This window comes from Sorangium sp. So ce363, from assembly GCF_051520435.1.
GTDB lineage: Bacteria > Myxococcota_A > Polyangia > Polyangiales > Polyangiaceae > Sorangium > Sorangium cellulosum_B.
In genome coordinates this window covers 2,304,153-2,361,446 of the sequence record NZ_CP150333.1, presented here as the reverse complement: position 1 = coordinate 2,361,446, position 57,294 = coordinate 2,304,153, and the positions used below count along the sequence as shown (strand labels likewise).

General features: G+C 72.1%; 45 protein-coding genes and 1 tRNA gene (2 of these 46 running past the window's edge). 18 read left to right on the top strand and 28 right to left on the bottom strand.

Translation table 11 applies throughout. The features are described from left to right. A protein-coding gene (locus WMF12_RS09215; protein ID WP_437870060.1) for a hypothetical protein crosses the window boundary here: on the bottom strand, positions 1–675 show its 5' portion. 69 nt of this gene lie to the left of the window's left edge; 675 of the gene's 744 nt are visible here — the first part of the coding sequence; it begins with the start codon at positions 673–675; the stop codon falls past the left edge of the window. Positions 676–838: 163 nt separating this feature from the next. Here WMF12_RS09215 and WMF12_RS09210 point away from each other — a divergent pair, with 163 nt between their 5' ends. Then, the gene (locus WMF12_RS09210; protein WP_437870059.1) at positions 839–1,075 is read left to right on the top strand and encodes a hypothetical protein; all 237 of its coding nucleotides are present in this window, start codon (positions 839–841) and stop codon (positions 1,073–1,075) included. 747 nt (positions 1,076–1,822) lie between these two features. On the opposite strand, the gene WMF12_RS09205 is transcribed toward WMF12_RS09210, so the two are convergent. The 3 genes from WMF12_RS09205 to glnE all read right to left on the bottom strand — a co-directional run bounded on the left by WMF12_RS09205 (position 1,823) and on the right by glnE (position 7,453). After that, on the bottom strand, positions 1,823–3,226 hold the full coding sequence (locus tag WMF12_RS09205) for a carboxypeptidase-like regulatory domain-containing protein (protein WP_437870058.1): 1,404 nt from the start codon (positions 3,224–3,226) through the stop codon (positions 1,823–1,825). A 474-nt stretch (positions 3,227–3,700) separates the two neighbouring features. Then, entirely contained in the window at positions 3,701–4,243 is a 543-nt protein-coding gene (locus WMF12_RS09200; RefSeq protein ID WP_437745217.1) for a hypothetical protein, read from the bottom strand. A 48-nt stretch (positions 4,244–4,291) separates the two neighbouring features. Further along, complete coding sequence (glnE, locus tag WMF12_RS09195; RefSeq protein WP_437870057.1) at positions 4,292–7,453, bottom strand: bifunctional [glutamate--ammonia ligase]-adenylyl-L-tyrosine phosphorylase/[glutamate--ammonia-ligase] adenylyltransferase; 3,162 nt, start codon at positions 7,451–7,453, stop codon at positions 4,292–4,294. A gap of 125 nt (positions 7,454–7,578) precedes the next feature. Here glnE and WMF12_RS09190 point away from each other — a divergent pair, with 125 nt between their 5' ends. Both WMF12_RS09190 and WMF12_RS09185 read left to right on the top strand, forming a co-directional pair. Then, positions 7,579–8,331, top strand: coding sequence for a metallophosphoesterase family protein (locus tag WMF12_RS09190; protein WP_437745215.1), 753 nt, complete (start codon positions 7,579–7,581; stop codon positions 8,329–8,331). A 174-nt stretch (positions 8,332–8,505) separates the two neighbouring features. Next, on the top strand, positions 8,506–9,438 hold the full coding sequence (locus tag WMF12_RS09185; protein ID WP_437745214.1) for a diguanylate cyclase: 933 nt from the start codon (positions 8,506–8,508) through the stop codon (positions 9,436–9,438). A 131-nt stretch (positions 9,439–9,569) separates the two neighbouring features. Here WMF12_RS09185 and WMF12_RS09180 read toward each other — a convergent pair whose 3' ends face one another. The 3 genes from WMF12_RS09180 to fni form a co-directional block, all read right to left on the bottom strand. After that, positions 9,570–9,947: a response regulator gene (locus WMF12_RS09180; RefSeq protein ID WP_012234398.1), complete on the bottom strand. Its 378-nt coding sequence runs from the start codon at positions 9,945–9,947 to the stop codon at positions 9,570–9,572. A 2-nt stretch (positions 9,948–9,949) separates the two neighbouring features. After that, positions 9,950–10,795, bottom strand: a complete 846-nt coding sequence (locus WMF12_RS09175) for a GAF domain-containing protein (RefSeq protein WP_272101442.1) — start codon at positions 10,793–10,795, stop codon at positions 9,950–9,952. Positions 10,796–11,020: 225 nt separating this feature from the next. Further along, a complete protein-coding gene (gene fni, locus WMF12_RS09170) occupies positions 11,021–12,109 on the bottom strand; it encodes a type 2 isopentenyl-diphosphate Delta-isomerase (protein WP_437745213.1) in 1,089 nt (362 codons plus the stop codon). A 172-nt stretch (positions 12,110–12,281) separates the two neighbouring features. On the opposite strand from fni, the gene WMF12_RS09165 reads away from it, so the two are divergent. Then, entirely contained in the window at positions 12,282–13,247 is a 966-nt protein-coding gene (locus tag WMF12_RS09165) for a hypothetical protein (RefSeq protein WP_437745212.1), read from the top strand. Next, a complete protein-coding gene (argH, locus tag WMF12_RS09160; protein ID WP_437870056.1) occupies positions 13,248–14,540 on the top strand; it encodes an argininosuccinate lyase in 1,293 nt (430 codons plus the stop codon). Positions 14,541–14,661: 121 nt separating this feature from the next. Here argH and rpiA read toward each other — a convergent pair whose 3' ends face one another. From rpiA to WMF12_RS09125, 7 genes are all read right to left on the bottom strand, one after another. Further along, positions 14,662–15,360, bottom strand: coding sequence for a ribose-5-phosphate isomerase RpiA (gene rpiA, locus WMF12_RS09155; protein WP_437870055.1), 699 nt, complete (start codon positions 15,358–15,360; stop codon positions 14,662–14,664). Positions 15,361–15,386: 26 nt separating this feature from the next. Beyond that, on the bottom strand, positions 15,387–16,034 hold the full coding sequence (locus tag WMF12_RS09150) for a phospholipase D family protein (protein WP_437870054.1): 648 nt from the start codon (positions 16,032–16,034) through the stop codon (positions 15,387–15,389). Beyond that, a complete protein-coding gene (locus WMF12_RS09145) occupies positions 16,031–16,474 on the bottom strand; it encodes an acyl-CoA thioesterase (RefSeq protein WP_437745208.1) in 444 nt (147 codons plus the stop codon). Before WMF12_RS09145 ends, WMF12_RS09150 begins: the two co-directional genes overlap by 4 nt. Positions 16,475–16,479: 5 nt before the next feature. After that, entirely contained in the window at positions 16,480–17,055 is a 576-nt protein-coding gene (locus WMF12_RS09140) for a DUF3501 family protein (protein WP_437870053.1), read from the bottom strand. Between the two features lie 34 nt (positions 17,056–17,089). Continuing rightward, positions 17,090–18,448: a hypothetical protein gene (locus tag WMF12_RS09135; RefSeq protein WP_437870052.1), complete on the bottom strand. Its 1,359-nt coding sequence runs from the start codon at positions 18,446–18,448 to the stop codon at positions 17,090–17,092. 169 nt (positions 18,449–18,617) lie between these two features. Continuing rightward, positions 18,618–19,046, bottom strand: coding sequence for a rubrerythrin family protein (locus WMF12_RS09130; protein WP_437591927.1), 429 nt, complete (start codon positions 19,044–19,046; stop codon positions 18,618–18,620). A gap of 87 nt (positions 19,047–19,133) precedes the next feature. Continuing rightward, entirely contained in the window at positions 19,134–19,784 is a 651-nt protein-coding gene (locus WMF12_RS09125) for a Fur family transcriptional regulator (protein WP_437870051.1), read from the bottom strand. Between the two features lie 325 nt (positions 19,785–20,109). On the opposite strand from WMF12_RS09125, the gene rpsU reads away from it, so the two are divergent. The 3 genes from rpsU (at position 20,110) to WMF12_RS09110 (ending at position 21,924) form a co-directional block, all read left to right on the top strand. After that, positions 20,110–20,334 (top strand): 30S ribosomal protein S21, encoded by a 225-nt coding sequence (rpsU, locus tag WMF12_RS09120; protein WP_012234386.1) that lies wholly within the window; start codon positions 20,110–20,112, stop codon positions 20,332–20,334. A gap of 202 nt (positions 20,335–20,536) precedes the next feature. Further along, positions 20,537–21,640 (top strand): glycosyltransferase, encoded by a 1,104-nt coding sequence (locus WMF12_RS09115; protein ID WP_437870050.1) that lies wholly within the window; start codon positions 20,537–20,539, stop codon positions 21,638–21,640. A gap of 209 nt (positions 21,641–21,849) precedes the next feature. Then, positions 21,850–21,924 (top strand) — tRNA-Pro (locus tag WMF12_RS09110). 149 nt (positions 21,925–22,073) lie between these two features. On the opposite strand, the gene WMF12_RS09105 is transcribed toward WMF12_RS09110, so the two are convergent. Beyond that, positions 22,074–23,678, bottom strand: coding sequence for an amidase family protein (locus WMF12_RS09105; RefSeq protein WP_437870049.1), 1,605 nt, complete (start codon positions 23,676–23,678; stop codon positions 22,074–22,076). Between the two features lie 89 nt (positions 23,679–23,767). On the opposite strand from WMF12_RS09105, the gene WMF12_RS09100 reads away from it, so the two are divergent. Continuing rightward, positions 23,768–26,491 carry an ATP-dependent RNA helicase gene (locus WMF12_RS09100; protein WP_437870048.1) on the top strand — a complete coding sequence of 908 codons (2,724 nt, stop codon included), beginning with the start codon at positions 23,768–23,770 and terminating at the stop codon, positions 26,489–26,491. A 1-nt stretch (position 26,492) separates the two neighbouring features. Here the strand turns inward: WMF12_RS09100 and WMF12_RS09095 are convergent, their stop codons facing one another. The 3 genes from WMF12_RS09095 to WMF12_RS09085 form a co-directional block, all read right to left on the bottom strand. After that, positions 26,493–27,530, bottom strand: coding sequence for a hypothetical protein (locus WMF12_RS09095; RefSeq protein WP_437870047.1), 1,038 nt, complete (start codon positions 27,528–27,530; stop codon positions 26,493–26,495). Continuing rightward, the gene (locus WMF12_RS09090) at positions 27,530–28,624 is read right to left on the bottom strand and encodes a bifunctional chorismate mutase/prephenate dehydratase (RefSeq protein ID WP_437870046.1); all 1,095 of its coding nucleotides are present in this window, start codon (positions 28,622–28,624) and stop codon (positions 27,530–27,532) included. The genes WMF12_RS09095 and WMF12_RS09090 overlap by 1 nt, the downstream gene beginning before the upstream one ends. 123 nt (positions 28,625–28,747) lie before the next feature. Then, positions 28,748–29,086, bottom strand: coding sequence for an FmdB family zinc ribbon protein (locus WMF12_RS09085; RefSeq protein ID WP_437870045.1), 339 nt, complete (start codon positions 29,084–29,086; stop codon positions 28,748–28,750). A 263-nt stretch (positions 29,087–29,349) separates the two neighbouring features. Between WMF12_RS09085 and smc the strand changes: the two genes are divergently transcribed. The 3 genes from smc (at position 29,350) to WMF12_RS09070 (ending at position 35,336) form a co-directional block, all read left to right on the top strand. Continuing rightward, on the top strand, positions 29,350–32,955 hold the full coding sequence (gene smc / locus WMF12_RS09080) for a chromosome segregation protein SMC (RefSeq protein ID WP_437870044.1): 3,606 nt from the start codon (positions 29,350–29,352) through the stop codon (positions 32,953–32,955). Further along, the gene (locus WMF12_RS09075) at positions 32,952–33,512 is read left to right on the top strand and encodes a hypothetical protein (protein ID WP_437870043.1); all 561 of its coding nucleotides are present in this window, start codon (positions 32,952–32,954) and stop codon (positions 33,510–33,512) included. The genes smc and WMF12_RS09075 overlap by 4 nt, the downstream gene beginning before the upstream one ends. 174 nt (positions 33,513–33,686) lie before the next feature. Beyond that, on the top strand, positions 33,687–35,336 hold the full coding sequence (locus tag WMF12_RS09070) for an ATP-binding protein (RefSeq protein WP_437870042.1): 1,650 nt from the start codon (positions 33,687–33,689) through the stop codon (positions 35,334–35,336). Between the two features lie 110 nt (positions 35,337–35,446). On the opposite strand, the gene WMF12_RS09065 is transcribed toward WMF12_RS09070, so the two are convergent. From WMF12_RS09065 to WMF12_RS09050, 4 genes are all read right to left on the bottom strand, one after another. Next, the gene (locus WMF12_RS09065; protein ID WP_437870041.1) at positions 35,447–38,740 is read right to left on the bottom strand and encodes an error-prone DNA polymerase; all 3,294 of its coding nucleotides are present in this window, start codon (positions 38,738–38,740) and stop codon (positions 35,447–35,449) included. Continuing rightward, a complete protein-coding gene (locus WMF12_RS09060; protein ID WP_437870040.1) occupies positions 38,731–40,599 on the bottom strand; it encodes a DinB/UmuC family translesion DNA polymerase in 1,869 nt (622 codons plus the stop codon). The genes WMF12_RS09065 and WMF12_RS09060 overlap by 10 nt, the downstream gene beginning before the upstream one ends. Before the next feature lie 13 nt (positions 40,600–40,612). After that, on the bottom strand, positions 40,613–41,413 hold the full coding sequence (locus WMF12_RS09055; protein WP_437745192.1) for a recombinase A: 801 nt from the start codon (positions 41,411–41,413) through the stop codon (positions 40,613–40,615). A 274-nt stretch (positions 41,414–41,687) separates the two neighbouring features. Then, on the bottom strand, positions 41,688–42,836 hold the full coding sequence (locus WMF12_RS09050) for a citrate synthase (RefSeq protein ID WP_437870039.1): 1,149 nt from the start codon (positions 42,834–42,836) through the stop codon (positions 41,688–41,690). Between the two features lie 214 nt (positions 42,837–43,050). Between WMF12_RS09050 and WMF12_RS09045 the strand changes: the two genes are divergently transcribed. Next, complete coding sequence (locus tag WMF12_RS09045) at positions 43,051–44,340, top strand: citrate synthase family protein (RefSeq protein ID WP_437745190.1); 1,290 nt, start codon at positions 43,051–43,053, stop codon at positions 44,338–44,340. Between the two features lie 15 nt (positions 44,341–44,355). Here the strand turns inward: WMF12_RS09045 and WMF12_RS09040 are convergent, their stop codons facing one another. Beyond that, on the bottom strand, positions 44,356–46,302 hold the full coding sequence (locus WMF12_RS09040; RefSeq protein ID WP_437870038.1) for a potassium transporter Kup: 1,947 nt from the start codon (positions 46,300–46,302) through the stop codon (positions 44,356–44,358). Positions 46,303–46,360: 58 nt separating this feature from the next. Then, a complete protein-coding gene (locus tag WMF12_RS09035; RefSeq protein WP_437745188.1) occupies positions 46,361–47,023 on the bottom strand; it encodes a UdgX family uracil-DNA binding protein in 663 nt (220 codons plus the stop codon). Between the two features lie 149 nt (positions 47,024–47,172). On the opposite strand from WMF12_RS09035, the gene WMF12_RS09030 reads away from it, so the two are divergent. The 4 genes from WMF12_RS09030 (at position 47,173) to WMF12_RS09015 (ending at position 52,747) form a co-directional block, all read left to right on the top strand. Next, positions 47,173–47,904: a TetR/AcrR family transcriptional regulator gene (locus WMF12_RS09030; protein WP_437745187.1), complete on the top strand. Its 732-nt coding sequence runs from the start codon at positions 47,173–47,175 to the stop codon at positions 47,902–47,904. A gap of 343 nt (positions 47,905–48,247) precedes the next feature. Then, on the top strand, positions 48,248–48,631 hold the full coding sequence (locus WMF12_RS09025; protein WP_437745186.1) for a hypothetical protein: 384 nt from the start codon (positions 48,248–48,250) through the stop codon (positions 48,629–48,631). Between the two features lie 184 nt (positions 48,632–48,815). Further along, positions 48,816–49,496 (top strand): hypothetical protein, encoded by a 681-nt coding sequence (locus tag WMF12_RS09020; protein WP_437870032.1) that lies wholly within the window; start codon positions 48,816–48,818, stop codon positions 49,494–49,496. 155 nt (positions 49,497–49,651) lie between these two features. Then, positions 49,652–52,747 carry a CheR family methyltransferase gene (locus tag WMF12_RS09015; protein WP_437870030.1) on the top strand — a complete coding sequence of 1,032 codons (3,096 nt, stop codon included), beginning with the start codon at positions 49,652–49,654 and terminating at the stop codon, positions 52,745–52,747. A gap of 5 nt (positions 52,748–52,752) precedes the next feature. On the opposite strand, the gene WMF12_RS09010 is transcribed toward WMF12_RS09015, so the two are convergent. From WMF12_RS09010 to WMF12_RS09000, 3 genes are all read right to left on the bottom strand, one after another. After that, positions 52,753–53,112, bottom strand: a complete 360-nt coding sequence (locus tag WMF12_RS09010; RefSeq protein WP_437870026.1) for a gamma-glutamylcyclotransferase family protein — start codon at positions 53,110–53,112, stop codon at positions 52,753–52,755. Then, positions 53,109–53,465 (bottom strand): response regulator, encoded by a 357-nt coding sequence (locus WMF12_RS09005; RefSeq protein WP_044964390.1) that lies wholly within the window; start codon positions 53,463–53,465, stop codon positions 53,109–53,111. Before WMF12_RS09005 ends, WMF12_RS09010 begins: the two co-directional genes overlap by 4 nt. A gap of 504 nt (positions 53,466–53,969) precedes the next feature. Further along, a complete protein-coding gene (locus WMF12_RS09000; RefSeq protein WP_437328491.1) occupies positions 53,970–54,365 on the bottom strand; it encodes a response regulator in 396 nt (131 codons plus the stop codon). A gap of 492 nt (positions 54,366–54,857) precedes the next feature. On the opposite strand from WMF12_RS09000, the gene WMF12_RS08995 reads away from it, so the two are divergent. Further along, on the top strand, positions 54,858–56,564 hold the full coding sequence (locus WMF12_RS08995) for an oxidoreductase (RefSeq protein ID WP_437745182.1): 1,707 nt from the start codon (positions 54,858–54,860) through the stop codon (positions 56,562–56,564). 40 nt (positions 56,565–56,604) lie between these two features. On the opposite strand, the gene WMF12_RS08990 is transcribed toward WMF12_RS08995, so the two are convergent. After that, positions 56,605–57,294, bottom strand: the 3' end of a protein-coding gene (locus WMF12_RS08990) for an adenylate/guanylate cyclase domain-containing protein (protein WP_437870021.1). Its footprint extends 720 nt past the window's final position; the window shows 690 of its 1,410 coding nt (coding positions 721–1,410); the start codon falls outside the window, past its right edge; the stop codon is at positions 56,605–56,607.

The window sequence follows — 57,294 nt, the reverse complement described above, 5'->3', positions numbered from 1 at the left end:
GAGGAAGCGGGTCCAGAGCGGCGAGCGCGAGCAAGCTGCGCCCGCGATATCCCAGGGCGAGGCGGGTCGGAAGGCTCCGCGCAGGCGGACGAAGTCCGCTGCCGGCGCCCGGATGGCCGCTGCGCCGACCCGGCGGGTGACCCGGGCGAAGAAGGGAGCGAGCAAGGCAGGAGCGAGCGCCGCGGCGCGGCCGGGCACGGCGCGGAGCACCGCGGCGGCGGAGAAGAAGAAGACCAGCAGCGCGCCGAGGAAGGCGACCGCCGGACAGACGAGCCGGCAGCAGAGCGGCGCGGCCAAGAGGGCGGCCACGACGAGGAAGCGGACCGCCACCGGTAGCGCGGCGGGGCGCGGCCGGAGCGCGGCCGGCGCGACGCCGGCCGGCGGGCGCAAGACGACGCGCGCCTCGGGCGCGACGCCGGCCGGCGGGCGCAAGACGACGCGCGCCTCGGGCGCGAAGCGCGCGGCGCCGCAGCGCGCAGCAGCGATGAGGAAGCCGTCGGCCAGCGCCCGCGTCGGGCGCGGAGCCGCGCGGCGAACGAAGGCGGCGCAGCCGGGCGCGCAGAGGGCGGGGCAGAAGCGCGTGACCGCCGGCAAGCGGTCGGCGGCCAGCTGAGCTGCAGCGTCGGGCGCGCCGCTCGCCGCGGAGCGCCCAGCCGCACCTTTCCCATCACACATCCCATCCCAAGAGGGCGCCGGCAGATGCTCGGCCGTCGAGCCTCCGCGCGAGGCCCCCACCTCCGGGCGCAGCGGCACGCCAGCCACCCTCGCGGCCAACGGGAGAGGTGGGCGCGCGCCCGCTCCACCGCGCTGGCGACGAACGCTCCCGGAGCGCAGCGTCGTGCGCGGCGGAGCGGCTGACGCGCACGACGCCGCGCCCGCGCGCGATCAGGGCGGTGACGGCAAGGGCTCGCCGACCATGAGGACCACCCAGGTGGCGGCCAGGAAGGGATACGGCGCCCCGCCGAGGCCTGGCATCGTCGACCGCGCGCGCCGCGCGCAGAGCGGGCAGCCCGCGTCGCCGCGCCGGCTGAACAGGTACCGGCGCGAGGACGGCGGCGGCGCAGGACAGACCTGAACTTCATCGCCCTCCATCACCCCGCGCATCCCCCCCATCTCGCCCTGCAGCGGAAGGGCCTCCGTGCGCCCCGTCTCCTGCGACGCCCCGCGCAACCGCGGAGCACGACCGCCCTCGCGAAGCCAACGCTCGATGGTCCGACATGCAGCCGCTGGCTTAGGGCGATGCTGGACCATCGTAGGAATGTTCCTTCTGCCGAGCCGAAGACCAGCGACCCACGCTCCGGATGTAACCCCGCACTGCGGGCGAGATTCATCCTAGCAGGATCCCCGGACCATGCATGGATGACATTCCGTATCTGCGTGGTGCTTCCCACCGCGACAGCGTCTTGTCTCGGCTGTCGTCATGATTGTCGTCTTCGTACGCCTCCGTCTGCTCAATCGATATCTCCGAGGCGTACGCGGAGCGCAGCGCGGCGAGATGGCTGCGCAGCGCGGCAGCGTGTCCCGTCGTCGGCGCGGGCGATGGAGCCCAGAGGCTCCCCGGCTCGTGGTCTCCCGCGATCAGGCGAGGCGGATAGCAACAGGACATCCCGGAGAGGAACGAAGGCGAACCCCGATGGCCCGCGGCGCTCGCCGGATCGAGCGGAGAGGACGCTCTCCGCCCATCATCAAGGATCGTTTGCGGGGCAGCTCGGGATGGAGACGACGTAGTTCAGGAGAATACCGACATGCGTCCTTCAGCGCCGGCGGGGCTCCGGAGCCGGCGCGCGGGCGCCGGCGGCGCGGTGGACGCGAGCGAGGCGGGTCACTGCGGGATGGGGATCGGCGGCGGCTCGTCGTCGGGCACGATGCAGGACGACAGGTCGAACAGCATGAAGAGCAGCGCCTTCTCCTGAGCGCTCAGCTCCTCCGTGGAGCACCCCTCCGGGAAGGGCGGGCCCGTGAGGTCCGCCGCAGAGACATGGATGTCCGTGAATACGAGACGCCCGCACTGCTGATCTTCTGGGACGTCGACGGGCGTGTTGAATGTGAAGTACTGGACCCCGGCCGGCTCGGGCTCGTTGTAATAGATCCACCGGGTCGAGATGTCCTCGGTCACCTCGCTCACCGTATGCTGCGCGCCGTTGATCACGATCTCGCCGGGCACGTCCGACGCGCCGACATTGACGAGCCACTCCGCGAGGGCTTGCCCCTTCGGGAGCGTGGTGTCCACGAGCGCCGTGAGAGGGCTCTCCGGGTCCGTGACGTCGTTGTCCCAGACCGCCGTGTCCGGGAACGGCGCCGGCCCCCGCTTCAGCCAGACGTTGTGCCAGTGGGACGCGAACACGCGCCCGCCGAGCGAGGTATAATCGAACATGGCCTGGCGCGCGGGCCCGGGTTTGTCTTCCACGTACGGGTCGCCCTCGCAGGCGAGGATCACCATGTCGTACTGGCTCAGGGCGTCGACGGTCCCCCAGAGGCTCGTGGCCGGCGTGAACTCCACGCCTTGATTCAGGCGATCCGCATAGCGCGTCGTCACCTCGTGATCGACGTCCCCGCGGCCGGCGAACAGGTTGATCCGCCCGGTCCCGGTCTCCGGCGTGAACTCGCTCTCATCGATCCCGAGTTTGTGCAGCAAGCACTCGAGCGGATCGGCGCCGCCCGTCGTGAGCGCGATCTTCGGGATGTGCCCCTCCGATTGGTTGCGCGGCAACCGGATGATCCCGGCGTCCGTCTCGGTGTCCTCGCATCGTTCGACCACGGGGAGCGTCATCTCGCGGCGCCATTTGCCCACCTGCACGACGAGCGGGATGTTCTCGCCGACCGGCACGTCCTCCAGGACGAACTTTCCTTCCGTATCGGTCAGCGCCGTCACGAGGGGTGAGCCGGAGAGCGTCGCGCTGCACTGATCGCAGGTCGCACCGTCGGGGATGGGCTCAAGCGGCGCATTGGGGACGTAGACGATCACGTTGTAGAGCGGCAGTTTGCCCGAGGGGTCGTACACGGTGCCGCTCACCGTGGTCTTCGCCCCGTTCTCGCATTCGACCTGCTGGCATTCGAGGCCCTCGCAGTCGCCTTCGCCTCCGACACCGCCCCCGCTGGCGATCGCCGGGAAGCCGCCGAAGCCACCGCCAATTCCACCGCCAATTCCACCGCCACCGCCAGGCCCCGCGCCGCCGGATGCTACAGGCGCCGTGCCCCCGGTATCTCCGCAGGAGCAGCCAGCCATGACGCCCGGTGCTACAGCGATCGCAGCCATCAAGACTCCCGCCTTGCCCGACCAAGTCACCATTTCGAGCCTCCCGGCGACGCGAGCAAAGGTGCTCTGCTGCCGCCCAGTCTCTATCGTATGCCAGACTGTAGAAATCGGGAAGTATGTCCAGCAAAGAGCAGGAATGGAGCGATGGGTTATTAGGGCGAGCCCTGATACCTCTGACTACCGCGTCCGCGAAGGACATGCGTGTCGCGCGGTCGGACGGCCTGGACAGTGAATCTCCGTGCGTCCGACATGGTGCGTGACGCAATGACAAGAAGGATTGACGGATCGATGATTCGTGACGAGCGCGTTTCTCTCTGGCGACGCGCGACGCGCGTCGCGCGACGCGCGTCGCGCTCCGCGCAATTGCGCCGCGAGCGAGGTCCCGCGACGAGCGCCGCTCGCGCCTCCGGCTCGCCTGAGCCGACTTCGGGCCGGTCCGGCCGATTACTGCGGATCGACGCGGGTCAGCCCGAACCAGAGCACGGCGTGCCACCGCTCGTGCCACTTCAGCAGCATCGGCCCGATCGCGAGCCCGGCCTCCACGGTCCGCAGCTCGTCCTTGACCGCGCTCACCGGCCAGGGATTGCCGAACGCCTTCTCGCCATACGTCAGCGCGAGCGTCGGCTCGCCGTCGAGCTCCGAAGGGATCAGCTGCGCCTTGAAGCGGCAGATCCGGCTCCCGAAGACCACGTTCGTGCCGGAGTTGCCGCCATGGTCGAACTCGTTCCCTTTCCAGGGCATCCAGCGCGACGCGAGCGCCGTGATCAGCGGGCGCGTCGCCAGGTGGATCCCGGCCGTCGGCTGCAGGGCGAGCAGGCGCCCTCGCGGCAGATCGCCGAGCTCCGCCGGATCCGCCGGCTTCCCTGCCTCGTAGAACTGCCTCAGCGCACCCGGGTGCGCGCCGACGAGGCTATCGAGGGAGGTCGTCCCGGTGACATGACGGTGCCCGACGGACGGGCGTGCGCTCTGCTCGCTCTGGGTGGTCATCGGAACGCCTGGCATTCCACCGCGTCCGACAAGGGTCAACGGCAACCGTCAGCGCTCGTCTTCGCCCGGTTCCCCCGATTCCCCCGCGCTCGCCGTGTTCGCCTCTCGCGCCTCGCTCGCCTCACCGAGAGGCGCCGCGCCGCCCGCGACGATGGCCGCGTACGCCCGGCGTACGCGCTCGGTGATCGCGCCGTAGCGCGCGAGCAGCTCGCGCGCGGCCTCGGCCGCGGTGCGGCCCCGGATGCCCGTCCGACGCGCGAGGGTCGGCACCCCGGGCGCGTCCTCCTCGAGGAGCTGCGACGCGTCCGCGTGCACGATGCGGATCCGCTGCTCCAGCTTGCGCAGGAACGCGTGGCCGTCCCGGAACGTCTCGGCGTGCTCGGCCGAGAGGTGTCCGGCCGCGGCGAGCGCGTCGATCGCCGCGAGCGTCTCGGTGGTCCTGACGCGCGGATCGGCGCCGTGCCGGATCTGCAGGAGCTGCACCGCGAACTCGATGTCCGCGAGGCCGCCCCGCCCGAGCTTGAAGTCGCGGCGGCCGCGGCGCTCGTGCGAGAGCTCGCGCTCCATGCGCAGCCGGAGCCGGTGGATCTCCTCGGCGATCCGATCGAAGTCGTCCGCCTGGAGGTACGCGGCCTCGTGCGCGATGGCGATCGCCTCCGCCCCGAGCTCGGGATCGCCGGCCGACGCGCGCGCCCGGATCAGCGCGAGCCGCTCCCAGATCGCCGCGCGCATGTGCCGCGCGCCGGGCGACGACTCCGGCTCCGCGGGCGCCGGGGAAGCCGCGTCGGCGCGGCGGATGCCGTGGTAGCGAGCGAACGAGTCGGCGGACGTGACGAGCAGCCCCTGGCTGCCCGACGGGCGCAGGCGCGTGTCGAGCTCGTAGCCTGGGCCCGCCGCGTGCGACATGGAGATGAGCCGGATGATCTGCCGCGCGCGCCGCCCGTAGTACGTGCCGGGGTCGGACGCGGCCCCCTGCTCGCCGGGCGGCGCGCACGCCGGGTCGAACAGGAAGAAGACGTCCAGATCCGAGCCGTAGCCGATCTCGCGTCCGCCGAGCTTGCCCATCGCGATCACGGCGAGCCCTCGCACGGGCTCGCCCGGCGGCGTCCCCAGCGCGAAGCGCGTCGCGGCCTCGAGCGACGCGTCGGCCAGATCCGAGAGCGCGAGCGTCGCCTCGCGCGTGCCGACCTCGCCGCTCAGATCGGCGAGGCCGACCTCGATGGTGACGCGCGCCTTGGCGCGCCGGAGCGCCCCGATGAGCGCCTCCTCCGGATCCTCGTCCGGCGACGCCTCGCTGAGGCTGGCCTCGATCGTGTGTCGGATCAGCTCGGCGCTCGGCGCGCCGCGCGCGAACAGGACGGCGTCGACGAGCTCGGGGTACCTCACCATGGCGTCGCCGATGAACGCGCTCGACCCGAGCGCCTCGACGAGCCTGCGGAGCGCGCGCGGCTCGTCGCCGAGCATGCGCGCGTAGACGGAGGAGTGCCTGATGCGGGAGAAGCACAGCCGGAGGAAGCGCGCGGCCTGCTCCGGATCGGCGGCGTCGACCACCGCGGCGAGCAGCGTCTCCGCGAGGGACGAGGACGCCTCGCGGCTGCGCGCCCCGAGCAGGCCGTCCGGGTGGCGGGACAGCTCGAAGAGATCGTCGGCGACGTCGCGGAAGCGCGCCGTCAGCGAGGCGTGCGGCTCCGGCGGCGCGGCGAGCCCGGGCGCGGCGCCGTCGGCGGCGGCCGCCGGCTCGCCGCCGAGGACGAGCACGGCGTGCTTCGCCAGCGCCTCGGCGAACGCGTCGCGATCGCCGTGGTCGAGCGCGGCCATCGCGTCGATCCACCGCGACGGCCGGGCGCTCCCCTTCGGCAGGAGCGACAGGAGCCGGGCCTTGATGCGCCCCCGGCGCTGCGCGGTGTCGGCCAGGAACGCCGCGGCGTCCTCGAAGCGCAGCGTCCGCGCGAGGCGCGTGATCTCCGCCTCGCTGTCGGGGAGGAGGTGCGTCTGCACGCCGGTCGCGGACTGCACCGCGTGCTCCGCGCGCCGGAGCGCGAGGTAGCCCTCCACGAGCTCCCGCCCCTCCCTGTCGGTCACGTACCCCAGGGTGCGCAGGCGCCGCAGGCCGTCGAGCATGCCCTGCGCGCGCGCGCGGGGCTCGCGCCCGCCCCAGATGAGCTGCAGGGCTTGCACGAAGAACTCCGCCTCACGGATCCCTCCCGGGCCGAGCTTCAGGTCGCGCGACGCGTCGTGCGGGAGCTCCGCGCGAGCGCGATCGACGAGCTCGATCATGTCGACGGCGAGCTGCGGATCGACCTGGCGCCGCCACACGAACGGGCCGAGCACCCCGAGCGCCTCGGCGCCAAAGTCGAGATCGCCGGCGATCTCGCGGGCGCGGAGCAGCGCGGCGCGCTCCCAGAGGCGGCCGAACGACTCGTAGTAGCGCTCGGCCGCGGCCAGGGAGTTGACGAGCGGACCGCTCCGGCCCTCGGGGCGGAGCCGGAGATCCACGCGCCAGACGAAGCCGTCCTCCGTGACCTCCTCGAGCGTCGACGTGAGGCGGCGCGCGACGCGGGCCCAGAAGTCGTGCAAGGTGACCGAGACGGCGCGGTCGCCGGGCAGGCCCACGTGGCCGTCGTCCGTGTCGTAGAGGTAGATCAGATCCACGTCGGAGCCCGCGTTGAGCTCGTCGCCGCCGAGCTTCCCCATCCCGAGCACGACGAACTTCGAGCGCGCGCCCGTCGCGGTGCGCGGCTCTCCGAACCGCGCGGTCACGGCGGAGACGGCCTCGGCGAGCGCGACCTCGATCGTGGCCTCGGCGAGCGCGGTGAGCTCGCGCGCGGTGACGTCGATGTCCGCGCCGCCCGCCGACGGCGGGAGCAGCTCGCGCAGCGCGACGCGGATCCGCTCCTCGCGCGCCACGCGCCGGAGCTCCCGCCGGACGCGGTCCGTGTCCGAGACGTCGCCGACGCGGCTCCGGATCCGCGCCAGGTACGTGGCGCGATCGCGCGCCGTCTGGTGGCCTTCCGCCGCGAGCCGCTCCACGATGTCCGGATTCGCCTCGATGATCGCGCCGATCGCGGGGTAGGCGGCCGTCAGGAGCGCCGCGATGGCGAAGGCCATCGTCCCGGGGCGAAGCCGAGGCGACAGCCGCTCCGCGCGGTCCTTCACGCGTTGCTCATCGATCGCGCTCGCGATCTCCAGGAGCCTCGAGACCTGTTGCATGGCGGGAGGCTAGCAAGACCGTGGGGGCGTGAACGGCGGTTCCGCAGGGCCCGACCGCCGGTTTATCGCGACCTGGCCCCACCTCGCGCCTTGGCGGCGTCGCTCTCAGATCCTATGCTCGCCGGGTGCGATTGCTCTGCGTCTCGGATATTCACGGCCACGCCGACGCGCTCGCGGCGGTCCTGGCCACGGCCGAGCGCCGAGGGTACACCCAGCTCCTGGTCGCCGGAGATCTCTGCTTTCCCGGCCCGAAGCCGCTCGAGACATGGCGCCGGCTCACCCAGGCCAAGGCGGTTTGCGTACAGGGCGTATCGGATCGCGCCCTGGCGACGCTGGACCTCGACAAGGTCAGGGCGCGGAGCGAGCACGAGCGAGCGCGGCTCGATCGCCTGTCCCAGACGCGCACCGAGCTCGGCGAGCTGATCCTTGCGCGGCTGGCGCGGCTCGCCCCGACGTACCGCCTGCCGCTCGAGGACGGCGGCGAGCTCGTCCTGGTCCACGGCTCCCCGGCGGATCCGCTCGAGCCGATCTCTCACGACATGACCGATGAGGAGGTGCTCTCCCTGCTCGGCGACGATCCGGCGGATGTCGTGATCTGTGGTGGCTCCCACGTCCCGTTCGATCGGATGGTGGGCGGCGTGCGCATCATCAACGTCGGCTCGGTGGGTGAAGCGCCGTGCTCGCTGCGGGGCGACGTGCGGGGCACCGTCGATCACGTGCGTGTCGGTGCGCGCGCTCCTGGCGAGCTTGGCGAGTTTGTGCGGAGCGGTGCCGTCTCCGCGTATGGCACGGGGCACGCCGACGCGACGTTCGTCGAGCTCCGAGCGGGCGAGCTCTGGGTCGAGCAGCTCGTGGTGCCGCTCGGCAGGGCTGCGTGAGCGCGCAGGTGCGCGGGAGCGCTCCGTCGGGAGCGCGCGCAAGGGGTGGGAAACGCTCGAGCCGCGCGAAACGCGCGACGCTCCGTCACGCACCCTACCCGACAGGGAACATCGCCTGTGCCATGCCCTCCCGCTTGAACCTATTTCAAGGATTTAGGATCATCCTCAGGGAGCATGGGCAGCTACCTCCCCGACGATGACTTCGAGGCCACGCGGGTGGCCAACGTTGGGGAGCTCCACAAGGAGATCCCGGCGCGCTCGCCGAAGGACCGCGCCTACCTCATCGTGCTCGCTGGCTCGAACGTCGGCGAGATGTACCGGGTCGAGGGCGCCGAGATCGTCATCGGCCGGGCATCCGGGGCGACCATCCGGCTGAACGACGACGGCATCTCGCGGCGCCACGCGCGCCTCCTCCAGATGGACAGCCAGGTGCTGATCGAGGATCTCAACAGCTCGAACGGGACGATGGTGAACGGCGAGCACATCACGCGCGTCGCCCTGCACGACGGCGACAAGATCCGCCTGGGCTCGACGACCATCCTCAAGTTCACCTACCACGACCACCTGGATGAGTCGTTTCAGCAGCAGATGTACGACGCCGCGCTGCGCGACGCCCTCACCAAGGCCTTCAACAAGAAGTACTTCCTGGATCGACTCGAGACCGAGGTCTCCTATGCGCGGCGGCACGGCGCGCACCTGTCGCTGCTCATGTTCGACGTCGATCATTTCAAGAGGATCAACGACACCTTCGGGCACCTCGCCGGCGACTACGTGCTTGCGAGGATCGCCAAGATCGCGAGCCACACGGTGCGGACCGAGGACGTGTTCGCGCGCTACGGCGGTGAAGAGTTCGGCATCCTGTGCCGCGGCGTGGGGCTCGAGAACGCGGGCATCCTCGGCGAGCGGCTGCGCATCCTCATCGAGGGGTCGGTCTTCGAGCACGAGGGCGTTCGCATGCCGACGACGATCAGCGTCGGCGTCGCGGCGCACCCCGAGCTCGCGGTGCAGACCGGCATGGAGCTCATCGCCGCGGCCGATGAGGCGCTCTACGAGGCGAAGCGCACCGGCCGCAACCGCGTGCTCCTGAAGTTCGGCCCGAAGCCGTAGAGCGGGGCGCGGGTTCATCCCAGCGCCGACCCGCACAGCCGCGGTAGGGCGCCGCGCCGCCCGAGTGGCCGGTGAATGGAATCGTGCGCCCGCAGAACGCGGGCGACGGGGCGCGGCCGCCGGCGCGCGCCTCAGTCGATCTTGAGGAGCTCCTTGACCTTGGCGATGACCTGCGGGGCCTGGATCGGCTTCGTGATGTACGCGTTCGCGCCGAGCTGCAACGCGCGCTGACGATCCTCCTGAGACCCCTCGGTGGTGATGATGATGATCGGGGTGTCCTTGTGGACCGGATCCGTGCGCACGCGCTTGACGAGCTTGAGCCCGTCCATGATCGGCATGTTGATGTCGGTGATGATCACGTCGTACTTGGTCGAGGCGAGCTTGCGGAGACCGTCGACGCCATCGTCTGCCTCGGTGACGCGGAGGTTCTTCACGCGCGCCAGCGCGAAGACCAAGAGCTGCCGCATCATGGGCGAGTCTTCAACGATCAGACACGAGTACTCGGCCATGATCAGTCCTCCAGGTCCAGGAATGCCTGGACGCCAGGCACCTTCCGGCCGGCGTCGGTGAAGAGCCGCGCGTTGATGAGGGCGGGGGCGGCCTGGGCCCCGAGGAGCTTGAAGAGCTCGGTGTCCACGTTCACGAACTCCGTCTTTTGCGGGAGCGTGCTGAAGATCGCGATGACACCCACGGTGCGCCCGTTGAAATCGAGCGGGATCACTGCAGCGGGATCCTCGATGCTCCCCTTGGAGACGTCCTTGGTCTCGTCGAAGAAGATTTCCCCCTTCGAGAATGCCTGGCCGACGACGCCTTCGGTCACCGGCATGCGCACGATCTCCTCGACCGCAACGCCTTCGCTCGCGATCGAGACGAGCTCTTTACCATCGGGAGACGCCAGGTACACGGAGAAGGCGCCCGCCCCGAGGAACTGCGCCAGGAGCTCCTTGAGGTTGCGGAGGACATGGCGCACGTTGCGCGCCGCATGCAGCTGCGACAGCGCGACGTACAGGTTCGCGAGGTTCGCGAGCTCTCCCTCCGCCTCCGAGTAGCGGCTGTTGAAGCGGTCCGAGGCCGCCACCATCCGCACCGACTGCGTCACCAGGTCGCGTTTCTCCTGCTCGAGCTCCTCGATCTTGCGGAGCAGATCGCGGATGGCCGAGTCACTCGCGAGGTGCGCGCGGAGCTTGCCGTTCTCCGACTCGAGCTCGGAGATCTTGTCACGAAGGCGCTCGTTCTCGCGGAGGAGCTCCTCGGTCAGCTGCGCCCCCTTGCGGAAGAACTGCTGAATGAAGGCATCGCGCTCCTTCTTCAGGTCCTCGGGGGGACGATCGCTCGGACGCCCTTTTTTCTCCGTCATTTTATCCCGGGGTTCTCCAGAGCTTCGGACCGTATCATGCGGGGCTGACCGGACGGAAGCGTCGAGCGCGCGCCAGAGGCGTGCCCGGCGCCCCCGCCAAGGACAGCGACCGCTGGGCGCCTTGTCGTCCCCGCCGACAACGTCGGTTCGGCCCCGCCGGCCTTACCCCGGGGACCGGACCCCGCCGTCTCGGCCCCCCTACCCCCGTTGCCCCCACCGCCACGACTACGCCCTCTCCATCTGCTTCATCTGCTTCAGCAACCGGGTCCACCTGCGCAGCTCCCGTCCGAGCAGCACGGGTGCCTTCTGGAGCGACGCGACGTCGCGCGCGCCGACGAGCAGCATGACCGCCCGGAGCTCGGCCTCGACGCTCTCGAGGTACCGCACCGCTGCGTCCCGTCCCCCCGAGACGAACGCCTGGAGGACCGGGCGTGCGATCCCGGCCGCATGCGCGCCGAGCGCGAGCGCTCGAGCGACGTCAAGGCCGCTCGTGATGCCTCCGGTCGCGATGATCGTCTTGAAGCGAGGACGGATAGTACGGGCGATGAGCACCGAGGCGGCCGTGGGTACCCCCCACTCGCGCAGCGCCTCACCGAGGGAGCGGGCCGCACCTTCGGCGCGGGCCGCCTCGACGGCGACCCAGGAGGTGCCTCCAGCGCCGGAGACGTCCAGGTCGCGGACGCCCGCCCGGACCAGGCGGTACGCCGTCCCTGGGCCGATCCCGCAGCCGGTCTCCTTCGCGACGACCGGCACGCTGAGGCCGCTCGCGAGCCGGCCCATCGCATCCAGCGCACCGGCGAAGTCCCGGTCGCCGCCCGGCTGGACCAGCTCCATCGCGGGGTTCATGTGGACGCAGAGCGCGTCGGCGCCGACCTGGGCCACGAGCTCGGCGACCGCTTCCGTCGACAGCGATCGCGCCTGCACGGCGCCGATGTTCCCGAGGACGAGGGTGGTCGGAGCGTGCGCGCGGACCTCGTAGGTGGCGGAGACGTCGCCGTTCAGCATCGCCCGCTGGCTCCCTAGCCCGAAGCCGTACCCGCGCTCCTCGGCGATCTGCGAGAGCTCCCGGTTGATCGCACGCGCGCGCTCCGTCCCGCCGGTCATGGCTGCGATCAGGAGCGGGACGCGGAGCCGCTTCCCGAGCAGCAGCACCGAGGTGTCGATCGCGTCGAGGGAGAGCTCCGGCAACGCGTCGTGGATCAGCTCGACCTGCTCCAGCAGCGTGGTCTTGGCGCGGAACCCGACATCGCCGGTCGCGCAGAGCTCGATGTGATCCGCTTTCCTCTCGGAGATGCCCTTCGCCTCTTCCGTCATGGGGGCACAACTTTACGCGGTCGCCGACCGCCGTCGAAAAGGAAGTGGCATGGACAAAAAAACGCCAAAATTCGCGTCCCCGAGCCAGGCCTTGCCGCCCGGCCCGCCTTCCGCTGCCGCTACCTGGGAACTACCGCGCGACCGCCGCGCAGCGGTGGCATACAGTAGCTGGATGGACCTCCCGGACGAACCGCAGATCCGCTGGATCCTTCGTACGACCGCAACGCTCCTCCAGCACGGCGCGGAGCCGGTGCGCGGGCTGGTGCAGCCGACGGCCGAGTTCTTCCCGGACGCGTTCGACGGCTCGCCAAAGACGGTGGCCGCGCTGATGCTGCGGGTCCAGGAGCACGCCGGGCTCCAGGATGTCCCGGTGGAGCTCGCGGTGGTCACCCCCGAGGGGCAGGCCAGCACGGTGAGCTGCTCGAGCGGCGCATGCGGCGGGATGGCGCTGGAGTCGAAGCTGGAGCGCGTCGCCCCGCGCGGCGACGGCGGGTACCGGGTCGCGCTCTCCGCGGGCGAGCTCCGCAACCCCACGGTGCTCACGACGGCGTTCGTGCGCGCCGTGGCGTACATGTTCCTGAGCGAGGCCGGCGCCTTCGACGCGCTCGCGCCGTCGGACCGCGAGCCCGCGGTGGATCTCGCCGCCGTGCTGCTCGGCTTCGGCGTCCTCGCGACGAACGGCTCCTACCTGTACGCGAAGGGCTGCGGCGGCGTGCAGGTGCACTCGGCGACCAAGATGCCGGTCGACGAGCTCGCGCTCGCGCTCGCCGTCTACTGCCGGCTGCACGACGTGCCCGATCGGACCGCCGCGCGGCACCTCGACGTGACGCCGCGCGCCCACTTCGACGAGTCCGCCGTCTGGGTCAGCTCCAACGCCGCGCTCGTCCGGATGCTGCGCGCCGCGCCGGACCGGATCGCCGCGGACGACTACGCGATCGGCGAGTCGAGGAGCTGGTTGGCCCGCGCGCTCGGCCTCGGCAAGCGCCGGCCGGCGCGGACGGCGGAGGACGAGCTGCGCGAGCTCGAGCGAGAGCTCGCGCCCGCGGCCGGCGCGGCGAAGCCGCGACCGCTGGACGAGGGCAAGGCCAAGAAGCTTGCCGAGATCCGTGCTCTCGTGGACGAGAGCCTGGGGAGCTGAATGAGCGTACGACTGTGGGACAAAGGGGGCGCGACCGACGCCCAGATGCTGCGTTACACCTCGCGCGACGACTGGCAGCTCGATCAGCGCCTGCTCGCGTACGACCTGCGGGCCACGATCGCGCACGTCCGCGGGCTCGCGCGGATCGGCGTGCTCAGCGAGGCGGAGCGGGACGCGCTCGTCCGCGAGCTCGAGGTGCTCGCGGCCCAGAACGAGGCCGGCGAGCTGCGGCTCACCGAGGACGACGAGGACGGCCACAGCGCGATCGAGGCCGCGCTGGTCGCCCGCATCGGCGACGCGGGCAAGAAGGTGCACACCGGCCGGAGCCGCAACGATCAGGTGCTCGTCGCCACGCGCCTGTACGAGCGCGACGCGCTGGACGAGCTCGCCGAGAACGCGACGGCCGGCGCCCGCGCGCTGCTCGATCTCGCCAGGCGCGAGGCGGAGACGCCGATGCCCGGCTACACGCACCTGCAGCGGGCGGTGCCGTCGTCCGTCGGCTACTGGGCCGCCTCGTTCGTCGAGGGGCTCACCGACGCGATCGACGTGGTGCGCGCGACGCGGGCGCTCGTCGATCGCTGCCCGCTCGGGGGCGCCGCGGGCTTCGGCGTGAACCTCCCGCTCGATCGCGTCGGCGTCGCGCGCGAGCTCGGGTTCGCCGGCGTGGCGCTGAACCCGCTCGCGTCCCAGACGTCGCGCGGCATCATCGAGGCGCAGATCCTCGCCGCCGCGTGGCAGGTGATGGCCGTGAGCCGCCGGCTCGCGTGGGATCTCAGCCTGTTCGCGATGAGCGAGCTCGCGTTCATCCGCCTCCCGGAGGCGTTCACGACCGGCTCGTCGATCATGCCCCAGAAGCGCAACCCCGACGTCGTCGAGCTCATGCGCGCGGCGTGCTCCGTCGTCCAGGGGGCGCTCGCCGAGGTGCAGTCCATCGTGGCGCTGCCGTCGGGCTACCACCGCGATCTCCAGCTCACGAAGGGCCCCACGATGCGCGGGCTCGACGAGGCGCTCGCGACGTCGCGCCTCTTGCCGCGGCTCGTCGAGGGGCTCGCGTTCGACCGGGAGCGCATGACCCGCGCGATCACGCCGGAGTGCTTCGCCACGGATCGCGCCGTCGAGCTCGCCGTGGAGGGCGTCCCCTTCCGCGAGGCCTACCGCAAGGTCGCGGCCGAGATCGCGGCGCTCCCGGCCGGCGACGCCGCGGCGAGCCTCCGCGCGCGCGTGTCGCTCGGGGCTCCGGGCAACCTCGCGCTGGACGACCTGGCCCGCAGGCTCGATCGCCACGCGCGCTAGCTCCGCCTGTCAGAGGTCCCGCCATGGGCGGGCGCGCGCCGCGCTGGCGCCGCCCGCCCGAAGGCCGTGTTCCCTGCCCTCGCGTGCCAGCGATCCCCGACGGGATTCGTGACGCGCGGAGCTAGCGCTGACGCGTCAGCTCGCGGACGGCGCCCGGGTCCGCCACCAGCACGAGGGTCGCCATGTCGAGGAACAGCCCCGTGTCGACGACGCCGGGGATCTTGCGGATGCGCGCGTCGACCGCTGCGGGCGCGTCCATCGGGCCGAACGCGGTGTCGAGGATCCAGTTGTGGTTGTCGGTCTGGAAGGGATACCCGTCCGCGTTCCTGCGGATCGCCGGCTTGCCCCCGAGCGCGGTCAGGTGCCGCGTGGCCGTCGTGCTCGCGAAGGGCACCACCTCGACGGGGATGGGCACACGCGAGCCGAGCTTCTCGACGAGCTTCTCGGGCGTGACGAGGATGATGAACTGCGCGGCTTCGTAGGCGACCACGCGCTCGCGGAGGAGCGCGCCGCCGAGGCCCTTGATGAGGCCAAGGTCGGGCGCCACCTCATCCGCGCCGTCGACGGCGACGTGGAGGCGCTCGACCTCCTCGAGCGACACCATCGGGATGTTCTCGCGGCGGGCAAGCGCCTCCGAGCGCTCCGACGTGGCGACGCCCTTGATCTGGAGCCCTCGGCGGACGCGCTCCCCGAGGCGGCGGATGAAGGCCTCGGACGCCCGCCCGGTGCCGAGCCCGAGCAGCATCCCGCTGTCCACGCGCGCGAGCGCGGCGTTGGCGATTCGATCGAGGTCGGAGGGGTCCGGTCCCGCGGTGCTCATGCGCTGCTCATCGGCCATCGGGACCGTCAGCGCAACGGGATTTTGTCGAGCTGGTCGAGCGGCCCCGGGCAGAGCGGCCGGAGCCTGCAGCCCTTGCACTCGGCGCCCGTCCAGATCGCCTCGAACGTCGCCTGCATCTCGTCGAGCAGGAGGTCGTCGTCGGTGAGCACGCCCGCCTCGAAGTTTCGTCGCCCCTCGCCCTTCGCCCCGAGCCCGGCGCCGGTGAGGTTCGCGGAGCCCAGGTAGAGGAGCGCGCCGTCGACGGCGATCATCTTCAGGTGGACCCGCGGGCAGCGCCGCATCTCGATCGGCGGCCGGGGCCGCCGGCGGAGCTCGGCGCGGAAGGCGCGCGACGGGACACCGGCGTGCAGCAGGCGCAGCTCGACCCCCCGGGCGGCGAGCGCGTCGAGCAGGTCGAGGAACGACATGTACCGGCCGCGCGCCCGCGCCCTCGATCCGATGGGCGCCTCCACGCGCAGCTCCTTCACGTTGGCCGTCGCGATCCACACGGAGACGCGCGCGTTCGCGACGGCGCCCATCACGAGCGCGTCGTAATGCGCCCTGTCGCGGAGGAGCGTCAGCTCGACGCGCCGCTTCAGCAGCGATCGCGCCTTCGCCTCAGGTTCGGTCCTCGCGCGTGCCCGCGCCCGCGGGCGCGCCGGCCGCGCGCTCACGCCCGTTGACCAGCGCTGGCGGGCGCCTGCTCGAGCTCGAGGTGAGCGCTGAGCAGCGCCCGGACGTCCTCCGGCATCGGGACCGACACCAGCTGCACGAGGTCGGTGGTCACCACCGTGTGCCGTAGCTCCGCCGACAGCACGCCGTCATGGGCGCGGTGCATGCGGTACCGGAGCGTGGCGCTCCGCCGGCCGATACGGGCGATCGACGTCTCGATCCGGAGCGCCTGGCCGTAACGCACCGGCGCCGCGTAGTCGGCCTCGACCCGCACCGCCGGCAGCCCGATCCGCCGCTCGAGGATGAGCCCGGCGTAGCCTCCGTCGAGCGGCGCGAAGAACCGCTCCATCGCCTCGTGCGCGTAGTTGAGGAAGCGCGCGAAGAAGACGATGTTCGCGGCGTCGACGTCTTCGAACTTGATCGGGCGCTCGAGGGAGACCATCGCGGCTAGGACAGGTCCTCGGCGAGCTTCTCCAGGGTCGCTCTCCCGAGCGGCGCCTTCACCGCGTAGCGCGGGTGCCCGACGACGAGCGATACCGTCGCCTTCTTCGCCTTGATCGCGGCCTGCGCCTCGGCCGGGAGATCCGCCTTGAGGTAATGCACGGCCGTCGTGCGGTCTTCCATCGATCCGTCGCGCTTGCCGAGCGCCCGCGCGGCGAAGCCGTCGACCTCGATCGACACGGTGTCCTCGAGGCCCACCAGATCGATGAGCATCCGGTCACGCAGCGCTCGATCGGGGATCTCGACGAAGAGCGTCAGGCTGAGCTGCCCCGCGCCCGGGATGAGATCGTTGTACGTCTCGATCTCGTGGAGGATGCCGCTCTCGCTCGTGATGCGCTCGGTGCGCAGCATCTCCTGGATCTGGAAGAGCACAGAGTCGCGGTTCTCGAACACCGCGGTCAGGTGGTCTCCGATCCGCACGCGGCGGGGCCGCTTCTCCTCGATGATGCGGCTGCGGAATCGCTCGCGGATCGCCTCGTATTCGCCGATCCCGAGCACCTCGTTGCGATCGATGGGACGCATGACGCTCCTCTCCTTGACGACTTCGGACCGAGGTTCACGGCGTCGGGCCGAGCCCGTACGCGTGGGCGAGCGCCTCGACCGGGTGCAGCACCTTCGCGCCGTTCTCCTTGACCATCCTGAGACCCGCGAGGGTGCAGTCGCTGACGATGACGTCCGCGCCGGCGACGCCGCGCACGAGCTTCGATGCGTACTTGCGCCCGGTCTCGTAGTGGGCCGCCTTCATCCCCCACGTGCCGTCGACCGCCGAGCACTGCTCGATGACGCGCACGTCCGTGTCGGGGACGACGCCGAGCACCCTGGCGCCCGGGAAGCCGATCTTCTGCGCGCGCAGGTGGCACGCGGCGTGGTACGCGATCGTGCCGAGCCCCTTCTTGAACTCGCGGTTGAGCTTCTTCTCGCGGCCGAGCTGGACGAGGAACTCCATCATGTCGACCGTCGCGGCCGCGACCTCGCGCGCCTCCGCCGTCTGCAGGTACTCCGGCCACTCCTTCTTCATCGTGTAGCCGCACGTCGGGCCGATCACGACGATCTTCCTCCCCCTGCGCACGTGCGGCAGCAGGAGCGCGACGTTGTGCTTCACCTTCGCGGTGAAGGCCGCGAGATCGCCGCCGTCGAGGTTCGGCATCCCGCAGCACGTCAGCGCCCCCGCAGGGGTGTCTCGCGGATCGTCCGCCGAGGAGCAGCCAGGGACGTGCACCGCGTAGCCGTTGTGCTCGAGGACGCGGACCGCCGCCTCGGGGACCGCGGGCGTGTTGTACTCGCCGTAGCAGGTCGCGAAGAGCACCACGTCGCCTTGCTTGCCGGCGCCGGCCGCGGCGCCGTGCTCCGCGAACCAGGACGAGAACGGCCTGCGCGCCATCTCCGGGAGCGGGAACTCCGACGAGATCCCGGTCACCTTCTCCTGCACCTTGCGCAGCAGGCGGCTCGCCTGCACGAGGTTCGCGAGCGGCGCGGCGGCGCCGGAGCCCAGCTCGCCGATCAGCTGCGGCTCGCCGAGGATCCTGTCCACCAGCGGGATGCCCTCCCGCTGGGCGCGCACCGCGCGCTCTCGCGCGAGCACGCGCGGGAAATCCAGGAGCTCGTACGCGTGCTCGTCGGCCGTGTACGGGCACTTGATGTAGCAGAGCTTGCATTGCCAGCACTCGTCGCCGACAGCCTTGAAGTCATCGTAGGTGAGGGCCTCGGCACCTTCGGCGACGCCGGCCTCGATGTCCCTGTCGACGCGCGCGAAGAGCTCGGGGAACGAGCCGCAATACCCGACGCACATGCGGCACTCGTGACAGATCTGGAACGTCCGCCGCAGCTCGGCCTCGAGATCGCGGGGTTCGAGATATCGCTCGTCGTTCGGCGAGGTCGCCGGTGGACGGTCTGGTGCACGCCGGATGACGCTCACTGGTCGGTTCCTCTCAACATCGTCAACATGGGGTACGGCGCGAAGGGACGGCTCGCCGCGCGGCCCGGCGCCGGACGGCCTTCGGGGCCGCGATGGCGCGCGCGCCCCGGGTCGAGTCGCCGTCGGTTCGGCGCGCCCCGGAGCGCTCGCGCTCTCGCGTCGGTCGATCTCAGAAGTCGAGCGACTGCAGCGCCTTCGTGAAGCGCCCGGCGTGAGACTTCTCGGCCTTCGCGAGCGTCTCGAACCACTCCGCGATGTCGTCGAAGCCCTCGTCGCGGGCCTCCTTCGCGAAGCCCGGGTACATCGTCTCGTACTCGTGGGTCTCGCCGGCGACGGCGGCCTTCAGGTTCTTCTCCGTGCTGCCGATCGGCAAGCCGGTCGCCGGGTCGCCCGCCTGCTTGAGGTAATCGAGGTGGCCGTGCGCGTGGCCGGTCTCGCCGTCCGCCGTGTCCTTGAAGAGACCGGCGACGTCGGGGCGACCTTCGACGTCGGCGACCTTTGCGAAGTACAGGTAGCGGCGGTTGGCCTGCGACTCCCCGGCGAACGCGTCCTTCAGGTTCTGGTGCGTCTTCGTGCCCGTAAGCTGCTTGGTTGTCATGGGTTCGCTCTCCTTCCTTCGGTTGAACGGCTGGGATGATGAGTCCCTGGTGCCCGCGCAGGTCGGCTCGGCGGCGCGGTGGATCCGCTAGACACGCCCAGGGCGCCGCGCCCCTCGATCCCCTGCAGGGCGGAGTCGACTGCTCGCCGCGCTTCGCCGGGCGTCTTGCGCCTTGCCCCGCGCGCCTTCGCCACCCCGGGTGCCCTTCGCGCAGGCAGCGCAGACCCCCCGGTAGATCCGCTCGACCGCGCGGACCTCGAAGCCGGGCGCGGCCGTGAGGGGCGCGGGGGCGATCTCGTCCGAACGCTCGGCGGATGGGCCTACCGGCTCGCACGGCACATCGCGGACGAGCCCGCAGCGATCGCAGACCGCGTGATGATGCGCCGCCATGTTCGGGTCGAAGCGCGAGGCGCCCGGCGACAGCGACAGCGCGACGCACAGCCCCGCGGACGCCAGCGCGTCGAGCGTGTTGTAGACGGTGGCGAAGCTCATGGTCGGCAGCGCCGGCCGGAGCCGCTCGAACAGCTCCTGCGCCGTCGGATGCGTCGGATCCGCCGCGAGCTCGCGCACGATCGCCAGGCGCTGCGGCGTCAGCTTGAGCCCCGACGCTCGCACGCACGCCAGCATCGAGGCGATCCGGGTATCCTCCTCGACCACGCTGCGCTCGAAGCCGACCGCGCGCCCCCGGACATCGCGGGGCGCGGCCCCCTTTCCAGCAGCTGTCCGCGAGGTGGCCACAGCGAAATGTGTACTTAGAAAGTTTCTCAGGTGCAAGTCCCAATAATTACCGACGGACAGCTGAAAATCCGGGCCTGATGCAGATTTCGGCGGAACCTGGCGAGCCAGACGAGCTTGGCGAGCCAGGCGAAACCAGCAAGACAGGCGAAACCACCAAACAGCCCGGACGTCGCGCCCTGACGTCACGCTCCATGGCCGCCGGGAGGTCTTGCGAGGCTAGAAGGCCTCTGCCATAGTGCGCGCCCCGCGATGCCGGCCCCCCGCCGGCTTGCATTCTGCCCGCCAACTGGGCCAGTTTTTTTCCCAGCAGAGGACGCTTCGAGACATGCCGACCGACGCCATTCAGTGCAAACCGCTCGAGGTCGCCGTGGGCGACAAGGGTATCGAGCGCGCCATCAAGCATCTCAAGAGGAAGATGGCCGCCGAGGGGATCCTCCGCGAGCTGAAGCGCCGCCGGCACTACATGAAGCCGTCCGTGAAGCGACGGAAGAAGGCCTCGGAGGCCGCTCGCCGCCGCCGGAAGCGGTCGAAGATGGACATGGTCGCATAGAGCGACCGCCCCTCGCGCGAGAGCAGCTGGCCAAGACGCAGAAGACGCACACGGACGCTTGATTCGAGCGTCCGCGGCGTGCTCTGCGTCTTGTCATTTTGTTCGTCCAGCAGTTGCCCCGGCAGCGTGGATGCAACCGCGGCTGCGCGCCGGAGCGACGCGGAGGCGGTGCCCGCGCCGCGTCCAGCCTGGTGAGGTCCCCATGCGCGCCGTGGTGGTCACGACGTCCTATCCGGTCAGCGAAGAGGATCCCTCCGGCCATTTCGTGCGGTCGTCGGCGGAGGCGCTCGCGCGCAGCGGCGCCGAGGTCCACGTGATCGCCGCCGGGGGCTCGATCCTCGATCCACCCTCTCGGGACGGCCGGCTCGTCGTCCATCGGGCAGGCGGGGGCGCGCTGTTCGCGTGGCCCGGCGCCGTGGCGCGCGCGCGCGAGTCGCCGCTCCGGCTGCTCTCCGTGGCGCCGTTCGCGGCCGGCGTGCTCGAGCGGCTCCGTGAGATCGGGCCTGTCGATCGCGCGGTGGCGCACTGGATCATCCCGTGCGCGTGGCCGCTCCTGCTCGCGCTTCCGCGCACGCCGCTCGAGGTGCACGCGCACGGCGCCGACGTCCGGCTCCTGCTCCGTGCGCCGCGCGCGGCTCGCGCCGCGGTGGTGAGCGCGCTCCTCCGGCGCGACGCGCGCTTCGTCTTCGCGGCGCGCGCGCTGCGCGACGCGCTCGCAGGCTCGCTCGCTCCGGAGCAGGCTCGCGCGCTGGACCTCGCCTCGCGCGTCGAGCCCCCCGTGTTCGATCTGCCGCCGGTGGCGGGGCGCGCTGCCGCGCTCCGTCGCGAGATCGTGAAGGGCCCCGGCGAGCGCCTCGCCGTCGTCGCGTGCCGGCTGATCCCGACGAAGCGGGTCGAGCTCGCGATCGAGGCGGTGCGCGCTGCAGGACCCGGGTTGCGCCTCGTCGTCGTCGGAGACGGTCCAGAGCGCGGCGCGCTCGAGCGCCTCGCGAGCCACGGCGACCTCGACGCAGGGAGCTCGCGCGGCGCGGGCATCACGGCGACGAGCGACGGCAACGCGGCGGTGCGCTTCACGGGCACGCTCCCGCGGAGGGAAGCGCTCGCATGGATCGGCGCAGCAGACGTGCTGCTGCACCCTTCATCGCACGAGGCCGCCCCCACGGTGATCCGCGAGGCGCGCGCGCTCGGCGTGCCGGTCATCGCCTGCGACGCGGGCGACGTGGTCGCATGGGCCAGGAGCGACGACGGGATCCTCGTCGCGGACAGCACGGCGCAGGGCCTCGCTGCCGCGCTCCGCGGCATCTGATTGCGCCGCTCGGATCGCGCGCCCGCGACGTCGCGCGGAGAGCCCCGGCGTTTTCGTCGGACGATCCGCGCCCCGCGCCCGGCTGCATCCAGCGCCAAACGCCCCGTCTGGAGCGCGTCTGCGATCCTCGATGCGATGCCCTTGCAATTCCCAAGGCTTCGACTACGGTGCGCCCTCGCTCCGCACCGAAACGTGGCGGCGGAGTGGCTCGGGGCGTAGCGCAGCCTGGTTAGCGCACTTGACTGGGGGTCAAGGGGTCGGTGGTTCGAATCCACTCGCCCCGACTGGTCCGGCGGAGAGGTTCTCCGGCGGACCTTTCGGCTTTGTAGGGCTTCAGCTTTTGTCGACTGTGGACGCGCCGGACAGCGACCGCGCGGCGGCATCATCGAGCTCCGGTGTCGTCCTGGTCAGCCGGCTCCCGGCGTTCGCCGCGTCATCCGGCGAGCGAGGGCGGTGAGACAGGCGTGACGGGCCGATCGGCCTCGCCGGCGAGCTCGTCCTCGATGGCGATCATGGCGGCCATCACCAGGTGTTCGGTGAAGGGGAAGCCGACCACCTGCACCCCGACGGGCAGGCCCACGCTCTTCGCATCGACCTCGGCGGCCCGCTTCTCCAGCCGGTCGCGCGGCCGCTCGCGGCGCGCCTCCTCGGGCCGCACGCGGGTCACGGGGACGACGCCGGCCGGGAACTGCGTGAGGTTCCACAGCATCGCGGCGCTGCCCGCGAGGACGAAGTCGCGCGACGCGGCGTGCGGCAGGGCCGGCGTGGCGTACGGCGGGCAGAGCAGCAGGTCGAGCGCTTCGGCGCGCATCGCCGACGCGATCGCGGCGCGCGCCTCGCGCAGAGCGTGCGTGGTGCGCCAGAACTCCGAGACCGACTTCGGCCCGGTGACCTCGAGGAGACGCTGGAGCCGCCGCTCGCCCGCGAGACCAGCGACGCGCGCGGCGGCGCGGCGCGCGAACGGCGGGAGCGAGGCCATCGTGCGGAGCGAGCGGAGCGAGACGTCGATGTCCGTCCCCTCGCTGCCGTCCTCGCCGGCGTCGAGGAGCGACAGCGCCGTCGCGCCGCCGTCCGCCGAGAGCGCCGCGAAATACGCGTAGACCGCGTCGGGGATCCCGGGCGGCGTGAACGGCACGACCGTCGCGCCCCGCGCGCGCAGGGCCGACGCCGCCTTCGCGACCGCGCGGGCGACGGCGGTCGAGGGAGGCACCAGCCCGTCGTCGCAGTAGAACCCGACGCGCAGGCGCGCCACCTCGACGCTCGCTGGCTCGACCATCGGGAGCGGCGGCACGCGCACGTCGAGCTCCGCCATCGACGCGGGATCGAGCTCGGACATGACGAGCGCGAGGTCGCGGGCGCTCCTGGCCATCGGTCCGATTTGCGCGCGGATCGCCTCCTGTCCGAGGAGCGCCGTGTTGCTCCCCTTGTTGGTCCAGCGATCGAGCGTGGGCTTGAGGCCGACGATGCCGCAGCAGTGCGCGGGGACGCGGATGCTGCCGCCGATGTCCGTTCCGATGCCGAGCGGCGACATCCCCGCCGCGATGGCGGCCGCCTCGCCGCCGGACGAGCCGCCCGGGCTGTGATCGAGGCTCCACGGGTTCGCCGTCTGCCCGAAGAGCGGGTTGCGCGCCTCGTTGTACAGGAGCAGCTGCGAGACGTTCGTGCGCCCGAGGATCACGGCCCCCGCGCGCCGGAGCAGCGCGGTCACCGTCGCGTCGCTGGTCGCCCGATGCCCCCTGCGGGAGGCGACGCCGAGCGTGGAGGCCATGCCGGCCATGTCGAGCGACTCCTTCACGGTGATCGGGAGCCCGTGGAGCGGGCCGCGGATGTCCCCGCGACGGCGCTCCTCGTCGAGGCCGCGGGCGGCCGCGAGCGCCTCGTCGCGGAGCACCTGGGTGAAGGCGCGGAGCCGCGGATCGAGCGCCTCGATGCGCGCCAGGTGCGCCCGCGTGAGCTCCTCGGAGCTGATCTCGCGCGCCGCCAGGAGCGTGGCGAGCGCGGTCGCTGAAAGATGGGTCGGATCGGTCGATGCGCTCACGGCAATTCGACGAGTATCACAGGTCCGCGCGCGCCAAGGATTGCTAGGCTCCGCTGCCGCGCGCCCATCGCGCGGAGAGCGCCGAAGCCATGCAGCCGCTGCCGATCGATCCGATCCTCCCCGATCTCTGCGCCGCCCTGCGCGCGCGCCCGAGCGTGGTGCTCGAGGCCCCGCCCGGGGCGGGCAAGACGACGCGCGTGCCGCGCGCGCTGCTCGACGCGGGCTTCGCGGAGCGCGGCGAGATCCTGGTGCTCGAGCCGCGGCGGCTCGCGGCGCGCCTGTCCGCGCGGCGCGTGGCCGAAGAGCTCGGCGAGCGCGTGGGCGAGACCGTGGGCTACACGATGCGCTTCGAGGAGGCGTCCAGCCCGGCCACGCGCGTTCGCTTCGTGACCGAGGGCGTGCTGACGCGGCGGCTCCTCGTCGATCGCGAGCTCCGGGGCGTGAGCGCCGTGGTGCTCGACGAGTTCCACGAGCGGCACCTCGCCGGCGACGTCGCGCTCGCGCTGCTCCGGCGCCTGCAGCGCGGCGCGCGGCCCGATCTCCGCCTCGTGGTGATGTCCGCGACGCTCGACGCCGGGCCGATCGCGGCGTTCCTCGGCGGGCCGGAGGCGCAGCCCGCCCCGGCGGCCGAGGCCGAGCGCGGCCACGAAACCACAGCGGCGGGAGCCTCGGTGGCGCCGACCCTGCGCGCCGAGGGGCGGATGTTCGACGTCGCGATCGAGTACCTGCCGAGCGCCCGGGTGAGCCCGTCGACCCACGCCGCGGGCGACCGCCGCGCCCCGGCGCACTGGGGCGACAGGACGCTCGAGAGCCTTGTCGCGTCGTCGGTGCGGCAGCTCATCGAGGAGGGGCTCGACGGTGACGTGCTGGTGTTCCTGCCCGGCTCCGCGGAGATCAGGCGGGCGATGGAAGCGTGCGCAGCCATCGCGAAGAGCGAGGACCTGCTGCTCCTGCCGCTCCACGGCTCGCTGTCCGCGGCCGAGCAGGACCGCGCGGTGCGCCCCGCGGATCGGCGAAAGATCATCCTCTCGACCAACGTGGCCGAGACCTCCGTGACCATCGATGGTGTCGTCGCGGTCGTCGACAGCGGCCTCGCGCGCGTGGCCGCGCACGCGCCGTGGTCGGGGTTGCCGACGCTCCGCGTCGCGCCCATCGCCCGCGCCTCCGCGGCGCAGCGCGCGGGGCGCGCCGGGCGGACGCGGCCCGGCCGCTGCCTCCGGCTCTACACGCGCGGGGATCTCGCCTCGCGGCCGGAGCACGAGGCGCCCGAGATCCGCCGGCTCGACCTCGCGGAGACGGTGCTCGAGCTCTGCGCCGCCGGGGTCACGGATCTCGAGGCGTTCGGGTGGCTGGAGGCGCCGCCCGCCGCCGGGCTCGCCGCGGCCGAGGCGCTGCTCGTGCGGCTCGGCGCGCTCGACGAGGGGCGGCGCGTGACGCCGACCGGACGGCGTATGCTTCGCTTCCCGGCGCACCCGCGCCAGGCGCGGATGATCGTCGAGGCCGAGCGGCGAGGCGTCGCCGGCGACGGGTGCACGCTCGCGGCGCTCGTCGCGGAGCGCGACCTCGGCGCGCCGTCGGGCGCGCGGGAGCCCCATGGTCGGAGGAGCGACGCGCGGCACAGCTCCGACCTGCTCGCCGCGCTCCAGGCCTTCGAGGAGGCGGATCGCGCGCGGTTCGCGGCGGACCGCCTGCGGTGGCTGGGCGTGGACCCGGCGCGCGCGCTCACCGTGGAGCGGACGCGCAAGCAGCTCTCGCGGCTCGCCGATCACCGGAGCGCCGCGCCGCCGGAGACCGTCGAGGCGCGCGAGATCGCCCAGCGCATCGCGATCCTCTCCGGATACCCCGACCGGGTCGGGCGCCTCCGCCGGCCGACCAGCGCGACGGGTCGGACCGGACGGGAGGTCGTGCTCGCCGCCGGCGGGACGGCCGCGCTCTCCGAGGCGAGCGTCATCGACGAGGTCGATCTCGTGGTCGCGGTCGACATCGAGGAGCGCAGCGAGGGCCGCTCGGCGCGCACGGTCGTCCGGGCGGCGAGCGCGATCGAGGCCGACTGGCTGCTCGACCTCTTCACGGACGCGATCCGGGACACGACGGAGGCGACGTGGAACGCCGCCGCGGAGCGCGTCGAGGTCGTTCGCCGGCTGTCGTACGACGCCCTCGTGCTCGACGAGGCGCGGCCGGCCGCCGGCGCCAGCGGTCCGCTGGCGGAAGCGGCGGCGCGGGAGCTCGCGGCGCAGGCGAGAGCGAAGGGGTGGCGAGCGTTCGTGAAGGGCGACGCCCTCGATAGCTGGCTCTTGCGGGTCGCGTTCGTGCGCGCGCACTGCCCCGACGCAGCGCTACCCGACGTGGGCGAGGACGCGGTGCTCGCCGCGCTCGAGGCGCTCTGCGACGGGCGCAGGAGCTTCGCCGAGCTCCGCGACGCCGACCTCTCGAGCGCCGTGCAGGCCTCGCTGGGCCCCGCGAAGGCGCGAGCGCTCGCCGAGCTCGCCCCCGAGTCGATCGTCCTGCCCGGCGGCCGGCGGGCGCGCCTCGAGTACACGGCGGGCGCGCCGCCGTCGCTCGCGTCCCGGCTGCAGGACTTCTTTGGCATGGCGGAGGGGCCGCGCGTCGCCGGTGGCCGGGTGCCTGTCGTGCTGCACCTGTGCGCGCCGAACCAGCGCCCCGTGCAGGTCACGACCGATCTGTCGGGGTTCTGGGCGCGCCACTATCCCGCCATCGCGAAGGAGCTCCGCCGCCGCTACCCGAAGCACGCGTGGCCGGACGACCCCGCCCACGCCGCGCCGCCCTCGCGCGCGCCGCTCCGCAAGGCTTGAGTCAGCGCACGAGCGCCACGCTCCGCACCGTGTCGGCGACCGTGCGGAGGAGCATGCGCACGATCCCCTCGCCGAGGGGCAGCGTGAACGCGACGTCGCTCTCGCGCTGCGCGACCTGCATCGGAGGGACCGAGCCGTAGCCGAAGCCCCACGAGGAGAGCAGGGTCGCGATCCTGGCGATCTGCTCGAGGTTGCGAAGCGCGACCGCGCCGTTCGCCGCGCTCTGCGGGTCCGTGTACGTGAGGGCGCCGGCGAAGTTGACCCCGGGCGGCTGGAAGTTGCCGATGACGCGCACGTACTGGAGCCCCGCGAGGAAGGGGAACTGCCCCGCCGCAGACGCGACCGCCGCCTGGCTCGAGAGGTCGCCGGCCACGGCGAACGACGCTCCCTTGGTCCCGAGCAGTTCGACCATCCACGAAGGCACGGAGCGCGTCAGCTTGCCGGAGCGGAGCCGATCGAGGGCCCGCCGCATCCCGGTCTCGTTGCCGGTGAGGATCGTGTGCGGCGTGAGCACGACGAAGCCGACGTTGCCGGCCGTGAAGAGATCGTTGTCCGCGTAGCGCGTCTTCACGAGCGGCGCGCCGATCACGGTGACCGACCTGGCGTCGGCGGAGCGGCGGATCGCGTCGACGTCGAAGTTGCCCTGCATCACGGCGCAGAAGTCCGCGCCCTGCATGGCATAGAGACCGCCGTAGACCTTCACGATGTCGCGCGACGGGACGAAGTTCGACTCGGGGCCCAGCGGGAGCAGGCTCGTGACGATCTGGTTGACCTCGCCTCCCAGGCCGGACGTGAACATGGCCGCCGCGTCGAGGTATCCGAGCATCACCGCGCCGCTCGGAAGGACGGCCAGGGGGTCGCGATCGATCGCCGTCGCGTCGATCTTCTCTCCGCCGACCAGCGCGAGGCTGTCGTCGGCGCCGCCGCAGCCGCCGAGCGCCTGGAGGGCGAGCGCCGCGATCGCGATCGCGCCCGCCGCGCGGCGCAGGGCGGCAGCGCCTCGGGAATGGAACAGCGTCTGCACCATCGCGCTCGCCATCAAGCTCGCTCGTGCGGCGGGTCGGGGCGCTCCAGCGGGAAGGAGCCGATGATCTTCAGCATCTTCGTCTCGCGCTTCACGCCCTCGAGCGCCGCGACGAGCGCCCGATCGGTCGTGTGTCCGCTGACCTCCACGTAGAACACGTAGTCCCAGCCCTCGCCGGGCACGGGGCGGGAGTGGACCCGCCGGAGGTTGCAGCTGCGCTCCTTGAAGTGCTGGAGGATGTCGTGGAGCGCGCCGGGCCGATCGTGGACGCTGAAGAGGACCGCCGTGGCGTCGTGGCCCGAGCGCGGCGACGGGAGCCGGGACAGCACCGCGTAGCGGATCCGGAGCTCCCCCTCGTCGCCGACGTTCTCGCGGGCGACCCTGAGCTCCTGCCCGCCCGCGAAGCCGCGGGGGACGATGGCGGCGCTGCCCTCGTTCTCCGCCGCGAGATCCCAGGCGGCCTGCGGGCCCCGCACGTCGAGCACCAGCGCGCGCGGGTGCTGGAGCTCGAGGTAGTTCACGCAGGCCACGTGGTCCTGAGGAGAGGAGTACACCCGCTCGACGTCGGCGAGGTTGCCCGTCCGGTTCACGAGGTCGAGCGCCTGCACCAGCTGGCGCTCGCCGACCACCTTGAGATCGGCGCCGCCGATCGCCTGGATCGTCGGGAAGATCGGCCCTTCCTTGAACGACTCGTACGGGACCACCGCGAAGTCTGCGCGCGAGCGCGCGACCTCCTCGATGGCGGCGAGGGGGCTGTCGGCGCGGACGAACTCGCCTCCGATCCCGAAGTGATCGTGCGCCGCAGTCCAGCCATAGTCGCCCTCGGCCCCCAGGTACGCCACCCGGGGCGCGACCTCGAACGCGCGCGAGGCCGCGTCGATGGCGACGAAGATCGGCCGCACCGCGCGCTGCGGGAACGGCGGCGTCGCGGCGCGCTCGAGCGCCTGCATGTGGGCTGCGTCGGCCGTGGGGGCGAACCGGGCCGTGCCTGTCCTCAACTTGGCAAGCTCGTGCGCGATGCGAGCCCGCCGCTCGATGCTGCGAAGGATTTCTTGATCCAGCTCCGTGAGCTGCCGGCGGAGCTCCTCAAGTCGCTTTCTCTCATCCATCCAGGGCACCCTAGCACCGCGCCCGGCGCCGGTGGGCACGCAGCACTGCCGGCGCACCACGACGGCGCCACCGCGCGCTGCGCCGCGCTGGCCACACCCCCGTCGCTGCTCGCCGAGTTGGCGTCAGGCCGCCGCGGAGGGGGACGACGCGCTGGAGTCGCTCTTGGTGTTGCCGCTCGCCGGCGAGGCGCTGCTCGACCCGGAGTCCGAGCTCGCCCCCTCCGACCCTGAGGAGCTGCCCGACCCCCCGTCCGACTTCGCGGGCGGCTTGTTCGACCCCGAGGCGTAGAGGTCGGAGTACCAGCCACTGCCCTTGAGGATGAAGCCCGTGCCGCGCGAGATCTGTCGCCGGGCTGTCGCGTTGAGGCACGACGGGCACTCCGAGAGCGCGGCCTCCTTGATGGACTGCTCGGCTTCCCATTCATGCGCGCAAGATGTGCAGGCGTACTCGTAAGTGGGCATGACGTTTCTACTCCTCGGAACAACCCGAGGAGTATGGCCACGTTAGCCACCTGTCAAGGCGGCTGCCAGAAGCACACCTTGCGCTTCGGACATCGCTGCACCAGCGGGATGCGCAAGACCTGGTCCTCGGTGCGCGTGAGGAGCCAGGATTCCGCTCTTGCCGCGCGGCGCCAGCCCACGTAGACCCCGAGACGCCAGTTGTGACGGTACGTGGCGTGCTGTGACGATACGTTTAAGCCCGCCCGGCCGGTCCCGGGGACGTCATGCGCATTCGTAAGCTCGAGATCAGCGGGTTCAAATCGTTCGTCGACCGGACGGTGGTCCATTTCGATACGGACGTGGTGGGCATCGTCGGTCCCAACGGCTGCGGCAAGTCGAACATCGTCGACGCCATCCGGTGGGCGATCGGGGAGCAGAGCGCGAAGCACCTGCGCGGCAAGTCGATGTCGGACGTCATCTTCAACGGCTCCGAGACCCGCGCCCAGCACGGGATGGCCGAGGTGACGCTCACCTTCGACAACAGCGAGCCGACGGCGGCGTCACAGCTGCCGCTGGAGTACCGGGACTACGCGGAGATCGCGGTGACGCGCCGGCTCTTCCGCGACGGGACGAGCGAGTACCTCATCAACAAGACCCAGGTCCGGCTCAAGGACGTGACCGACCTCTTCCTCGGCACCGGCGTCGGCACGAAGGCCTACTCCATCATCGAGCAGGGAAAGATCGGGCTCATCGTCTCGGCGCGCCCCGAGGACCGGCGAATGCTCATCGAGGAGGCCGCCGGCATCACGAAATACAAGGCCAGGAAGAAGCAGGCCGAGCAGAAGATGGACCAGACGCGGCAGAACCTGCTCCGCGTGGGGGACATCGTCTCCGAGATCCAGCGGAACCTCGCGTCCTTGAAGCGCCAGGCGGCCAAGGCCGAGCGGTACGTCAACTACCGCAAGGAGCTGGAGGACCTCGTGCTCCACGAGGCGTCGCACAAGCTCCTCGAGATCACGGTGCTCACGCAGCACGAGTCGCTCGGCAGGGCCGCGCACGCGGAGCGCGAGCAGGCGTCGCGCACGGCGCTCTCGGCGCGCGAGGCCGAGATCGAGGTCACCCGGCTCGAGGCCCTCGCCTGTGAGGAGCGGGCCGAGCGCGCGCAGAACGAGGCGTTCGCGGCCGACAACCAGGTGCGCACCCACGAGGCGGAGATCGCGCGGGCGCGCGACCGCCTGCGGCACCTCGAGGAGCGGCTCGTCACCGCGGCCAAGGAGCAGGGGGAGCTCGAGAAGACGGTCGAGGAGCTCAGCGCAGAGAAGGCGCAGCTCGAGGCGCAGCTCGCCGGCGTCGACGAGGAAGAGGCGCGGGAGAGCGAGCTCGCGCTCGAGCAGCACGAGCGGCTCGAGGAGCTGCGCCACGGAGAGCGGACCGCCGAGCACGAGGTCGCCGCCCTGCGCCGACGGGCCGCCGAGGCCACCGCGGCGGTCGCGGCCGCCGAGGCGTCGCTCGCCGGCTTCGATCGGCGCATGACGGAGATGAGCCAGCGGCGGGCGAAGCTCGAGGACGAGCTCGGGCGGCTGATGTACGAGTCGGAGGAGCTCGAGCGGCGGCGCTCGTCGCTGACGCGCAACGTGGCGGAGCTCGCCGACGGGAAGCGGATCTCGGCGGAGGAGCGGACGCGGCTCGACGCAGAGATGAAGGCGCTGCGCGAGCAGGCGGTCTCGAGCGACCGCGCCGTGGAGCACGCCAAGAACGAGCTCGGGCAGCGGCGCAACCGGCTCCGTGCGCTCGAGGAGCTGCACGCGCGGCTGGAGGGCGTCGGCGCCGGGGTGAAGAACCTCCTCAAGACCAAGGACCCGGCGCTGCTCGGGCTCGTGGCCGACCGGATCGAGGCGCCGGCCGAGCTGACCGCGGCCTTCGCGGGGCTGCTCGGGGACCGGCTGCAGTGCGCGGTCGTGAGCGACGTCGAGCGCGGGATCGCGCTGCTCGCGGATCTGTCGAAGAACAACCGCGGGCGGGCGAGCGTGATCGCGGCGCGGCCATCGTTCGTGGCCGGCGCGGCGCGGCGGCCGCCGCGCGGGGAGGGCGTGCTCGGGCCGCTCGTGGACCGGCTCGTCTTCGCCCCCGAGGACGAGGCGCTGGCGCGCGCGCTCGTGGGAGACGCGGTGGTCGTCGCCTCCGCCGAGGTCGCGGCGCGGCTCGCGGCGGAGGGCGCGGGGTGCACGCTCGTGACGCTCGACGGCACCGTCCTCCGCGAGGACGGCGTGGTGAGCGGCGGCTCGGGCGACGCGGTCGCGGCCGGCATGATCGAGCAGAAGCGGGAGATGCGCGCGCTGCACGAGTTCGTCGCGACCAAGTCGGAGGAGGTGACGGCGCTGCTCGACGCGCAGCAGAAGCTCCGCCTGCGCATCACCGAGGTGGGGACGGCGCTGGAGCGGGCGCGGAGCGAGGCGCACGAGGGAGAGCTCGCCCTCGTGACGGCCGAGAAGGATCTCCGCCGGGCGGAGGAGCAGCTCGCCGCGGCGCAGAAGCGCGAGGGCGTGGTGCGCTCCGAGCTCGAGGACCTCGCCGACAACCTCGACGCCGGCGGGAGCGAGCAGCAAGCGGCTCGCGACAAGCTCGAGGCGGGGCGAGCGGCGCGCGAGGCGGCGGCGGCCGGCCTCGAGCACGCCGAGCAGGTCGCGGCCGAGTGGCGCGAGCGGGTGCTCGGGCAGCAGTCGGTCGTGACCGAGCGCAAGGTGAAGCTCGCGCGCGTGCGCGAGCGCGCCGCGGCGGCGCGGGGCACGGTCGAGCGGCTCACGCGGTCGTGCAACGAGCTCCGGGGCCGGATCGCCCGGCTCGACCAGGAGCGGACGGAGAGCGCCGTGGGCGCGGGGAAGGCCGCGGCGACGATCATGATCGCGCGCGAGGCGCTGGTCTGCGCCGTCGCCGAGGCGCACGCGGCGCAGGCCGCGCTGACCGAGGCGCGGCGCTCGCTGGACGAGGCGCGGCAGGCGCACGGGGTGCGCGAGGCCGACCTGCGCGGGCTGCGGCAGGAGCTGGCCGAGGTGTCGGAGCGGCTCCGCAAGCACGAGCTCGCGCTGGAGCGGCTGCGGGTCGAGCACGACCACCTCATCGAGGGGGTGCGCGAGCGCTTCCGCGGGCTGGAGCTCGCCCGCGTGGTCGGCGACTACCACAAGCGGCCGCCCGCCGACGCCTCGCACCGCGCGCGCATCCAGGAGCTGACGGAGCTGCTCGACCGCATGGGCCCCGTCAACCTCGACGCCGTGCGCGAGCACGCCGAGGCCGAGGAGCGATACACGTACTACTCGAGCCAGAAGGCCGATCTCGAGAAGGCGCTCGACGACCTCGAGAAGGCGATCGCCCAGATGAACCGCGAGTCGAAGCGGCTCTTCAAGACGACGTACGACGGCATCAACGCGCGCTTCAAGGCGCTGTTCCCCAAGATGTTCCGCGGAGGGCAGGCGGAGCTCAGGCTGACGAACCCCGACGACATGCTGGAGACGGGGATCGAGATCCTCGCGCAGCCGCCGGGCAAGAAGCTCGGGAACATCGAGCTCATGAGCGGCGGCGAGAAGGCGCTCACCGCGGTGTCGCTCATCTTCGCGATCTTCCAGTTCAAGCCGTCGCCGTTCTGCATCCTCGACGAGGTCGACGCGCCGCTCGATGAGGCGAACGTGGCCCGCTACAACGAGGGGATCCGGAGCATGACGAGCCACTCGCAGTTCATCCTCATCACGCACATCAAGCGCACGATGCAGTCGGTCGACGTGCTCTACGGCGTGACGATGCAGGAGCCCGGCGTCTCGAAGCTCGTCAGCGTGAAGATCAACGAGACGGCGAAGCGCCCGGAGCGCGAGGCGGCGCCGGCGGCGGCGGTGGCGTGAGCGCGGACGGGGGGGCCGGGCGGCGCCTGTCGCGCGGCGCCTCGGGGCTCCGGCACCTCCGCTGGGCCCGGGAGGTGCTGGCGACGCTCGAGGCCCACGTCGAGCACAACCCGGCGCTCTCCGGCGCCGATCGCGAGGCGCTCCAGAGCGAGGCGAGCGCGCTCGCGGCGGCGGTGCAGGCGCTCAGCGGGGCGGTGAAGCCGTACCGGGATTTCCTCGAGCGGACGCGGGTCCGCTACCGCGGGCGCGTGCGCGTCGCGGAGTATCTGGTCCGAGAACCCGACGCGGGCGAGGCGGGCGGTGCGGCGCGCGCGCACCTTGAGGAAGCGCTTGTGGAGCTCGCCTGGATGGAACAGGCGCAGCGCCAGCCGCTCAAGGCAGCGCTCTCGGCCGAGATCGATCGGCTGCGCGAGGCGCTGGCGCGGATGGATGCACACCTCGCGGGGCGGCTCTCCGGGAAGTTCGTCGAGAGCCTGTACCCGCCGCTCACGGACGGCGCGACGAGGGTCGCCGATGACGGCGATCCGGACGACGACGCGACGGCCAGCCCTCGATAGCCACGCGAAGCGGGCGAGCCGACTGGCTGGCGCGCGGCTCGAAGGAGACCGGCGAGGCGCCTGGCAGGCGCAGCGGAACGGATCACCATGCCTGCACGCCGGGATGGAGATGCGGTAAAGGATCTTCGAAGGACTCCTGAAACGGGTCTTCGAAGGACAGCTGAGAGGACGTCGATGGGCTGCGCGGAGCCGGCCGCCATCCTGCTCCTCCGCGGGCGCGCCGCGGCGAGCGAGCGATTCGAAGCGCTGATCCGACGTCACGTGCCGGACGTCGGCGTCACCTCCGATCCCGCGCGCGCCCTGGAGCGGTGCCTGAGCGAGGCGCCGCCGGTGCTCGCCGTCGACTGGAGCGAGCCCGCCAGCGCCGCCGCGTTCTGCGGCCGCGTGCGGGCGCAGCCCGGCGGCGATGCGGTGTTCATCCTCGCGATCACCGAGCGCGACGGGGACATCGACGGCATCCTCGCGGCCGGCGCGAGCGATTTCCTGCTCGCGGGCGGCGACGGCGCGGGCCCCCGGGCGCGGCTCTCCGTCGTCCGCGAGCGCGCCGCGCGCGACGCCGCCTCGCGCCAGGCGCTCGCGCAGACGCAGGCCCGCCTCGTCGGCGCCGGCCGCATGGCGAGCGTCGGCACGCTGGCCGCCGGCGTCGCCCACGAGATCAACAACCCCCTCGCGTTCGTCATCACGAACGTCGACGCAGCCATCCGGCGCATCGGCTCGCTCGATCGCCGGAATAGCGCTGCGCGCGGCGGCCCCTGGGCGCGCTCTCACGGCGACGGTCGCGCTCCATCGAGCGAGCTCTCCGACGTGCTGAGCCTGCTGGAGGACGCGCGCGAGGGCGCCGAGCGGGTGCGGCTCATCGTGCGCGATCTCCACAGCTTCTCGCGCGCCGAGGAGGACCGACGCGGGCCGGTCGACCCCCGGCGGGTGCTCGACTCCTGCGTCCACATGGCGATGAACGAGATCCGGCACCGCGCCCGCGTCGTCCGGAGCTTCCAGGAGGTGCCGCCCGTCCAGGCGAACGAGCCGCGGCTCGCGCAGGCCTTCCTGAACCTCATCGTGAACGCCGCGCAGGCCATCCCCGAGGGGCTCGCCGAGCAGAACGAGATCGAGCTCTCGACCCGCTGCGACGCCGAGGGGTCGGTCGTCGTCGAGGTGCGCGACACGGGCGCCGGGATCGTGCCCGAGTCGCTCGAGCGGATCTTCGAGCCGTTCTACACGAGCAAGGAAGCTGGCGAAGGGCTCGGGTTGGGGCTCGCGATCTGCCACTCCATCGTCACGGCGCTGGGGGGTCGGATCGAGGTGGACAGCCGCCCCGGCAAGGGGAGCACGTTCCGCCTCGTCCTCCCCGCCGCCACGGCCGGCGAGGCGCCCGCCTCCGCTGCGCCCGGCGCGTGCGCGTCGAGGTGGCCGTGCGAGAACGGCAGCCTCGACACGCTCACGCCGGAGGCGGCGCAGCGGCAGCGGGTCCTCATCATCGACGATGAGCCGCTGCTCACGCGGGCGATCGCGGGGACGCTCGAGCCACGGCACGAGACGATCGCGACCGCGAGCGCGCGCGACGCGCTCAGCCGGATCCGCGCCGGAGAGCGCTACGACGCCATCCTGTGCGACCTCATGATGCCCGATATGACGGGAATGGATTTCTACACCTCGCTTGCCGAGCACGCGCCCGAGCAGCAGCGCCGTGTCGTGTTCCTGACCGGAGGCGCCTTCACGGAGCGCAGCAAGGCGTTCCTGCAGCAGGTCAACGCCCGGCTGCTCCTGAAGCCGTTCGACGCGGCGACGCTGCTCTCGCTGGTCGACGAGGTCGTCGCCGCCCGCTGACGAGCGCGCTCGCGTCGACGAGGTCGTCGCCGCCCCTCTGACGAGCGTGCGAGCTCTCCTCACGCGCCGCCGATCGCCCTGCGGTCCGAGAGCGCGACGTCGGCGCGCCCTCAGCGGTAGTCGCGCGATTTGAGCGCGATCTCCTCGCCGCTGGGCAGCTCCAGCCGATCGAGCTCGCGCGCGAGCACGTGGATCACCTCGCCCTGCCGCTCGATCCGCCCGGCGACGAGCAAGAGCGCCGCGTTCCTCGCCACGTGCTCGTACTCCGCGAAGACCTGCCGCTGGACGATGACGTTGACCACGCCGGTCTCGTCCTCGAGCGTCATGAACGTCACGCCGCTCGCGGTCGCCGGCCGCTGGCGTCCCACCACCATCCCGGCGACCCGCACGCTCTCCCCGTCGCGCGCGGCCTTGATCTCCTCGGCGGTCCGCACGCGCCCGGCACCGCGCCGCCGCTTGAGCGCCCGCCGCACGTGCCGCATCGGGTGGTCGTGCAGCGACAGACCCACGCGCCCGTAGTCCAGCGCGAGCTGCTCCAGCGGCCTGAGCGGAGGGAGCCCGACGTCCCGGTCCTGCTCGATCGGAACGCCCTCGAACAACCCCTCCACGCGGGGGGCGCGCGCGCGCCAGAGCGCCTCTCTCCGGGCAGGCACCAGCGCGGCGAGCGCGCCCGCTTCTGCGAGCGCCTCCACCTCGTTCTTCTTCAGCTCCGTGCGCCTCACGAGATCCGGGAGGCTCGTGAACGGCGCCTCCTCGCGCGCCGCCACGATCGCCGCCACGGCCGCCTCGCCGAGCCCCTTCACGAGCCGCATGCCAAGCCGCAGCGCCGGGCCCGCCGAGGGCTCGGCGGAAGGCTCCAGGGTCGCGTCCCACGCGCTCTGCACCACGCACACAGGCCGCACCTCCACGCCGTGCCGCTGCGCGTCCTGCACCAGCGCCGACGGGCTGTAGAACCCCATCGGCTGCGCGTTGAGCAGCGCGCAGGTGAACGCCGCCTGGTGGTGGACCTTGAGCCAGGCCGACGCGTACACGAGGAGCGCGAAGCTCGCCGCGTGCGACTCCGGGAAGCCGTACTCCCCGAAGCCCTGGATCTGCTGGTAGAGCATCTCCCCGAACTTCGCCGAGATCCCCTGCTCGGCGAAGCCCTGGATGAGCCGCCCGCGGTGCCGCTCCAGGCGCCCGTGCTTCTTCCACGCCGCCATGTCGCGGCGCAGCTGGTCGGCCTCGCCCGGCGTGTAGCCCGCGCCGACCATCGCGATCTGCATCACCTGCTCCTGGAAGAGCGGAACGCCGAGCGTGCGCTCCAGGATGGGATCCAGGCACGGGTGCGGGGACACCGGCGGCTCCTGCCCCGTCCGCCGGCGCAGGTAGGGGTGCACCATCCCGCCCTGGATGGGCCCGGGGCGCACGATCGCCACCTCGATCACCAGATCGTAGAACTTGTTCGGCTTCAGCCGCGGGAGCATCGCCATCTGCGCGCGGCTCTCGATCTGGAACACCCCCACCGTGTCGGCCCGGCCGATCGCCTCGTAGACAGCCGGGTCCTCCGGCGGGATCTGCGCGAGCGCCGCGATCGGATCGAACGCGGCGCCTCGGCCCGCGTGGAGCGAGACCGCCGCGGGCGCAGGATCCCGTGCCGCGTCGACCAAGGGACCCGCGGACGCGGGGTCCCGTGCCGCGTGGACCAAGGGACCCGCGAGCCCGGCGTACCGGTCCGAGTGGATCATACCGAGCGCCTTGCGGATCGCCGTCAGCATGCCGAGCGCCAGGACGTCGATCTTGAAGAAGCCGAGATCGTCGAGATCGTCCTTGTCCCACGGGATCACCGTGCGGCCCTCCATCCGCGCAGGCTCGACCGGAGCCACCTGGTGCAGCGGCTCCGACGACAGCACGAAGCCGCCCACGTGGATCGAGAGGTGGCGCGGGAAGCCCTCGAGCGCGCTCGCCATCATGACGGCCTGCCGGACGCGCACGTCATCCGGATCGAGGCCCGCCTCGCTGACCCGCTGCTCGGTGATGTCCGCCTCGTGGTGAAGCACGAGGCCGCTCAGCCGATCGACCTGATCCGTCGAGAAACCGAACGCCTTGCCCACCTCGCGGAGCGCGCTCTTGCCGCGGTAGGCGATCACCTCCGAGACCATCGCCGCCCGGTCGCGCCCGTACATCTCGTAGATCGCCTGGATCACCTCCTCCCGGCGCTCGTGCTCGAAATCGACGTCGATGTCCGGAGGCTCGTGGCGCTCCTCCGACAGGAAGCGCTCGAAGAGCAGGCTCGACCGGGCCGGGTCCACCGCCGTCACGCCGAGCACGAAGCACACAGCGCTGTTCGCCGCGCTCCCGCGGCCCTGGCAGAGGATCTGCCGCGCGCGCGCGATCTTCACGACCTGCTGCACGCTGAGGAAATAGGGCGCCACGCCGAGCTTCGCGATCAAGGCGAGCTCCTTCTCGATCTGCGCGCGCACCGGAGGCGGCGCCCCCTCCGGGTAACGGTCGCGGCAGCCCTCCTCGGTGAGGCGGCGCAGCGCCTGATCCGACGTCTCCCCCGGCATGCAGAGGGCGTCGCTCGGGAAGCTGTAGCGGAGCTCGGACAGCGAGAAGCGGCAGCGGGACGCGACCTCCACCGTGCGCGCGACCCAGGCCGGATGATCGCGGAACAGCGCCGCCATCTGCGCGCCGGACCGCACGTACGCCTCCGCGTTCGGCGCGATCCGCGTCCCCGCTTGATCGAGCGTGGTCTTGGTCCGGATGCACGCGAGCACGTCCGCGAGCGGCTTGCGCGACGGGTGGTGATAGAGCGGGCGCGCCGTCGCCACCACGCAGGGGCCGTAGCGGCGCTCCGCCGCGAGGGCCGCCGCGACGCGCTCGCCGTCCCGGCGGTCGAGGTGCTTCCAGGTCGCGACGAGCGCGCGCTCGCCGAACGCGTCGCGCAGCGTGCCGAGGAGCGCGCCGGAGACGCCCGCGGGCACGAGAGGATCGAGCGGCACGATCGCGGAGAGGCCCCGCTGCGCCGCCGCGATCGCCTCCGCCGAGATGCTCGCCATCCCCTTCTCGCACTCCGCGTGCGCGATCGTGAGCAGGCGGCAGAGGTTCGCGTACCCCTCGCTGTCCTCGACCAGGAGGACCACCGACGGCCGGACCTCCGGCGCGCGCTCGGCGCCCCCGCGCGGCGCGCCCAGCGTCAGCTCGGCCCCGACGATCACCCGCTGCTCGACCTTCTTCGCCGCCGTGTGCGCGCGCACGCTGCCGTAGATCCCGTCGCGATCGCAGAGCGCGAGCCCCTCGAGGCCGAGCTCCTTGGCGCGGTGCACGAGCTCCTCGGGGTGCGAGGCGCCCTCCAGGAAAGAGAAGCAGGAGCGGCCGCAGAGCTCCACGAACGGGACCGACGCGCCGGCGCTCACTCGCACCACCCCTGCAGGAAGGCCTCGCCCGTCGCGCGGTCGACGTAGATCCACGCTTCGCCGCAGGAGCTCGCGCTCGCGCCGTCTCGAGGAGGGCGCAGCTCGCCGAGGCGCGCCGGGGCGGCCTTGCCGGACGGAGAGCCCGAGACGAGCCAGGCGCGCGCGTAGTCGCGCGACGCCGGCGTGGGCGTCCACCACTCCACCGCGTCGATCCGCATCACGAAGGAGAGCCGCTCGATCGCGTAAAGATGCCGGTCGACGGCCACGATCGCCCCGCGCCCCACCCGACCCAGCGGGATCGGCTGCGCGAGGAGCCGCGCGGGCTCCAGCGCCGGCGCGTCGGCGCCGCCCGCCTGCTCCGCCGCGCCCCGATCCGCCGCGGCGCGCGCGCGGGCCGCGGCGGACGCGCGCGTCATGGCCGCCTCGCCTGAGGCCGGCACGAGCCGCGAGCGCGCCTCGGGGCGGTGCGCGTCGGCGATCTCCAGGATGCCCACCCGCTCCTGGCCGATCTCCGCTGAGAGCTCGGCCAGGAGCGCCGGCAGGCTGTCGGGATCGGCCGACCGGTCGCGCGACAGATCGAGCTGCACCCGGCGGGCCCGCGCGATGCGCGAGGCGATGACGTGGACCCCCACCGCGGGCGCCGCGAGCTCGATCCGCTCGAGCCTCGCCTTCAGCGGGCGGAGCAGATCGCCCGCGTCCGAGAGGGGCACCGGCATGTCGACGTGGAAGCGCAGCGAAGGGCCGCGCCCGTCGTCTTCCAGGAGCGCCGCGGCGGCGCCGTCGTCCTCGCGCTCGCCGAGGCGGAGCCGCGCGATCGAGCGATCGTAGGCGATCGCCACGTTGAGCCGCCCGCACGCCTCCCCGCGCGCGGCGAGCCGCGACGCGATCCGCGACGTCATGCCGCGCAGCACGAACAGGAGCGACTCGGCGCTCTCGATCGGCTCGTCGAAGAGCACCTCCTCCTCGAGCAGCCGGGGCACCTCGAACGGCAGGAGCGGCACGGGATCGCGGCCGGCGAGGAGCTCCATGACGTCGGCCGTCCGCGGACCCAGCCGCGCCGCCACCTGCGCCCGCGGAAGGCGCGCGAGATCCTCGACGCGGAGCACGCCGAGCCGGACGAGGAAGCTCGCCACCTCGCGCTCGACCGGGAGCGCCTGCACCGGCAAGGGCCCGATCGCCTGCGCCCCCTTGCCCGGCGGCGCGATCGGGGCCTCCGCCCCTCCCCCGCCGTCCGCGTGCGCGCCGAAGCGCGCGAGCGCCTGCGCGAGCCGCGGCCCGTCGGCGATCGCGAGCCGCGCCCGGTGGCCGAGCGCCGCGACGCGCTCGCCGAGCTCGCCGAGCAGCGCCTCCTCGCCGCCGACGAGGTGCGACGCCCCGGTGATGTCCAGCCACACCGTGTCGTACGGGCCGTCGCCCCAGGGGCTCCGCGCCTCGCTCGCGGCGCGCTCGGGAGCGCGGCTCGCCCGCGCCGCGCCGGCGCGCGGGGCGCCCTGCTCGCCGAGCTGGATCGCCGCCGTCGCCCCGAGCCCGAGCGCCACCTCGGCGACCCGGCCGAGCGCCGCGTCGATCTCGGCGAACGTCACCCGGTGGATCGCGAGGTGGGCGACCAGCGCCGCCGCCTCGACGACCTTCTGCCCCGGCCTCACCCCGTACCGCCTCGCCTCGTCGTCGACCACGTCGATCACCGCCGCCGGCGCCTGCGGCTCGCGCTCGGGCTGCGACGCGAGCGCCGCGCGGCGGTCCTCCTCGCCCCCGAGGATCACCGCGAGCGGCGCCTTCCCGCTCGGCGAGACCGGCCCGCGCTGCTTCACCAGCTCGCACGCGAGCTGCGGGAGCACGATCGCCACAATGCGCCTCACCGCCATCGCCTCTCCTCCCTCACGCCCGCGACAGCGCGGGCCGCGGCTCGCCGCCCGCCGTCCGCTCTGCCTTGTCCCCGAGCCGCTCCCCGAGCACCACAGGCGTCGGCGAGGTCACGCGCCCTCGGCGGTCCTTGGCGACGCGGACCATCAACCGGTTCTCGGCGACCTGCTCGAGCTCCAGCCGCATCGCGACCGGCAAGGGCATCGGCCGCGCCGCCTGGCGATCGGTGAGGAGCAGGATCGTCCCGTCGCTCCCCTCGATCGCCAGGGCGAGCTTGCGCACCACGTTGACCCAGCGCGCGAGGTCCTCCTCGCGGCGCCCCGCCCCGGGCGCGCTCCGCTCCCCCTTCCCCGCGCCCTGGCCGAAGGCCCCCGGGACCCCGGCCACGTCGATCACGAGCACCGCGAACGCCCGGCTCATCGCCATCCGGACCGCGACCTTCGCGAGCACCTCCGGCGGGGGCCGCACCACGAGCAGCCGGCTCAGATCGACCTGCGCACGCGCGACCGCCGGCGCGAAGAGCGAGCCGCTCGGATCGATCCACGCGCACCACGCCCCCGCCGTCGCGCTCGTCCCGCGCAGCCGCGCCTCCGCTTGCGCCGACGCGCACGCGGAGAGGGCGAGCGAGGTGGACCGCCCCAGCCCCCGCGGCGCGGCGAGCTCCACCACCCCCCCGCGCGGCAGCCCCCCTTCCGGGAGCGCGTCGTTGATTTCCCGCAGACCGAGCGGGAGCGTCTTGGCGCGCGCTTCGAACTCGGGGAGGGTATGGCGCAGGAGGTCCCGGGCAAGCGGAGCGGCAAGAGCGGCGGACGACATACTGAACACGATAACAGTGCCCTCGCGAGGCTGCCAACTTTGCAGGACGAACAACGTCCTACCTGCGCCCGGCGCGTTCTCCTTTTGTCCTTCCAGGGCTGTGGAACGGCCTCTCCGGCAATTTCTGTGCGGATAGGATGGCAGGACGGCGGGGAGGAAGTGAATGCCGCCACGGACTCTTCAATAAGTCCGACCTGGGCAGGTCGACCTCATGGTCGGCGACGACCAGCGCTCCTGTCAGCAGCCTCGCCGCGCACGCGGCGGGCCCGACGCCTCAATGCGGCGGAGCTGCCGCTCCGGGGACGCCCCCGACGTAGCGTGAGCTCGGGCGAATGAGCCGCCCCGCGCGCCGTTGCTCGTCGATGTGCGCGCACCAGCCCGCGACCCTGCCCACCGCGAAGGTCGGCGCGAAGAGCGCGCGTGGCAGCCCGAGCGCGTCGAGCAGCACCGCCGTGTAGAACTCGACGTTCGCGCGCAGCGGGCGCTCCGGGTGCCGCGCGCGGAGCGCGGCCTCCGCCGCCCGCTCGACCTCACGTGCCAGCGCGAGCCGTGCGCTCCGCGCGCCGCCTGCCGTCCGCTCGAGCCGCTCGATCGCCCGCTCGAGCACCGCCGCCCGCGGATCCCTCACCCGGTAGATCCGGTGGCCCATGCCCATGATCCGCCGGCCCGCCGCGAGCTCGGCCTGGATCCAGCGCTCGGCGCAGCCCGGGGGCGGCGCGCCGCCCTCGCCCGCCTTCGCCGCGATCGCGTCCAGCATGTCGAGGACCGGTCCGGGCGCGCCGCCGTGGAGCGGCCCCTTCAGCGCGCCGATCGCCGCGACCACCGACGAGATCGCGTCCGACCCCGTCGAGGTGACCACGCGCGCGGTGAAGGTGGACGCGTTCATGCCGTGATCCGAGACCGTCACGAGGTACGTGTCGAGCTCGCGCGCCTCGGCCTCGTTCGCCGCAGCCCCCCGCGCCATGCGCAGGTAGTCGGCCGAGAGCCGGAGCGCCGGATCGGGCGCGACCGGCGCCTCCCCCGCGCAGCGCCGCGCCCACGTCGCCGCGAACGTCGCGACCGCCCCGGCGATCGCCGCGGGCGGGACGTCGCCCGAGAGGTGCGCGACCGCGGCGCGGAGCGCATCCATCCCGTCGCCCGCCTGGAGCGCGTCCCCGAGCCGCCCGAGCAGCGCGAAGGCCCTCGTCCGCCCCTCGGCGATCGCTCGCCGGATCGACTCCCGCTCCGCCGCCCCGGGCAACGCGCCGCCCCAGAGCAGCCCGCACGCGTCCTCGAAGGTCACCCCGCCGCCGCCGGCGAGCGCCTCGACGTCGTGGCCCGCCAGGGTGAGCCTCCCCCGCTCTCCGTCCACCTCCGAGAGCCGCGTCTCCGCCACCACCACGCCCTCCAGGCCGCTCGCGAGCGGCGCCGCCACATCCCTCATTCCGATCACCTCCGCTGACGACATCTTGGGCACCGCACGAGGTTGATCAACCTTGATTGTACAATCAACCATGCACGGCCTCGAAGCGCGTCGAGGAAGAATCCCGGAGGAAGCCGAGGAGGGCGGTGTTAAGAGGGACGGGTGTCGCCGGCGCGCGCGACGCTGGCGCCTCGTGCATCGGAAGACAGGATGGATGCAACGTTGATGGGCGCTCATGGTGGATCTACCTGACTCGGGGCAGCGGCCCTCGGCGTACGTGACCGGCGCCGAGGCGGCGGAGCTGCTCGGCGTGAAGCGGGAGACGCTCTACGCGTACGCGAGCCGGGGCGTGCTCCGGGGGGTGCCCGGCGGGCGAGGGCGCGCGCGGCTCTATCTCCGGGCGGACATCGAGCGGCTCAAGGCGCGGCACGACGCGCGCGCCGGCCACGGCCCGGTCGCCGCCGAGGCGCTCCGGTGGGGCGAGCCGGTGCTCGAGTCGGCGCTCACCGCGATCGGCCCGCGCGGGCCCGTCTACCGGGGCAAGGAGGCGGTCGCGCTGGCGCTCGACGACGTGCCCTTCGAGGCGGTCGCCGAGCTGCTCTGGACCGGCGAGCTGCCGGCGGAGGGCGCGCCGACGGCGCGGCCAGGCCGGCTGAGCGTCCGCCCGGCCAAGCTCGCGGCGCTCCTGCCGGAGGGCGCGCCGCCGTTCGTCGCGCTCGCGCTCGTGGTGCCCGCGCTCGGCGCGCACGACGCGACCCGCCACGTGGGCGCGCCCTCGGGCGACGGGCGCATCCCCACGGGCGACGCGGAGCGCGCGCGGGCGCGGGCCCTCGTGCGATCGCTCGCGGCGCTCGTGGGCCTCGGGCGAGACGCGCGCAGGGCGACCGACGCCATCGAGGCCGACGGGGCGGCGCGGCGGCTGCTCATCGCCCTCGGCGCGAACCCCTCGAAGAAGGCCGAGCGCGCCGTGAACCGCGCGCTCCTGGTCTCGGCCGATCACGAGCTGAACGCCTCGACGTTCGCGGTCCGGGTGGCCGCCTCCACCGGCGCCGACCTCTACGCCTGCGTCAGCGCGGGGCTCGCCGCGCTCTCCGGCCCGAGGCACGGCGGCATGACCGACCGGGTGGAGGCCCTGGTCGCCGAGGCAGGCCGGCCCGAGCGCGCCGCCGCCGCGGTCCACGAGCGGCTGCGCCGCGGCGAGCCCATCGCCGGCGTCGGGCACAGGCTCTACCCCGAGGGCGACCCCCGCGCCCAGCTGCTGCTCGACACGGCCCGCGCGCTCGCCCCGCAGAGCGCGGCCTTGCGCACGGTGCTCGCGCTCGTCGACGCGCTGCGCGACGCCGGCCTCGATCCGCCGTCGCTCGACCTGGGCCTCGTCGCGATCGCGGCCGCGCTCGGCCTGCCGGCCGGCACGGCGGCGGCGCTCTTCGCGGTGGGGCGCGCCGCCGGCTGGATCGCCCACGCGTTCGAGCAGCGGGAGGCGGGGTACATGCTCCGGCCGCGCGCACGGTACACGGGGCCCTGAGCCCCGCGCCCACCCCTAAAAATCAACCTGCATTCCTAGCTCGACCACGCGGTTCGGAGGCAGACCGAAGTACGCCGTCGCTGGCCGCGCGTTCCGCGAGATGAAGGCGAACAGCCCCTTGCGCCACCGGGACATCTTCGAGCGCCCGGTCGTCAGCAGCGTCTCCCTGCCGAGGTAGTAGCTCGTCCTCCCGAGATCGATGTCGAGCCCGTGCCGCTTGCACCCCTCGAGCACCGACGGCGCGTTCGGCGTCTGCATGAAGCCGTAACACGCCGTGACCTGGTAGATCCCCTCCCCCCGCGGGATCACCGTCGTGCGCCGCTCCGCCGGGACCTCCGGCACGTTCGTCACCTGGATCGAGAGGAGCACCACCTGCTCGTGCAGCACCTGGTTGTGCTTCACGTGGTGCAGCAGGATCGGCGGCGTGCCCTCCGGGCTCGACGCCATGAAGACCGCCGTCCCGCGCACCCGGTGCGGCTTCACGCGCTTCACGTCCTCGAGGAACATGTCGAGCGGCAAGATCGCCGACTTGATCGCCGCGGCGAGGTGCTTGCGCCCCGTCTTCCAGGTCGTCATCACCGTGAAGATCGCCGCGCCCATCACGATGGGCACCCAGCCCCCGTGGAAGAACTTGGCGCTGTTCGCCGCGAAGAACGCGAGATCGATCACCAGGAAGAGCCCGGCCAGCGGGAGCGACTTCCAGACCGGCCAACCCCACGTCTTCCGGGTGACCACGTAATAGACCACCGTGGTGATCCCCATCGTCCCCGTGACGGCGATGCCGTAGGCAGCCGCGAGCGCGCTCGAGTTCTTGAAGGTGAGGACCAGCACGATGCACGAGATCAGGAGCCCGCTGTTCACCTCGGGGATGTAGATCTGCCCCGCCTCGTCCTTCGACGTGTGGACCACCGTGACACGCGGGAAATACCCGAGCTGCACCGCCTGCTGGGTCAGCGAGAAGGCCCCGGAGATGAGCGCCTGGGACGCGACGACCGTCGCCGCGGTGGCGATCGCCACCGTGGGGTAGAGCGCCCACGACGGGACGAGCGCATAGAACGGGTTCGCCGCCGCGGTGGGGTCCGCGAGGAGCTTGGCGCCCTGGCCGAAATAATTGATGAGCAGCCCGGGCCAGACGATCGTGTACCAGGTGTATTTGATCGGCACGCGGCCGAAATGCCCCATGTCGGCGTACAGCGCCTCGCCGCCCGTGATGCAGAGGACGACCGCACCGAGGATCAGGAAGCCATGCAGTTGGTTCTCGACAAAGAAGCTCACCGCGTAGGTCGGTGAGACGGCCCGGAGCACTCCGGGGCTGCGGATGAGCTCCTTGGCCCCGAGCAGCACGAGCGTGACAAACCACACGAGCGTCACCGGCCCGAAGATCGACCCGACCCCGGCCGTGCCGCGCTTCTGCACGAGGAACACGGCGAGCAGCACACCGCAGGTGATGATCGGCACGACGGCAGGGTCCAGCTTCGGGATCGCGACCTCGAGGCCCTCCACGGCCGAGAGCACCGAGATCGCAGGCGTGATCACGCCGTCGCCATAAAGGAGCGCCGCGCCGAAGAGGACGAGGAGCACGAGGAGGCCGCGGCCCTCGCCCTTGCGATCGCCGCTCGGGACGAGCGCGAGCAGCGCGAGGATGCCGCCCGCGCCCTCGTTGTCGGCCCGCGTGATGAACGTCACGTACTTGACGGTCACCACCATCATCAACGACCAGAACATCAGCGAGAGCACCCCGAGCACGTTCTCGGGCGTCGGAGCGACGTGGTGCGGGCTGCTGGGGCTGAAGCACTCCTTCATCGCGTAGAGCGGGCTCGTCCCGATGTCGCCGTAGACGACCCCGAGCGCCGCCAGCATCAGCGGCCACATCTTCTTCGAGCTCCCCAGGTGGGCGCGCTCGGCCATCGGAGAGGACGCGGGGCGCTCTGCGGCAGGGACCGGTCGTGGGCTCATCGTCATCGCGGGCGAATCCTACTCCATCGAGAGCGCGCCTCGCGAGGAGGCGGCGCGCGTCGGCTCAGCCGAGCGCGCGCGCCGCCACGGTGAGATCCTCGATGAAGCGGGAGAGCTCGGCTCGCCTCGTCGCTTCGTCCGGCATGCGGAGGATCGACGCGGGGTGCACGGTCGCCAGCACGCGCGGCGCGAGCGGCGAGGCGACGATCCTGCCGCGCTCGCGCGTGACCCGGAACGAGCCGCCGAGCAGCGCCTGCGCCGCCGTCGCGCCGAGGCATACCACGATCGCCGGCTGCACCACCGCGATCTCCGCGGCGAGCCACGGCAGGCACGCGCGGATCTCGCGCGCGTCCGGCTTCATGTGGATGCGGCGCTTGCCGCGCGGCTCCCACTTGAAGTGCTTCACCACGTTGGTCACGTACGCCCGGCGCCGCTCGATCCCCGCCGCCTCGAGCGCGCGATCGAGCAGCTGCCCCGCCGGGCCCACGAACGGCTTGCCGGCCAGATCCTCCTTGTCGCCCGGCTGTTCGCCGACGAGGAGCACGTCCGATCGCGCCGCGCCCTCGCCGAACACCGTCTGCGTCCCACGCTCCCAGAGCGGACACGCCCGGCACCGCGCGGCGGCCTCGCGCAGGCTCGGCAACGAAGGAGGGCTGGGGACGAGAGCCGCCGCCGTCGCCTCGCCGACGCCGCGCCCTGCTGCATTTCGTCTCGCCACGGTCGCCATGACCGCCTCCGCAGCATCGCTCGTGCCATGGGCGACGCGGCGCGGTCGAACGCGCCGCGTCGCGAGGAGCGCGGCCGACGAGCGCCTTGACGGCTTCCGGCAGCCTTCCCATAGTGCCACGGTCCTCCGACGTTGACCGACCAGTCAGAATGCCCCGCCTTGCCGATCGCCGCGCCAGGATCGAGCTGCTCCGCGCCGCCGAGGCTGCCTTCACCGAGCGCGGCCTGGCCGCGGCGAGGGTCGAGGACATCACCGAGCGCGCAGGCGTCTCGAAGGGCGCGTTCTACCTGCACTTCCAGAGCAAGGACGACTGCTTCAAGCAGATCGTCGAGACCTTCATCGCGCGCCTCGCCGACTGCGTGGAGCCGCCGCCCATCGTCTTCGAAGCCGAGCGAGCGTCGGTGAACGAGTACTTCAAGCGGGTCCTCGCCCACGACCTCGAGGTGCTCGAGTTCTGCTGGCAGAACCGGGCGCTCCTCAGGATGATGCTGGCGGGAGGCGGTGGGACCCCGTACGCCTACCTGATCGACGAGTTCGCCCAGCGCGTCGCGCGGCAGGTGGAGGGCCGCCTCCGGTACGCGATCGACATCGGCCTCTACCGGCGCGATCTGGAGCCCAGCGTCATCGCCGCGCTCATCTCCGGCGCCTTCGATCGCCTGGTGCGCAAGCTCATCGACGCGCCGTCCAGGCCAGACATCGCCGCCTGGGCCGCGCAGGTGCTCCAGCTCTTCACGCACGGCCTGCTCGCCCCGGAGGTGCGCGCCGTCGCTGACCTGTCGGTCATGGAAGCCCCCCCGCGCAGCGCGCGGCAGGCCGCCGCCCCGCCGCCTGCCTCAGCGTCGAGCAGCGAGCGCCGTCGTTCCAAGGCCAAGACGACCTAGGTGACCTAGGTGTAGGGCTTTGCCTGAATAAAACGGCCGGAGACTCAGCGGTACCAGGACAGCTTACAGGGAATCCCTGACGAGCGATTCCATATCGCCCTAGCGGTCGGTCGGGCAGCAACTGAGCTACAGCTAGCAGTCAACGGGATTTTCGGCGAGACAGTGAGGGGGTGGAGCGGGGAGCCGGAGGGAGAACCGCTCGGGCAACTCGGGAGGAGCGCAGCCTTGGGGAGCGGTCCTGCTCGTTCAATCGCGCCAGGCTGACCGTCGCGCGCTCTGGCCGGTCGCAGGCACTCTCTGGACGGCTCTCCGCAGAAGAACGGAACTGTCGAGGGGGGGCGGAATGGGCAACCAGACGGGTCGTGATAGACGGTTAATCCAGGAGCTGCTCCGGCAGACCTGCCGCTCGATCCAGTGGCGTGCGGACACCGCAAGGTCGATTGCGGACAGGATCGAGGTCGCCCTCGCCGAGCACGCGCTCCACGTCTCCACGCCGGACGTCGACCTGCGCGTCCGGCTGACCAAGGACTTTGCGCTCGCCATCGCGATACGCGTGCTGTCCTTCGGCGAAGACGCCGAGGAGTCGCTGAGCAAAGCCCTGTGTCAGGACAGGTCGCTCATGGCGGAGCTCGTGAAGGCAGAGTGGCAGCTCGTGCGCACCGCCTGCAGAACAGCCGAGCAGACGGCCGGGAGGCTGGTGCTGCTGACGGCGGTACCGGAGGCGTGAGACCGCAAGCAGGACGCGCGCCCAGAACTCGCGCCCTGGGCTCACGGCGAGAGATCCGTGAGAACCTCATGGAGCAGGGGGCTCGCCCGCTCGGCCCGGCGCCATGGCGAGCTGCACCCCGGAAGCTGCTGTCAAGAAGAGCCCAGACACCACATGACGCGACCGGGCCCACGAGGCGATAGAGATGGCGCCCCAGACCAGCTACAGCATTTACGTTCGCTTCCGGGGCAGGCGGCTCGCGCTCACGAAGCACATCCGTTCGCTCGAGACGGCCCGGTCTGCGCTGCAGGCCTTGCGGGCAGAGCGGTTCCACGACGCCGATCAGGTCTTCCTCGTCAACGACGCGACGAAGCAGATCGTCGACGAACGGGGGTGGGAGGACGCCGGGGGGCCCGCGGAGGATCAGCAGATCAGCGTCAACCTCCGCCTTCCGACCGATGGCAAGCGCACGGAGCGCACGCAGGACGCGGGGAACAGCGAGGCGGATCGATCGCTGCGAGGGGCCCAGGCTCCCGCGCTGCTCGCGGCGCCCGAGGTGCTTGCGCCGCCGCTCGCGGCGCCCGCCGATCACCTGGCGCGAGCCGAGGGCGAGGCGCGGCACGTCTCACCGGAGAGGAGGTGGTCCGGGGTCGAGAACCTGGAGCCGCCGCGCGCGCGCCTGCGCCGCGCGATGGCGGCAGCCCAGGTCGCCCGAGCGCGCCACGATGCCGCGCTGGAGGCCATGACCAGGCTCCAGCCCGGCGGGAGAATGGATGAAATGACACTGATGAGGCTCAACGATTCTGCCCGGATGGTATCCGACCGATCCGCACACATCATCGAGCGGCTCGAGCAACTCCTGAAGCGCCTGGAAGGCGCGCGCTGATATGGTGAGATGACCGTGAGGCGCCGTGTCCCATGCGCGACATGGACGACGACAGCCATCGTTGACCGACCGCCCACCGGAACCCTGGCTTAGTCCCTGTCAGGCTCTCGCCGTCGCGAGACGCGTGAGAGAGCGCCCAACCGTTCAAGCCAACAATGCCCGAACAGAAGAAGTCACGCCGGACGCAACTCGGGGCACCGGGCCCGAGCGACGCCGCGCCCCAGGCCGGCAGGGCATCCGCGCCGGGGCGCGCGCCGGTCCCGCCCGAGAACGCCGGCGAGAGCGCCGCGGCGGGCGAGCCGCGCCCCGAGGGTGAGCTGCGCTTTCCCGTCGTCTGTGTCGTCGCTTCGGCCGGCGGACGCGGCGCGATCGCGGAGCTCCTCCGGCGGTTGCCCAGCAGAGATACCAGCCTCTCTCTCGTCCTGATCTACAGCGCAGATCCAGGGGAGCTCCCCCTCCTCGAGCTCGTGGCGCAGAGCAGCCCTCTCCCTGTGGCCGAGCTCCGATCAGGGATGAAGCTCGCGCCGGGTCGCGTCCAGGTCCTGCCCCCGGAGGCGCAGGCGACGCTGGCGGGGCTCCGCGTCGAGCTCGCGCCGCGGGGCGAGGGCGGCCCGGGCCCTGGCGATCTCTTCCTGCGCTCGCTCGCGGGCGAGCTGGGGTCGGGCGCCGTGGCCGTCGTGCTGTCCGGCGCTGGGAGCGACGGCGCGCTGGGGCTGAAGGACGTGAAGGCCGAGGGCGGGGTCACCTTCGCGGAGAACCCGCGCGGCGCGGAGCGGCCGGCGCTCCCGCGGAGCGCCATCGCGGCCGGAGGCGTCGACTTCGTCCTCAGCGTCGAGGAGATCGCGGCGGAGCTCGTGCGGATGGGTCGCCCCGGGCACGTCCTCGCTCCATGGCTCAGGCAGGGTGCGCCCCTCGGCATGGACGCCGAGCTCAGCAAGCTCCTCAGGCTGCTTCACGCCGCGGTGGGCGTCGACTTCAGCCAGTACAAGAAGAGCACCCTGAGGCGGCGCATCCAGCGGCGAATGACGCTCCATCGGCTCGCCACCCTCCAGGATTACCTGGATCATTTGAAAGCGCACCCCGGCGAGATCGAGGATCTCTACCAGGACCTCCTCATCAAGGTCACCACGTTCTTCCGCGATCCGGGCGCCTTCGCCGCGCTGAAGACCCACGTGTTCCCGGTGCTCATGCACAGCAGGCCGCAGGACTCCCCTGTTCGCATCTGGGTGCCGGGCTGCTCGACGGGCGAGGAGGTCTACTCTCTCGCGATCTCGTTGCTCGAGTTCCTCGAAGCCGACGCGACCGATCATGCCATCCAGATCTTCGGCACCGACCTGAGCGAGGCCGCCATCCAGCAGGCGCGGTCCGGGATCTACATCGAGAGCATCTCGATGGACGTCTCTCCCAGCCGGCTGCGCCGCTTCTTCGTCAGGGTACAAGGCGGCTTTCAGGTCAACAAATCGGTCCGCGATCTGTGCATCTTCTCGCGCCACAACGCCGCGGCCGACCCGCCCCTGTTGAAGCTCGATCTCACCAGCTGCCGCAACCTGATGATCTACCTGGAGCCGAGCCTGCAGCGCCGGCTGCTGCAGACGTTCCACCAGGCCCTCAAGCCCACGGGTTTCCTGCTCCTCGGCTCGTCCGAGAGCCTCACCACGGCGCCCGATCTGTTCGGGGTCGTGGACAGGACCCACAGGATCTTCTGCAAGCGCGCCGCGTCGGAGGCGGCCCACTCGCTCGCCCTCACCGCGCCCGCTCTGCCCGGCGCGCCGGTGGTCGCGCTGGCGTTGGAGAGGCCGCGGGAGCCCGAGGGGCTCGGCATGGATGCGGTGCGCAAGGAGGCCGACGCCATCGTCATGGCGCGCTATGCCCCCGCCGGCGTGGTCGTGGACGAGGAGATGCAGATCGTCCAGTTCCGGGGCAAGACGGGGCCCTACCTTGAGCCGTCACCGGGCGACGCCAGCCTCCACCTCTTCAAGATGGCCCGAGAGGGGCTCGTCCTCGGCATCCGGGCCGCCATCGACGCGTCGATGAACTCGGGGGCGATGGCCCGCAAGGAGCAGATCAAGGTCAGGCAGGACGAGAAGATCCGGTACGTCGACATCGAGGTCTGGCCGCTCAAGGTGCGGCTCCCGCAAGGGCGCTGCTTCCTCGTCACCTTCTCCGAGTCGGGCGCCGCGCGGCTGGACCGGCCGGGCAGCGACCCGGCCCCGAGCGACGCCCAGAAGGATCTGGAGATCGTCCAGCTCCGCAGGGAGCTCGTGACCACGAGGGAGTACCTCCAGTCGCTCATCGATGAGCTCGAGGCGACGAACGAAGAGCTCCTGTGCACGAACGACGAGATCCTCGCGAGCAACGACGAGCTGCACAGGGTGAACGACGCGCTCGAGGGCGCCCACGACGAGCTCGAGTCGGCGAACCAGGAGCTGACGACCATCAACGAGGAGCTCCGCAGCAGCAACGTCGCGCTCGGCCTCGCCAACGACGAGCTGCGCAAGCTCCTCGGCGGCATGAACATCCCGATGCTGATGGTCGACGCGGACCTACGGATCCGCCGGGTCGCCGGCGCCGCCGACAAGCTGCTCGGCCTCGCCGCGAGCGACGTGGGCAGGTCCATCCTCGAGGTGAAGTCGAGGAGCGTGGCCGACATCGCGCCGGTCGTCGCCGAGGTGCTCGGCACGATGAGCACCGTCGAACGGCACGTCGAGGACCGCGACGGGCGCTGCTATCTCATGCGGGCACGCCCTTCCCGGACCACCGACGACGAGGTCGACGGCGCGGTGATCTGCTGGCTGGAGAGCGAGGCGCCGAGGCGCGCGGCGCGCGAGCTCGCGGGCGCGCGCGACGGCCTCTCCGCCGTCTTCGAGGTGCTGCGCCATCCGTTCCTCCTGCTCGACGGGGAGCTCCGGATCCGGGCGGTCACCCGGCGCTACTGCGAGCAGTTCATGGTCCCGCTCGGGGACATCGAGGGACGATCGCTCTCGGCCATCGATGCCGGATGGAACACCCCGCAGCTGGAGCAGCAGCTCCGGGACGTGCTCCACCGCCGCGCCGCGCTCGTCGACTTCCGCCTCGAGGCCGTGCTCGCGCACGCCGGCCGCAGGACGCTCTCGTTCTCAGCCTTCCGGCTCCAGGCCGACGAGGGCGAGCTCCCGGCCCTGCTGCTCGTCGTCGAGGACAGGACGGCGCCCGAGATCGACCCGGCCGGTCCACCCGGGCTGCGGCCAGCGCGCCGCGCGGGCCCCGGCTGACGCGCTCATCGCCGCCGTGTCCGCCAGTCCCCCGAGGCGATCCGAGGCCACCCCAGCGCCTGCCCTGCGGGCATCAGGTAGGCCTCGCAGAGCGCGCCCCCGTCGAGCTCGATCGGCTCACGGTTGAAGAGGTCGGGGCAGTCCTCGTAGAGGTCGAGCGAGGGCAGCGCCTCCGGGTCCGGCTCGTACAGCTCCCCGAGGACCGCGACCGAGCCCCCGCGCACGAGCGCCGGGTAGGCGCCGAGATCGGCCAGCTCGAACGACGGGGCCGTGCGCGCGGGCCCGAGGCACCGCGCGCGCCCGAGCAGCGCGTGCGCGCGCTCGCCGCGCATCAGCGTGCCGTAGACGAACAGGCGCGCCGTCACCGGCAGTGCTGTTCGACCGCGGCGAGCAGCTGCTCGAGGTTGATCGGCTTTTTCAGGAACTGCGCCGCGCCGAGCGAGGACACGAACTCGTCGCGGCCCGTCGCGGAGATGATCACCACCGGGATCGCGGCGAGCTCCGGATCCTTCTTCTGCTCCGCCCTGAACTGCCAGCCATCCATGATCGGCATCATGAGATCGAGCAGGATGAGCCCGGGTCTCGGATCCGTTCTCAGCGCGCTGAGCGCCTCGCCGCCGTGCGCCGCCGACGCGACGGCGTACCCCTCCTCCTGCAGGAGCTCGGCGAGGGTCTCTCGAATATCCGGATCGTCATCGACAACGAGGATCCTCTTCAAGGGAGTGGCAGGCACGGTGCATCAACCACTATGCGAAAGCCTGACGTCACGGCGAAACAGGGAAAGCCCTGAATCCCTGCTCGGGTTCCGCTTGATGAGGCTCTTTCTGCGAGGAAGGGGGCTCATGAAGGTCTCTCTACGTCTCTCTCCGGCAATCAGCGCCGCAAAGGCGCCTCGGAGCGGAGCCCGCTCCCGCGTCGCCCGTGCGGCCATACAACCACGTGGGGTCGACGTTGGTTGAGCCGGCAGCTCTGGCAGGCGGGTACGGGCGTACGCATTACGGCGATCGATCGTCGGCGGTCGAGCCCGATGTTACAGCACGGTGGCGCTCCGGCGAAGCCGCTCTGTGCCCGATCTGCGGCCAGCCAGGGTGAGCGCAGCGCGGCTTGGTCGCCATCCACGTCATGAGCGGCGATCCTACCACCGGCGCCGGAGGGCGCAGCAGCCCGGCGTCCGCCGGAACGACGGCCCGAGGCGCTCGCGACGTGGTCCGAACGGGCAGCGTCAACGGTCGATATCTGTTGAGCCGAGCGAGCCGAGCACCACCTTCGAGAGGGTGCCCAGCAGGACGTCGATGTCCACCGGCTTCGGGATGAGCGCGGCCGCATGCAGCCGCTCGGCGATCGCCTGCATCTCGTGGGGCAGGCGGGCGGAGAAGATCATGAGGGGCGAGGGCGTGCCGAGCCCCTCGATCTCGGAGACGAACCGGTCCGTCGTCATGCCTGGCATCGTCAGATCAAGGAGGACCGCGTGGAAGCGCCGCTCCGCCAGCGCATCGAGCACCGCGCGCGCGGTGGCGGTCAGCTCGACCTCGTACCCTTCCAGGGTCAGGAGTTCTTCCAGCATCGTCGCGGTGTCAACGTCGTCCTCCGCAACCAGGATCACGTGCTTGCCACACATGGCTCCCCTCGGCTTTCTTCAGTAGCGGGGGTCGCTCGCCAGGGCAGCGCGCCCTCTCTTCCCCATGCTGGGAGAGGACGGGATGGGCGCTCGACGCTGCCCGAGCCTCCGCTGGCCAGCAGCCAGCGCAGCGCGAGCAACCTCGGTGATGCCCCCGGTGTGACGAATCGCCCGGACACACCGGAGCGCTCGCCGCGGTGCGCCACACGCACGAGCACGCCACGAAGTGCGCAGCCCGACAGTCCGCCGCTGTCTGCCGATCCGGTACGTTCCGTTCCCCCTCTCCCGCCCAGGGCAGTATGAAAGCCCGACTGCGCGCCGGATGCAACTCCGGGTAGAAGGAGCAACTCCGGGCGCAAGGAACCGACCGGGGGGCGGGGAGCGAGAGCAGACAGAGAGCGCGAACGGACTCCCCGACAGGGGAGACACCCTGGTAGACTCTCATGGATGCCTGGCGAACGCCGCGTCGCGCTACTCGCGATGGAGCCAACCATGCCGGACGGTGGGGGAGCGCCGTCCAGCCATGGAGTCCGTCGTGTCGAGGCCTCCTTGCTCGCCGATCCGGACCTCGCCGGCGTGCCGATCCACGTGATCGACGCGCAGACGAGGGATCTCGACGCGTGGGTCGCGGAGGTCGAGACCGTGGACGCGGACGTGGTCGGCCTCGCCGCGCACGTCTGGTCGTTCCCCACGTTCATCGAGATCGCGCGCCACCTGCAGCGCAACCGGCCGGGGCGCACGATCGCCCTGTGGGGGCCCCTCGCGCGCCCCGCGATGTTCGCGCTCGCGCCCTGGCGCGACGCCACCGCTTGCATCGACGCCCTCGTGCACGGCAACGAGCTCACGTTCCGGGACATCGTCCGGCTGAGCGAGCGCTCTCCCGATGCGCTGCGCGCCGTGCCGGGGCTGCACGTGTCCACCGCCGGCGGCTGGGTCTCGACGGGCGACCCCCTCTACGTGGCGCCCGACGCGCTCCCCTCGCCGATCCGGATGAAGCTGCTCCCGACCGATCGCATCGTCCCGCTCGAGATCTGCCGCGGGGGCGCCATGAGCTGCGCGACGTGCGGCGTCTCCGCGGGCGACGCTGGCAGCGTCTTCTCCGAGGCCTACCTCGTCGAAGAGCTGAGCGCCCTCCGCGCCGCCGGCGCGCCGGGCGCGCAGATCGTCGACGCCCCGCTCAACCTGAGCGCGGAGGCGTTCCGGAACCTGGTGGCCGCGGAGAAGCAGGTCGGCTTCTTCAAGCAGGCGACGCTGACGGCATCGATCGATCCCGAGCACGTGCACGACGAGCACCTCGAGTTCCTCCGCGGCGTCGCGCGCGTGTCGCTCGACGCGCGGCTTCCGCCGCTCAACAAGGAGACGGGCGACGGCACGCAGCGCCCCTTCAGGGAGTCGAAGTTCGCGAAGGTGATCGAGGAGCTCTCGACGTTCACGGACATCGAGGTGGACATCCTCCTCGGCCTCCCGGGCGACGGCCCGATCACGTTCCGGCGCACGCTCGAGCGCGCGCGCGAGCTCCCGTGCAAGGTCCGTATCTTCCACAGCCTCGTCCTTCCGGACGACCTCATGGTCCGCGCGCCCGCCTCGTTCGAGCTCCGCTTCGACCCCTTCACGCTGATGATGCGCTCCTGCCTCGGCTGGTCCGAGGACGCGCTCTCTCGCGAGCGCAGCCGCCTCATCGAGATGGCCTACCGCGAAGGCGGCGAGATCACGCCGGACATGTGGTCGTTCCCCGGGCCTCGGGAGATGCGGCGGCCCACGATGCCGCTCGGCAGCGGCGTGGTCCCGCCGGGCGCCGAGATCCGGGTCGAAGGCGCGGCGACGCTCGCGCCGGCGGGCCAGGACTTGCAGCGCGTGCTCGAGCTCGGGATCAAGGAGGCGACCTCCGGCGGGTGGACGTTCGTGGAGGCCTCGGCGCGCCCGGGCGAGATCGTCGTCATCATGAAGACGCGCGACGGCGCGCTGGTCGTCGAGATGCGCCCCGCCTCACCCACGGAGAACGCCTACAAGGTCGTGGACGGCGTCGCGTTCGGCTACCGCTCGCCGCGCGGCGTGAAGATGAGCGACGGCGCGCTCCGCCTGCTCGATCGCGTCCTCCAGCGCCTCCACGCGCCGGCGCGCACGGCGCTCGGCCTGTCGACGCAGGACGGCGGCCCCGGCTCGGCGCGCGTCCGGCGCTTCCGCGCCACGCCCTCGTGACCCTCTCGCCCCGATCGCGCAGCGCGCCGCGAGCCTTCAGCTACTCCTTGCTGCGCAGGGCGGCCGGCGCCCGCGGCGGCATCGATTCCATGGGACGGACCCTCGAGAGGAGCTCTCTCCGGAGCTCGCTCAGGCGCGCCGGAGACAGCTCCATGTAGTCCACGATGTAGGGGTGGACCTGGCGGCTCTTGCCCCGGATGCTCAGCGCGCCGGTCGGCTGCGCCGGGACGCAGTCGTCGAGGGTCGCGTACGTCGTCTGGCAGATGATGATCTTGGAGCCGAGCTCCTTGTTGAACTGCTCGAGGCGCGCGGCCGTGTTTACTGTATCTCCGATGCAGGTGTACTCCATGCGCTGGAGCGAGCCGATGTTGCCGGAGATGACGGTGCCGGTCGCGATCCCGACGCCCATCTGGATCTCGCCGCAGCCGAGGAGCTTCCGCTGGTTCATGCGCTCGAGCGCCTGCACCATCTCGATCGCCGCGATCACGGCGCGCTTCGGCGCGTCCTCGACGGAGAGCGGCGCGCCGAACACCGCCATCAGCCCGTCGCCGATGTACTTGTCGAGGGTGCCCCCGTAGCGGAACACGATCTCGACCATCTCCGTGAAGTACTCGTTCAGGAACGAGACCACGGCCTCCGGCTCGACCGACTCGGTGAGCGGGGTGAAGTTGCGGATGTCGGTGAACATCACCGAGACGTGCCGCCGCGTGCCTCCCAGCTTGAGCCGCCT

Excerpts from the sequence above, each read along its gene's own strand:
- WMF12_RS09035 (WP_437745188.1), bottom strand. The coding sequence starts at position 47,023 with ATGGCGACCGTGGCGAGACGAAATGCAGCAGGGCGCGGCGTCGGCGAG.
- argH (WP_437870056.1), top strand. The coding sequence starts at position 13,248 with ATGAGCGTACGACTGTGGGACAAAGGGGGCGCGACCGACGCCCAGATG.
- WMF12_RS09015 (WP_437870030.1), top strand. The coding sequence starts at position 49,652 with ATGCCCGAACAGAAGAAGTCACGCCGGACGCAACTCGGGGCACCGGGC.
- WMF12_RS09045 (WP_437745190.1), top strand. The coding sequence starts at position 43,051 with ATGGTGGATCTACCTGACTCGGGGCAGCGGCCCTCGGCGTACGTGACC.
- WMF12_RS09175 (WP_272101442.1), bottom strand. The coding sequence starts at position 10,795 with ATGACGGAGAAAAAAGGGCGTCCGAGCGATCGTCCCCCCGAGGACCTG.
- WMF12_RS09130 (WP_437591927.1), bottom strand. The coding sequence starts at position 19,046 with ATGACAACCAAGCAGCTTACGGGCACGAAGACGCACCAGAACCTGAAG.
- glnE (WP_437870057.1), bottom strand. The coding sequence starts at position 7,453 with ATGCAACAGGTCTCGAGGCTCCTGGAGATCGCGAGCGCGATCGATGAG.
- WMF12_RS09055 (WP_437745192.1), bottom strand. The coding sequence starts at position 41,413 with ATGTCGTCCGCCGCTCTTGCCGCTCCGCTTGCCCGGGACCTCCTGCGC.
- WMF12_RS09140 (WP_437870053.1), bottom strand. The coding sequence starts at position 17,055 with ATGCGTCCCATCGATCGCAACGAGGTGCTCGGGATCGGCGAATACGAG.
- WMF12_RS09070 (WP_437870042.1), top strand. The coding sequence starts at position 33,687 with ATGGGCTGCGCGGAGCCGGCCGCCATCCTGCTCCTCCGCGGGCGCGCC.
- WMF12_RS09145 (WP_437745208.1), bottom strand. The coding sequence starts at position 16,474 with ATGGTCTCCCTCGAGCGCCCGATCAAGTTCGAAGACGTCGACGCCGCG.
- WMF12_RS09180 (WP_012234398.1), bottom strand. The coding sequence starts at position 9,947 with ATGGCCGAGTACTCGTGTCTGATCGTTGAAGACTCGCCCATGATGCGG.
- WMF12_RS09185 (WP_437745214.1), top strand. The coding sequence starts at position 8,506 with ATGGGCAGCTACCTCCCCGACGATGACTTCGAGGCCACGCGGGTGGCC.
- fni (WP_437745213.1), bottom strand. The coding sequence starts at position 12,109 with ATGACGGAAGAGGCGAAGGGCATCTCCGAGAGGAAAGCGGATCACATC.
- WMF12_RS09040 (WP_437870038.1), bottom strand. The coding sequence starts at position 46,302 with ATGACGATGAGCCCACGACCGGTCCCTGCCGCAGAGCGCCCCGCGTCC.
- WMF12_RS09020 (WP_437870032.1), top strand. The coding sequence starts at position 48,816 with ATGGCGCCCCAGACCAGCTACAGCATTTACGTTCGCTTCCGGGGCAGG.
- WMF12_RS09100 (WP_437870048.1), top strand. The coding sequence starts at position 23,768 with ATGCAGCCGCTGCCGATCGATCCGATCCTCCCCGATCTCTGCGCCGCC.
- WMF12_RS09165 (WP_437745212.1), top strand. The coding sequence starts at position 12,282 with ATGGACCTCCCGGACGAACCGCAGATCCGCTGGATCCTTCGTACGACC.
- WMF12_RS08995 (WP_437745182.1), top strand. The coding sequence starts at position 54,858 with ATGCCGGACGGTGGGGGAGCGCCGTCCAGCCATGGAGTCCGTCGTGTC.
- WMF12_RS09085 (WP_437870045.1), bottom strand. The coding sequence starts at position 29,086 with ATGCCCACTTACGAGTACGCCTGCACATCTTGCGCGCATGAATGGGAA.
- rpiA (WP_437870055.1), bottom strand. The coding sequence starts at position 15,360 with ATGAGCACCGCGGGACCGGACCCCTCCGACCTCGATCGAATCGCCAAC.
- WMF12_RS09025 (WP_437745186.1), top strand. The coding sequence starts at position 48,248 with ATGGGCAACCAGACGGGTCGTGATAGACGGTTAATCCAGGAGCTGCTC.
- WMF12_RS09030 (WP_437745187.1), top strand. The coding sequence starts at position 47,173 with ATGCCCCGCCTTGCCGATCGCCGCGCCAGGATCGAGCTGCTCCGCGCC.
- WMF12_RS09090 (WP_437870046.1), bottom strand. The coding sequence starts at position 28,624 with ATGGATGAGAGAAAGCGACTTGAGGAGCTCCGCCGGCAGCTCACGGAG.
- WMF12_RS09095 (WP_437870047.1), bottom strand. The coding sequence starts at position 27,530 with ATGGCGAGCGCGATGGTGCAGACGCTGTTCCATTCCCGAGGCGCTGCC.
- rpsU (WP_012234386.1), top strand. The coding sequence starts at position 20,110 with ATGCCGACCGACGCCATTCAGTGCAAACCGCTCGAGGTCGCCGTGGGC.
- smc (WP_437870044.1), top strand. The coding sequence starts at position 29,350 with ATGCGCATTCGTAAGCTCGAGATCAGCGGGTTCAAATCGTTCGTCGAC.
- WMF12_RS09115 (WP_437870050.1), top strand. The coding sequence starts at position 20,537 with ATGCGCGCCGTGGTGGTCACGACGTCCTATCCGGTCAGCGAAGAGGAT.
- WMF12_RS09060 (WP_437870040.1), bottom strand. The coding sequence starts at position 40,599 with ATGGCGGTGAGGCGCATTGTGGCGATCGTGCTCCCGCAGCTCGCGTGC.
- WMF12_RS09050 (WP_437870039.1), bottom strand. The coding sequence starts at position 42,836 with ATGAGGGATGTGGCGGCGCCGCTCGCGAGCGGCCTGGAGGGCGTGGTG.
- WMF12_RS09000 (WP_437328491.1), bottom strand. The coding sequence starts at position 54,365 with ATGTGTGGCAAGCACGTGATCCTGGTTGCGGAGGACGACGTTGACACC.
- WMF12_RS09205 (WP_437870058.1), bottom strand. The coding sequence starts at position 3,226 with ATGGCTGGCTGCTCCTGCGGAGATACCGGGGGCACGGCGCCTGTAGCA.
- WMF12_RS09200 (WP_437745217.1), bottom strand. The coding sequence starts at position 4,243 with ATGACCACCCAGAGCGAGCAGAGCGCACGCCCGTCCGTCGGGCACCGT.